The organism is Ruegeria sp. SATB027 (assembly GCF_059613825.1).
On the sequence record NZ_JBXWTH010000047.1, the window covers coordinates 54,926 to 110,171 of the forward strand.

A 55,246-nucleotide genomic window follows, 5' to 3' on the forward strand; every position below is an offset into this window, starting at 1 on the left:
TGAACGCGGTGGCCGTTCAGGGCGACCTGCCCGAGATTTACCGCGCGATAGCAAGCTTCAAATCGCTGCTTTTGCAGGGTGACACCTTGCCTGCCGCCGACCGGCGTCAGCAGTTCGAGGCGTTGGCATCCCCCGGAGCTCCTCTGCGGTTGCTGGCGGAAGAACAGTTGGCCCTGATTGACGTGGCCGACGGCAATGTCGATGCTGCGCTGGACCGGTTGCAGGCGCTGCGGCAGGATGCCGAGGTGGGTATCGACCTGCAACAGCGCGCCGCGCAAATGATCATTGCTTTGGGTGGGGAACCTGAACCATTGGTGGCGCAGCAAGGCTGACCAGGCGGGACAAAAGACTTAACGACAGGTGAGTTCGGAGTATCATGGTAAAAAGATTTTTTTCCCGCACGGGAATGCCTTTTGCGGCGCTGGCCCTGACCGCATTGGCGGCCTGTGAGCCGCCCGAAGCCATTCTGCCGGGTGAACGCGAGGATATTCGCCCTGTTTCAGATCTTGAAACGGTCGAAAAGCGCGGCTCGCAACCGATCAGCCTGCCGGGGCAACAGGTCAACGCCAGCTGGTCCCAAAGTCCGGGAACGCCCGCGTACCGGACCACGCATGCCGCCTTGCGCGCGACTCCACAGCGGATCTGGTCAGTTTCGATCGGGCAGGGCGACTCGCGCAAGCAGCGCATTACCGCCGAGCCGGTGGTTGCGGGAGGATTGATTTTTACACTGGATTCGGGGGCGACCGTTTCAGCGGTCACACCGCAGGGGCAGTTGGCATGGGAGACCGACCTGATCCCGCCAAGTGATGGCGACTCGGATGCAACAGGTGGTGGTTTGGCTTATGCCGACGGCGTCCTTTATGTGTCGTCAGGGTTCGGTCGGCTGACTGCGCTGGACGCCAAATCGGGTTCTGTGCGCTGGCAAAAACGCTTGGAGGCGACTGGCAGCGGCGCACCGCTGGTGAACGACGGGCTGTTATACGTTGTGGCCGGAGACGAAACAGGGTGGGCTGTAAACACCAAGGACGGACGCATAGCCTGGCAATTCGAAGGCACACCCAGCGTCGGGAACGTTCTGGGTGCGCCTGCGCCTGCAATTGCGTCTGATCTGGCCGTATTTGCCTTTGGCTCGGGCGACGTAGCCGCCACGTTCCGCCGCGGCGGTATCCGTCGATGGAACGCGTCTGTGGCAGGGGGGCGTCGCGGGCGCGCTGCGGCACAAATCGTCGATGTGACCGGCGGTCCGATGGTTGTTGGCAACAGTATCTACATCGGCAATCACTCGGGTCGGACCGTCGCATTTGATGCCGCTTCCGGTGAGCGCCAGTGGACGGCGGATGAAGGTGCGGTCGATACTGTCTGGCCTGCGGGCAACAGCATTTTCCTGATCAGTGATCGCAGCCAGCTGGTGCGCCTGAACGCGGCAGACGGGTCTGTCATCTGGGCGCAGGACCTGCCGGGCTTTGTCAAGGACAAGCGTGGCCGCCGGGGACCGATCTTCGCGCACTACGGCCCAATTCTGGCCGGGGGTCGTATCGTGGTTGCGTCCAACGACGGGTATCTGCGGTTCTTCAATCCAGTTGACGGAACACTGGTACATCAGGCTGAGGTTCCCGGAGGCGCGACAGCATCCCCTGTTGTGGCCGGGCAGACGCTGTATGTTGTTTCGACCAAAGGTGATCTACACGCTTTCCGTTGACGGCAAGATGCGTTAAAGGGCGCAACTTGAGTCTTGAAAGTAGAGTATCATGTCGCTGACCCTCGCCATCGTGGGGCGCCCGAATGTGGGCAAATCCACATTGTTCAACCGCCTCGTGGGCAAACGTCTGGCCCTGGTCGACGACCAGCCTGGTGTGACGCGTGACTTGCGCGAGGGCGAAGGGCGTCTGGGCGATCTGCGCTTTACCGTGATCGACACGGCCGGGCTTGAAGACGCGACAGATGACAGTTTGCAGGGCCGGATGCGCCGCCTGACCGAGCGCGCCGTGGACATGGCCGATGTCTGCCTGTTTATGATCGACGCGCGGGTCGGGCTGACGCCCACGGATGAGATGTTTGCAGAAATCCTGCGCAAGCGGTCCAAGCACGTGATCCTTGCGGCCAACAAGGCTGAAGGCAGCGCAGCGGATGCCGGGGTTCTCGAGGCATACAATCTGGGTCTGGGTGAACCGGTGCGCATGTCGGGTGAACATGGCGAGGGGATGACCGACCTTTATGCTCAGCTGATGCCATTGGCGGATGCAGCCGAGGAAAAGCAGGTCGAAGAAGCCCCGGAAACAGATATTGAGTTGGATGAAGACGGTGAGGGCGAAATGCCCCTGATCACCGCTGCCAAGCCTTTGCAGGTGGCCGTGGTTGGCCGTCCGAATGCGGGCAAGTCCACGCTGATCAACAAGATCATCGGCGAAGACCGCCTGTTGACCGGGCCCGAGGCCGGGATCACCCGTGACGCTATCAGCCTGCGGATCGATTGGGCCGACCCGGACGGAGAAAGCACTCCGATGCGGATCTTTGATACGGCGGGAATGCGCAAGAAAGCAAAGGTACAGGAAAAGCTGGAAAAGCTTTCGGTGTCAGACGGTCTGCGCGCGGTGAAGTTCGCCGAGGTTGTCGTCGTACTGCTGGACGCAGCCATTCCATTTGAACAACAGGACCTGAGAATTGCCGATTTGGCCGAACGCGAAGGCCGGGCTGTTGTCGTTGCTGTAAACAAGTGGGACGTCGAGGAAAACAAGCAGGAAAAGCTGCGGGAACTGAAAGAAGCCTTTGATCGCTTGCTGCCGCAGCTGCGCGGTGCCCCTCTGGTCACCGTCTCGGCGAAAACGGGTCGCGGTCTGGAGAGATTGCGCGCCGCCATCTTGCGCGCCCATGATGTCTGGAACCGCCGTGTGCCAACCGCGGCGTTGAACCGGTGGCTGACTGCCATGCTGGAACAGCACCCGCCGCCGGCCCCGCAGGGCCGCCGCATCAAGCTGCGCTATATGACCCAGGCCAAAACGCGGCCGCCGGGTTTTGTTGTGATGTGTTCTCATCCCGATAAGATGCCCGAAAGCTATACCCGCTATCTGGTCAACGGGTTGCGTCAGGACTTTGACATGCCTGGCACCCCAATCCGTCTGACGCTGCGCGGGCAGGGCGACAAGAACCCATATAAGGGGCGGCGCAAGAAAAATGCGGGCGCATTGGCCAAGCATCTCAAGGGCCGCGCGTAACTGCGCCAATTTTCAGCATCTTACCTCACGGGGGCGTGACAGTTTCTGTTCTCCACGCTAGCATTCATGCGTGTGCATTTGTTTGGGCACGCACTGCTTGCACGCGGATTAGCCGCACCTAGATTTGAACAGAAAACTGAACGGCCATCGTAAGGAGACGGCTGGATGGATTTGAGGGAATATACAAGACATTACGCGGTGCAGGACAACAGATTGGCCGCGGCAAGTTATTTTGGCACATTTGCGGTGTATTTCGCGTCGCTGACCGTTGCGATCACCTTTGTTGATCGATGGTACATCATGATACCCGCCGGGATCGTGTTCGCCTTTGCCGCAGTACGGCTTTATGTGCTGCAACATGATTGCGGGCACCACTCTCTGTTCGAGACACGTATGCAAAACGAATGGGCAGGGCATGGTCTGTCTCCCTTCACTTTCGCCCCGTTCGAGGTGATGAAACAGAACCACAATCTGCACCATGCGGGCATCGGAAATCTTGAGCACCGCGAGACAGGTGAAATTCACACGATGACCCTGCGAGAGTGGAATGCAGCTGATTGGAAAACACGTTTGTTTTACCGGCTGTATCGCAATCCGTTCATCCTGGTTCCGGTCGGCGCGTTGTTCACCTACTTCATCCGATACCGCTGGCCCAAGAATACGGCGCGTTTTGGCGCCAAAGGTGTGGTGTTGCACAACCTGTCGATTGTTGTTTTTCTTGGATTGTTGTATCTGATCGCGGGTATGACGGGCATTTGGGTCTGGCTGGTGTTTTCCTTTTTGGGTGGAATGCTGGGCGTCTTCCTCGTTTATCTTCAGCACAACTTCGAAGATACCTATTGGGATCGCCGCCCTGACCTGAATCCTCAGACAGCAGCGCTTGAGGGGTCATCCGCGCTGGATTTCGGATGGTGGTTCGATATGGCTGTGGCTTGCATCACGTTGCATGACATCCACCATTTCAACGCGCGTATCCCATCATATCGCCTGCGTGCCTGCCACTATAACCTGCCGCCGGAATATACCCCCCGCCGGATCAAATTTCCCGAGGCCGTGGCAGCATTGAACCTGAAGCTATGGGACGAAGATGCTAAGCGCCTCGTACCCTTTCCGAGAGACAACCGAGCCGCTGGTCTTGCCCATAACTAAGCTGGCAGAACAGGGGCGACCACCACACAGCTTGCGGGCTCGTGTATCTTTTGTATATACGAGCCGGTAACGAGACAGAGAGAGGACCTATAATGACCGCTGTGACCGACATAAAAGGTGTAGGAGAGGCGCTTGGCCAGGCCCTTGTTGCCAATGGCTTCAAGACGGCCGAGGCGATAGCCAAGGCCACTCCTGCTGATTTGGTCAAGGTCCCTCGGATCGGTGAGGCGCGCGCGTTGGTTTTGATTGCATCTGCCAAAGATGCCGTTGCTGCAAAACCGGCGGCTGCGAAACCGGCAACACGCCGAACTGCGGCCCGGACTCCGGCGGCGCGCAGACCGACCGCACGCAAAGCCGCACCCCGCAAAACAATCGCCGCAGCCGCAGCCGAGAAACGGGTCGAGGAAGCCGCACGCAAGGCAGCAGAAGAAAAAGCAGCCGCCGAAAAAGCCGAGGCTGCTGAAAAGAAAAAGGTCAAAGCCAAGGCTAAGGCCGAAAAAGCCGCGAAGAAGCGCAAAGAGATGGAAGCCGCCTTTTCCAAGGCCAAGGACAAGGTGAAAGCCAAGTCCAAAAAGGACAAAAAGTCAAAAAAGGACGGAAAAAAGAAAGACGGCAAGAAAGGCGGAAAGAAGAAGGACAAGAAAAAAGCGAAGAAATAAAACCTCTTCGCCTTCAGTTGATGTCCTAACCGGTGCCTGACGGTGCCGGTTTTGTGTGTCAGGCCAAAGTACCGTCAAGTTGCAGGGTCAGCTTGCCGCCCAGATAGGGGCCAAGTACCTCGGGCAGCGAAACAGTGCCATCTTCATTCTGCCCATTCTCCAGAACTGCGATCAGACAACGCCCGACAGCCAGACCGGAACCGTTCAGAGTATGAACAAATTCGGGTTTGCCACCACTTTCAGGCCTGAACCGGGCATTCATCCGACGCGCCTGAAACGCACCTGTGGTCGAGACCGAGCTGATCTCGCGATAGGTGTCCTGTCCGGGCAGCCACGCTTCGATGTCATAGGTGCGGCGCGCGCCAAAGCCCATATCACCGGTGCACAAAACAACAGTGCGATAGGGGATACCCAGCTGTTCCAGCAGATCCTCGGCGCAGCGCAACATGCGCTTTTGCTCATCGTCTGACGCGTCGGGATGGGTGATCGAGACCATCTCGACCTTTTCGAACTGGTGCTGGCGCAGCATCCCCGCGGTGTCCTTGCCCGCACTTCCGGCCTCGGACCTGAAACAGACGGTATGGGCGGTCATACGGATGGGCAGGGCAGACTCTTCAAGAATGTCACCGGCCACTGAATAGGTCAGCGTGACCTCGGAGGTCGGGATCAGCCACCAGCCATTGGTCGTCTGATAGCTGTCGTCACCGAATTTAGGCAGTTTATCAGTGCCATACATCGCCTCATCCCGAACCAGAACCGGTGTCTGCATTTCTGTCAGACCGTTCTTGTCGATATGTGTGTCCAACATGAACTGGGCCAGCGCACGGTGGAGCCGGGCAACCCCCTTGGACAGGTTCACAAACCGGCTGCCGCTGGTTTTGGCGGCGGTTTCGAAATCCATTGCGGCTGCGACGGCGGGAATGTCGTAGTGCTCTCTCGGTGCAAAGCTAAAATCGCGCGGGGTGCCCCAGCGGTTGACTTCGACATTGTCGTTTTCGTCCGCGCCTTGCGGCACGTCATCGGCGGGCAGGTTGGCGATGCGGGCCAGTTGATCGGTAAGCAAGGCATCCAGATCCTTGGCCTCGGTCTGCATCCGGGCGACTTCGGCCTTTTTCTCGGCGACCAGCGCGCGCAGGCGTTCGAATTCAGCCTCGTCGCCGCGCCCTTTGGCTGCACCGACTTCCTTGCTGGCCTTGTTTTGTTCGGCCTGTGCGGTTTCGGCAGCCAGAATCTTGGAACGCCGGCTTTCGTCCAGCCTCAGCAGATCTGACGACACCGGCGCGTCCCCACGGCGCGCTAGGGCGGCGTCGAAAGCGGCAGGGTTTTCGCGAATGGCGCGGATGTCGTGCATGTCTCAGATCCTTGAATGCGTGAATCACTGAACCCGCTTATGCACCATCTGCGGGGCAGGGTGTAGCACCGGTTACGACTTATCAGCGTCTTCGTGGGTTTCATGCGCCAGATGGCCCTCCCATGCCCCGGCCGGTATTTTAGGCTCAGGCGGGTCAGCCACATAAGAAGGCGTCATGATCTGCACATTGTTTTCGTTAAATACCGCAACAATGTTTCGATGCAGGTCCGAGCGGATTTTGGGAATGATGCTGCCGCGGGTGCTATAGCCGTTGATCTGATAGTTGATCGCGTAATCGGCCAACGCGGTCCACAACACAAAAGGTTCAGGATTGGCCTTGATACCTTTGGTGCGGTTGGCGGCCTCAATCAGCATCGCCTCAACCTTTTCAGGGGGTTCTTCGTAGCCGATGCCAACGGTCGTGTGCAGCAACAGCCCGTTACCATCAGTTTTCTTCGAAAAGTTCACGACATCTGAATTCATCAACTGTGCATTGGGGATTGAAATCAGCTCGTTCTTGATCGACTTAAGATGGGTCTCCATCAGTTTGATCTGAACGACATCGCCGATATGGTCTCCGATCTGTATGCGGTCGCCGATCGAGGTAGACCTGCGGTAAATCACAAACAGCCCGGCCAGCATATTGGACACGACCGAATTCGCGCCCAAAGACAGCATGGCGCCGACCAGAATGGTCAATCCCTGGAACGCGGCAGAATCTGAGCCCGGAATATAGGGAACCGCAAAAACCAGCGCGATCAGAATGACGGCGACACGGGCAATGTTGAACGTCGGGTTGACCCAGTGTTTTTCGAAATCGCCTATTTCGAATGAACCGGCTTCGACCGCATCAAAGAACACGCGCAGACCTTTGATGATATACAGCGTGACCCATGTGATCAGGCCCAGCATGATCAGATTGGGGATATAGCTGAGGATGCCCCGGAAAATCAGCAGCACGGGCTCTGTCAGATAAGTCAGCAGAAGCTGTGCGAAGTATCTGGTTTCCGCAAAAGCCAAAAGTACAAAGGACAGGTAATAGTAGAAGCCGAGAAAGAAGATAACCAGCAGCACGAAGTTCAGACCATAGCGGATAAGGGCCGCAATTGCTTCGGCCTGAACGCTTTTGGCCGTCGCCGTTTCGACATCCTTTAAGTAGCGTTTTACCAGCTTCAATGTGCGACGCCTGATCCGACGGTGCAGCCACAGGATAGTGACAACAAACAGGACAAATCCCAACGTCCAGGCGGCCGCTTCTATGGCACCGGAAACACGCGCTTGGTCGGTTCGGTTGGCTCGGTACGCCTCGATGGACTGTTTGATCGCATTGCCATGCAAAACGCTCAGAACACTTAGTTCCATCTGATCCAGTTCAGCGTCAGCCTTGGTAACGATCGAGATTCTTTGATCATCGGCCAGAATCCAGATGCCAAACTGGGTCTCTTCATAGGTGATCTCGACCAAAGGTGCTTCCGACGCTTCCGCAACCGCAATGATCTTGTCCTGTACGCCCTCGGCGCGCTCCGGAGCAGGCAGGGCGCTTGATCCTCGCACCTGAAACAGAACGTCCCCGTCCACGATGACCGGGGCCATGAACGTGTCTGGTTCCGCCGTCTCGGTCAGGGGGGATTCCGCGGGTGCTTCCTGCGACAGGGCCGCACCGGAAAGCCACACGGTCACCGACAGGGCAGTCAGTAAATAAAGCAACGAAAGGAAAGGCTTGAGCGGCCGTGTCATGTGTCCCCCTTCGGACAAACTATACCCGGTTTCGGTTATGTTCCTAGGGCATATCTGCAACGCTTTGCCCGTGGTTGCCGGGACATGCCAATATTCAGGTGGGTTACATGACCGCCTTTGCTTGCAAACCGACATTTCAAAGCATAGGTTCCGCCCAAATTTGCGGAACTGTGCCGCAAGACTAGAACAAAGGAATGTCCCATGGATGGTGGCGCAATCGCCCAGTTTCTCCCGCTGATCCTGATCTTCGCGATCATGTATTTCCTGCTGATCCGCCCGCAGCAAAAGAAGATGAAGGAACATCAGGCCATGGTCGATGCCGTGCGTCGGGGTGATCAGGTGATCACTCAAGGGGGCGTGATCGGCAAGGTATCGAAGGTCAAGGAAGGCGATAACGAGATCGAGGTCGAAATCGCTGAGGGCGTCAAGATTCGCGTGGTCAAATCGACTATCGCCCAGGTTCTGAACAAGACCGAGCCGGCGAAGTAACTTCGCGCGACAATTCCTTGAAAAGGCAGGGTAATGCTGCAATTTGATACCTGGAAGCGGGTTCTGATCTGGCTGGTCTGCGTGACCGGTCTGCTCATGGCCCTGCCAAACGCGTTTTACACGCGGGTCGAGCAATCCAACGACGCCAAGGCTGCGATCGAGCTGGGCAATGACACGCCGCAGAAGCAGGCTGAAGCCGCGCAATGGCCGAACTGGCTGCCGTCATCCCTGGTCAATCTTGGCCTCGACCTGCGCGGCGGTGCGCATCTGCTGGCTGAAGTTCAGGTGCAGGACGTCTACGAATCCCGGATGGAGGCGATGTGGCCGGAAATCCGCGACGCGCTGCGCGATGAACGTGCCACGGTGGGAACCATCCGCCGTCAGGACTCGGCCGCGGATGAGATTCGCGTGCGCATCAGCCAGCCCGAAGGAATGCCACAGGCGTTGGAGGTTGTTCGCGGTCTGGCCCGGCAGGTGCAGACCCTGACAGGTGTAGGTGCCACAGATATCGAAGCCCGCGCGGATGGCGACACGATTGTTGTTCAACTGTCCGAGGCAGAAAAACTGGCCTCGGATGATCGCACGGTGCGTCAGGCGCTGGAAATCATCCGCCGCCGGATCGACGAAGTCGGTACGCGAGAGCCCACAATCCAGCGTCAGGGGACGGATCGTATCCTGATTCAGGTGCCGGGTATCGGCAGTGCGGGCGAACTTAAGGAAATCATCGGAACAACGGCACAGTTGACGTTTAATCCGGTTGTCGGGCGCGGAACCGATCCGGATGCCGTCGCAGGCGTCGGTGAAAAAATCGTGCCGTCGATTGACGAAAACGAAGTTTATTACAACATCGAATCCGCTCCGGTCGTGACAGGAGAGGAACTGGTCGACGCCCAGCCGTCCTTCGATCAGAACGGCCGCCCTGCGGTCAACTTCCGGTTCAACACATCCGGTGCGCGCAAGTTTGGGGATTATACCCGTGACAACATCGGCGCACCCTTTGCCATCGTGCTGGATGACGAAGTGATCTCGGCCCCCGTGATCCAAAGCCATATCCCGGGCGGGTCGGGCATCATCACCGGTAACTTCACCGTCGAGGAAAGCACCAATCTGGCCGTCCTGCTGCGTGCCGGTGCTTTGCCTGCAGGGCTAGAATTCCTGGAAGAACGCACCATCGGCCCCGAACTGGGGCAGGACAGTATCGACGCAGGCAAAGTTGCCACAATCGTGGCCTTTGTTGCCGTACTGACCTTCATGGCGCTCAGCTATGGCCTGTTCGGTGTCTTCGCCAATATCGCGCTGATCATCAACGTGGGCTTGTTGTTCGGCTTGCTGTCCCTGATCGGCGCAACCCTGACACTGCCGGGGATTGCGGGGATCGTTCTGACGGTCGGTATGGCAGTGGATGCCAACGTGCTGATCTTTGAACGTATCCGCGAAGAACTGAAATCCGCCAGAGGTCCGGCCCGCGCCATCGATCTGGGCTATGAAAAGGCGTTGTCGGCCATTCTGGACGCCAACATAACCACTTTCATCACCGCCGTTATCCTGTTTGCCATGGGCAGCGGCCCTGTGCGCGGGTTCGCGATCACTCTGGGCCTGGGTATCCTGACATCCGTCTTCACCGCGATCTTCGTGACGCGCCTGATGGTTGTCATGTGGTTCGAACGCCGCCGACCGAAAACGATCGAGGTTTGACATGAGACTGAAACTCGTACCCCAGAACACCTCGTTCGATTTTTTCAGTCGCTGGAAAATCTGGCTTGGAATTTCCGGTCTGATGATGGTGATCGCGTTCACCTCATTTCTGCTGCAGGGGCTGAATTTCGGGATCGACTTCCGGGGCGGCACCACGATCCGGACCCAAAGCACGCAAGCAATCGACGTGGGTGTTTATCGCGATGCTTTGTCTCCGTTGCAACTGGGTGACGTCACCATCACCGAGATTTTTGATCCAAGCTTCGGTCCCGATGAAAATGTCGCGATGATCCGTATTCAGGCTCAGGAAGACGCCGAAGCGGTCACTGCAGACGTGATTACCCAGGTCGGCGAAGCGCTGGCTGCCGCAGACCCCGGACTAAAACTGCCCTTTGAAAGTGTCGAATCCGTTGGCCCAAAAGTGTCGGGCGAGCTGATCCAGACAGCTGTCATCGCGGTTGTCTTGGCCATCGGTGCCGTTCTTGTCTACATCTGGCTGCGCTTTGAATGGCAGTTTGCACTGGGGGCAGTTGCCGCATTGGTGCACGATGTGATCCTGACCATCGGCATCTTCTCGGAACTGCAAATCCGCTTCGATCTGGCGATCATCGCGGCGCTGCTGACCATCGTCGGCTATTCGCTGAACGACACGGTTGTCGTCTTCGACCGGGTGCGCGAGAATCTGCGGAAATACAAAAAGAAGGACCTGAAAGAGGTTCTGAACGTATCGATCAACGAAACCCTGAGCCGAACGGTGATGACCTCGGTCACAACTTTACTGGCGCTGATCTCGCTTTATCTGCTGGGTGGGGACGTCATCCGCGGATTTGTCTTCGCGATGATCTGGGGTGTCGTTGTCGGGACCTATTCGTCGGTCTTCGTGGCTTCGACCATCCTGCTTTGGCTGGGGGTCAAGCGCGACTGGTCCAAACCGTCGAATACGGCGGGCAACCAGTTTGCCAATATTGATGCCTGAGGCTCTACAACAGGCCTTGGCTCTACCGGGCCTCACTTGGCTGATCCTTACCATCGGAGCCGCGGGACTTGTCCGCGGCTTCACAGGTTTTGGCACCGCGATGATCTTTGTGCCGGTGGCGACCCAGTTCCTTCCAATAGCGGATGTGGTCTTTCTGATGGCCGCCACCGGTATTGCATCAACCTTTGCCTTGGCTCCGCAGGCGTGGCGGGATTGTGACAAGGTCGAAATCAGCACTCTGGGCTTTGCCGCAACGATAACCGTTCCGCTGGGGCTGTGGATCATGGTGCAGGTGGACTCGGTTGCGCTGCGCTGGGTTGTTTGCAGCATTACCGGTCTGACCCTGCTGGCCGTGGTTACCGGCTGGCGGTGGGAGGGTAAACTGGGACTGCCCGGACGTCTCGCCATCGGCGGCAGCGCAGGCGTTGTCGGCGGCATGACCGGGCTGACCGGTCCGGTTGTCATCGTGTTTTATCTGGCCAGTTCCACCGACGTACGCAAGATTCGTGCCAATACCATCATTTTTCTGGCATTGCTGGACGTTGTCATCGTTTTCAACATCCTCATCAGCGGTGCCGCAGATTTGTCGATCCTATGGATTGTCCTGCTGCTGTGCGTGCCTTATCTGATCACTACGCTTATCGGCAAGGCATTGTTCGACCCGAAACTGGAACGGATCTACCGCCTCGCGGCCTATTCGGTCATCCTGATTGCGGTCATTTCCGGACTGCCGCTTCTGGATTGAAGAAGGGACATCATGCGTCTGAATCAGATTACTTTTACAGATGCCAAACCCATAGACGGTTATGGCCCCGGTTTTTTTCGAATTGGTGGCGATGTCTTCCACGGCGCTGTCCTGACAGGCCCGGCAGGCCCGGCAGAGTGGGGCGGCTATGACGACCGACACCCCCTTCTGGACCTGGCGGGCAGAATCGACGTCCTGCTTATCGGCACGGGCGCAGACATGGCCCACATCCCCCAATCGCTACGGGTTGAGCTGGAAAATGTCGGACTTGGTGTTGAAATCATGAACTCCCCCGCCGCCTGCCGCACCTACAATGTGCTGCTCGCCGAAGGTCGCCGCATCGCACTTGCCCTGATCCCTGTCTGACGGGATTCTCTTCATCTGGCCAAAAATATCCCGGGGAGTGTGAGGGGCTGGCCCCTCACTCCGACATGTGTCAGCTGTGGTGCGCTGGCATCCTGCGGCAAATCTCGCCTTTTGCCCCTGCGGACAATCCGCTAAGCGGGTCCCATGACTTTGACTGTAACAGATCTGTCGATCACACGTGGCGGTGTTCCCGTCCTAGAGGGCCTCAGCTTTCAGCTGTCGCCGGGCAAGGCTCTGATCCTGCGGGGCCCAAACGGGATCGGCAAAACGACGCTTCTGCGCACGTTGGCTGGCTTGCAGCCTCCGCTGGAAGGCAAGATCGAAGGGGCCGAGGACCGGATCGCCTACGCGTCCCATTCGGACGGGCTCAAACCGACATTGTCGGTGACTGAAAACCTGACATTCTGGGCAGCGGTCTTTGGTACATATGACATCCAGCCGGCGCTGGACGCTTTTGAGTTGAACGAACTCGCCGACCGTCACGCCGGCAATCTGTCGGCGGGCCAGAAACGGCGGTTGGGGCTGGCGCGGATGCTGGTCACAGGGCGGCCAATCTGGATGCTGGACGAGCCGACCGTCTCGCTGGACAGGAACGCGGTGCAAATGTTTGCCGATGCGGTGGGGGCACATCTGGGGCAGGGCGGGTCAGCCCTGATCGCCACCCATATCGACCTTGGCCTTGATGGCGAGGTTCTGGACGTCGGTCCTAACAAGGCCAAACCCAAACCCATCGACGATTTCGACGGAGGTTTCCTGTGATCGCCCTGTTGCTGCGCGACCTGAAACTGGCTTTCCGCGCAGGCGGCGGGTTTGGGCTGGGTCTGGCCTTTTTCCTGATCGTGACTGTGATGGTGCCATTTGCGGTGGGGCCGCAATCCTCGCTGCTGTCCACGATTGCGCCCGGTGTGCTCTGGCTGGGGGCCTTGCTGGCCTGCCTTCTGTCGCTTGACCGCCTGCTGGCACTGGACTGGGAAGACGGCTCGCTCGATCTGCTGGCCACGGCACCGCTGCCGCTTGAATCGGTTGTCACAGTCAAGGCGCTGGCCCACTGGCTGACCACTGGTCTGCCGCTGGTTCTGGCCGCGCCGTTTCTGGGTGTTCTTTTGAACCTGCCGATGCCGGGGTTTTTCTGGCTGGTGATCTCGCTCCTGATCGGTACCCCGGCCATGAGCGTCATCGGGACATTTGGTGCTGCGCTCACCGTTGGTCTGAAACGTGGCGGGCTATTGCTGTCGCTTCTGGTGTTGCCGCTTTACGTCCCCACCCTGATTTTCGGGGCCGAAGTTGCCCGGCGTGGAGCAACAGGGATGGAAGTGCAGACGCCACTGCTGATGCTGGCCGGGATCACGGCGGCAACCATCGCATTGTTGCCCTTTGCCAGCGCTGCCGTGCTACGTATCAATCTGCGGTGAACCGCGACAAGTTTGATGGATGTCAATTGAGAACCACCCCAACTCGGACTAGATAGGGCCCATGTCAATCGCAGCCAAAGCCAACGCCCTCTGGGAATATGCCAACCCGCGCAAGTTTCTTGAAACCAGCGAACGGGTCCTGCCGTTTTTCTGGATCGTCTCGATCCTCTGCATCGTTGTCGGTCTGACCTGGGGCTTTTTCTTTACACCGGACGACTACAAGCAGGGGTCGACGGTCAAGATCATCTATCTGCATGTTCCGGCGGCCCTGATGGCGATCAATTGCTGGCTGATGATGCTGGCCACCTCATTGGTCTGGCTGGTGCGTCGCCACCATGTCAGCGCGCTTGCGGCACGGGCTGCTGCACCGATCGGGATTGTAATGACCCTGATTGCGCTGCTGACGGGGGCCATCTGGGGACAGCCCATGTGGGGCACATGGTGGGCCTGGGATCCGCGCCTGACATCGTTCCTGATCCTGTTTCTGTTCTACCTTGGCTATGTCGCCTTGTGGGAAGCTATCGAAGATCCGGATACCGCGGCCGATCTGACCTCGGTTCTGTGTCTTGTTGGGTCGGTCTTTGCGATCCTCAGCCGGTATGCGGTGAATTTCTGGAATCAGGGCCTGCATCAGGGCGCATCGGTCATGCGGGCCGGGGCCGTTACCGGGGCGGATACGGAAGAGAAAGTCAGCAATGTCTTTTTCTACCCTCTGCTGGCCTGCATCATCGGATTTGTTCTGCTGTTCATCGCCTTGGTGTTGTACCGCACCGGAACGGAAATTCGCGCCCGTCGTATTAAGGCGTTACAGGCACGGGAAAGGGTGGGCGGATGATCCCCGATCTTGGAAAATATGCAGACGCTGTTTTGTCGTCTTATGCCGTTTCCATTGCCCTTATCGTGGTACTGGTTGCGTTCAGCGTGATGCGCGGGCGCAAGGTGCGTGCGGAAATGGAAAAGGTCGAACAGAGGATGTCGCGCAATGGCTAAAATCTCGCCCCTGATGATTGCGCCACCTCTGATATTTGGCGCATTCGCGGTTCTCGCAGGCATCGGCATGTTTCGCGAAGATCCCAACGCTTTGCCCTCGGCCCGTGAAGGCCAACCGGCGCCGCCCGTGGTTCTAACCGAGTTTCCGGGAAAGACCCTTTTCGACGACGAAACGCTGCGGGACGGAGAGGTCAAGCTGGTCAACTATTGGGCCAGCTGGTGCGCCCCATGCCGCGTCGAGCACCCCAATCTCGAAGCGCTGGCAGTTGAAGGCATCCCTGTTTATGGCATCAACTACAAAGACAAGCTGAGCAGTGCCGAGGCTTTTCTGGCTGATCTTGGCGATCCTTACGTCGCCATGGGCCGCGACGAACAGGGCCGCATGGCGATTGATTGGGGTTTGTACGGTGTTCCCGAGACCTACGTGATCGACGGTGATGGAACTATCATTCTGCGCTTTGCAGGCCCGATCACGCAACGTGTCATCGAAAGCACCATCCGGCCTGCGCTTGAGAAAGCGGCAGAGTAGGGTCTTTCAACCTCTGGTTCAGGCGAGCTGGTAGGTTTGGAAATCCTGCTCGACCTCAAGAAAATCGTTGATTCGCAGAAAATCGCCTTTGTCGGCACGCCAGTTCAGGTAGGCTTCAAGCGCGTCGGGGTTTTCCCAGATGTGAACAACGACTTGTTCGTTGTTTGCGGGCGAGAGCAGAAGATAAGCGGCACGACATCCGGGGAATTTTCGGGTTTCGGCAACCAGATCCCCGATCAGTTTGGCAAGCGCCGCGAATTTCCCCGGCAGGGGCGTGGATTTGACAATGACGACTTCCTGCATACGCGTCTCCGGTTTTTGTAGCAGGGTCAAGGAATCCACTTAAAAATGCGTGAACGGGATACTGAAATACAGAAAAGGAAAGGGCGCCCCGCAGGCGCCCCTGTCATTTGTCCAGACCGGTTAGGCTTAGTTGGCCTTCGCCAGATTCCTCAGCACGTATTGAAGCACACCGCCGTTTTCGATGTATTCGATCTCAGGCGCGGTATCGATCCGGCATTTCAACTGGATGGTCGTCTCAGCCCCATCTGCGTAGGTGATGGTGCAGGGCACGTCCTGCAACGGCTCGACCGTATCCAGCCCGTGAATTGAGACGGTTTCGTCCCCCTTCAGACCCAGAGTTTTGCGGGTATCTCCACCGGTGAATTCGAACGGGATCACGCCCATGCCAACCAGATTGGACCGGTGGATACGCTCAAAGCTCTCGGCGATTACGGCCTTGACGCCCAGCAGCGCCGTGCCCTTGGCCGCCCAGTCGCGGCTTGAGCCCGCGCCGTATTGTTCGCCGCCGAACACGACCAGCGGGGTGCCATTGGCCTGATAGGCCATCGAGGCATCGTAGATCGACGTCTGTTCGCCATCCGGACCTTTGGTGTATCCGCCTTCAACTCCGTCCAACATCTCGTTCTTGATGCGGATATTGGCGAAGGTGCCGCGCATCATGACTTCGTGATTGCCCCGCCGCGAGCCATACGAGTTGAACTCGCGCGGCTGAACCTGACGGTCGGTCAGGTATTTGCCCGCCGGCGTCGTTGTTGCAAATGATCCCGCAGGTGAGATGTGGTCGGTGGTCACCATGTCGCCCAGAATGGCCAGAACTTTGGCGCCTTCGATGTTCGAGATCGTGCCCGGTTCCGCTCCCATACCCTGGAAATAGGGCGGGTTCTGGATGTACGTCGATGTTGGCGGCCAGTCATAGGTTTCCTGTTGCGGAACCTCGACGCTTTGCCATTTCTCATCCCCCTTGAAGACTTCCGCATATTTCGACTGGAACGCTTCGCGGGTTACGGTTGCTTCGACCAGTTCCGCGATTTCGCTTTGGGTTGGCCAGATGTCCTTCATGAAGACGTCGTTGCCATCCTTGTCCTGACCGATGGGCTCGGACGTCAGATCGATGTCGAGCGTACCTGCCAGCGCATAGACAACAACCAACGGCGGCGAAGCCAAGTAGTTTGCGCGGACATCCGGTGAGATACGGCCTTCGAAGTTCCGGTTGCCGGACAGAACCGACGTGGCGACCAGATCGCCCTCGGCAATGGCTTCCGAGATTTCTTTCTGGATCGGGCCCGAGTTGCCGATGCAGGTGGTGCAGCCGTACCCAACAAGGTTGAAACCGACCTTGTCCAGATCTTCTTGCAGTCCAGCGGCCTCAAGATAAGCAGATACAACCTGCGAACCGGGTGCCAGCGAGGTTTTAACCCAAGGTTTGCGGTTCAGACCCAGAGCTGCGGCTTTGCGAGCCACAAGGCCTGCACCGATCATCACGTAAGGGTTCGATGTGTTGGTGCAGGAGGTGATCGAAGCAATTACAACCTTGCCCGACTCCATGGTGTAGTCTTCGCCCTTGACGGCGACTTCCTTGCCCATGGGGCGCTTGAAAGTCTCTTTCATTTCCTTGGTGAAAGCGGCCTTGGCATCGATCAGCGCGACGTAGTCCTGCGGGCGTTTCGGGCCTGAAATTGCAGGAACGATTGTGCCCATGTCCAGTGATAGGGTGTCAGTGTAGATCGGCGCATATTCCGGGCCTCTCCAGAACCCGTTTTCCTTGGCATAGGCTTCGACTAGCGCGATGCGGTGCTCTTCGCGGCCGGTGTTGCGCATGTAGCGCAGGGTTTCGCCGTCGATCGGGAAGAAGCCGCATGTCGCGCCGTATTCCGGCGCCATATTGGCGATGGTTGCACGGTCAGCCAGCGGCAGGCGGTCCAGCCCTTCGCCATAGAATTCGACGAATTTGCCCACCACGCCCTTGGCGCGCAGCATTTCGACAACCTTCAGAACAAGGTCCGTACCGGTGGTGCCTTCGACCATCGAGCCGGTTAACTCAAAACCAATCACCTCGGGGATCAGCATCGAGATCGGCTGACCCAGCATTGCGGCTTCGGCCTCGATCCCGCCAACGCCCCACCCCAGAACGGCCATGCCGTTGACCATGGTGGTGTGGCTGTCAGTGCCAACCAGTGTGTCGGGATAGGCAACTTCTTCGCCGTTCTGATCGGTGTCAGTCCAGACAGTCTGTGCCAGATATTCCAGGTTCACCTGATGACAGATACCGGTGCCGGGAGGCACAACGCGGAAATTATTGAACGCGTTCTGACCCCATTTCAGGAACTGATAGCGTTCCATGTTGCGCTCGTATTCGCGGTCGACGTTCATCTGGAACGCACGCGGGTTCCCGAACTCGTCGATCATGACCGAGTGGTCGATAACCAGATCGACCGGGTTCAGCGGGTTGATCTTCTGTGCGTCGCCGCCCAGGCCTTTGATTCCGTCGCGCATGGCGGCCAGATCGACCACCGCAGGAACACCGGTGAAGTCCTGCATCAGCACACGGGCAGGGCGGTACGCAATCTCGCGCGGGTTCTTGCCGCCATTGGCACCCCATTCGGCAAATGCTTTGATGTCATCGACCGAGACCGAAAAGCCGCTGTCTTCAAATCGGAGCATGTTTTCCAGCACGACTTTCAACGCGGCAGGAAGGTTGGAAAAATCACCCAAACCGGCCTGCTGTGCGGCGGGGATCGAATAGTAGGAAATGGATTTGCCATTCACGTTCAGGCTGCGGCGTGTCTTGGCGGTATCCTGTCCGACTTTAATGGGCATCGGGTGGCCTCCCTTCTCAAATGACTTGGATTTCGGGCATCGCTGAATGTTATCTGCATCACCCAAGCCGCTGGTTCAAGGTTCAATGACACTGGATTTGCATTTTTGTATACCATTGCACACATATGAGCGGAGAATTGCAAGTACCGCCCTCAAGAAACGTTGATTGGCGGTTGAAGGGCAAAACGGCTATCCCAGAGAACACCCGCTTTATCCGAGAGTTTTTATGTTCAGACCCGCTGCTTTGACCGCTCTGATATCCTGCCTGCTCGCCACCCAGTCCATGGCCGGTGAGGATCCTGTGGTGGTTGAGCTGTTCACCTCACAGGGGTGTTCGTCTTGCCCGCCGGCGGACCGGATTATGCATGAGCTGGCGAAACGCGACGATGTCATCGGGCTGGCGCTGCATGTCGACTATTGGGATTACATCGGCTGGAAGGACGAATATGCCGATCCTGATCACACGCTCCGGCAACGGGCTTATGCCCGCGAAAACGGAAAATCCATGATCTATACGCCCCAGATGATCATTAATGGTCAGCACGATATTGTCGGCGCTCAGGCTCAGGAGCTCGACCGTCTGATTGATGCGCATCTAAAGGCCGCCCCCGAGGCAGCGGTGACAGCAACCCGAGACGCTGACGAAGTGACCGTGAATGTGACGCCTGTAGAATTGCCCGAAGGTGAGACCTATGACGTGCGTATCGTTCAGTATTCGCCTCTGCGCCATGCCTCGATCCGCCGTGGTGAACTAGCCGGGCGAGAATTGGATTATGCCAATGTTGTCGAGACCTGGCAGATTGCGGGCCGGTGGGATGGGCAAACGCCGCAGACATACTCGGCGCAGCTTGAACCAGGCTTGCCAGCCGTCGTGCTTGTGCAAAGGGCCGGTCACGGGCCAATAGTTGCCGCGTCTTGGGCCAAGTGATCAGGGCATGTCGTCCGGTTGAACACCAAGCCCGTTCCAGCTTTTCCAACGCCGATGGATCCAGAACCACTGTCCCATATGTTGCCGCACGATCTGTTCCAGATCGTCATTGGTGAACTGAGTCATCGTCTTTGGGTCCGTGTGCGGAACGGGATCATGCAGGATGATTTCAAAGTCGATGCCATTAGGCTGGCGCACGGCATAGCACGGTATCAGTACGGCCTTGTACTTGATGGCCAGCTCTGCGTTCAGCACGGATGTCACGGCAGGCTTGCCAAAGAATGTCAGCTCTTCGCCCCCCAGCGCATGCAGGTCGGACACGATGGCAATGATTCCACCGTTCTTGAGTGACCGGACCATTTCGACCATACCACGCCGCCCCTGTTCAAACATCGGCGCGCCGGTTTTGTAAAAAGCTTCGACATAGGCGTCGTTGAAATAGGGATTGGCCATCCGCCGGTAGAGGCATCCAATCGGCTTGCCGCTGTGTTTCTGCAGGGCAACACGAGCGGCCAGATAGTGACCGAAATGCGCAGTGATCATCATCACCGGGCGCCCTTCGGCAATCGCTGCATCAAACGCAGCAATACCCGGCCCGGATATCTTGGCGTTCACCTGACGTTCGATGAAACCTTCGGGTGAAAAATGCTCCATAATTGCCCGACCGGCATTATCCGACACGTCACGATAGATCTTTGTGATCTCGGCGTCAGACAATTCAGGGCAGGTGAGCTTTAGATTCCGGCGGACACGGGTGCGAAATCCAACGACGGGTGCAAGGGTTTTCATGATTGCACCCATGGTTGCTATGCGCCTTTCATAAGGAAGCAGGCGCATAGCGCCGATGATTCCCTGCAGGAACAGATTGGCGACATAGTATTTTCCAAGCTCAAACCGGCTGAGCTCCGACTTTTCGACGGGCATGGAGGTGTCTCACCGCGTGTTGCGAAATGTTGCCTCAGACATACAACCCGGTACCCGTAACCTCAAGCACTCTGGCGAAATGGCTGCCCTAACGATCTGGCGGGTGCGCCTGTTCCTGCCTCAACCCGTGCTTTCGTCGTCTTCCTTTTCAATCAGCGTAATTGTTCCGGCGTCAGACAAGGTACGAACCGCCCCAACGATCTGGGTCATGGCATCTTCGGCCTCAGATTGCTTGACCCGCCCGCGTTCCGCGATTTCCTCGCGCAGGTTTTCTGCCATGCGGGAGGAGATATTCGACAGCAGAAACTCGACAGATGCCTTGTCATCATCCGCGGCGGCACCAGCAAGGGCCGCGACCAGAACAGGCTGATCGACTTCCCTCAAGATGGCTGGAACATCACGGGGCGAAATCCGGCTGGAGATATGGGCGAAGGTAAAGATCGAGCGGCGCACCAGATCGGCAAAATCGGCGTCGTCCTCATCCAGCGCGTTCAGCAGGTCGTCGCGCGTGGCGGACGCAGACTGGTTCAGAATCGCACCCACACGCGCGCCCGGACCGTCATTGAAGGCCTGAACAGGCCGCTGATCCAGCTGAGCAGCCAGTGACCAGCCGATCCGCTCAACCGCTTCGGGCGTGACATTTGCTGTTTTCGAGATTGCGTAGGTGATCCGCCGCGCCACCGGACCCGGCATGTGGCCCAGCATCTGCGCCGCCTGTGCCGTATCCATTTTTGAAAGCATCACAGCGGCCACTTCAGTGCTTTCCGCCTGTGCCATGGCCGCAAGGTCCTGGGCCGGAATGTCGCGCAACCTTTGCCAGGGATCACCGATCTGGCGAACTCCGGCAACTTTGCGCAAACGCGCCGCTGTTGCGGGCGTGATCTTTCCGCTGACGGCATCCAAGGCTCCGGCAAGCCCATGTGGAAAGGCCAGACCGACATTGTCCAGGGCTTCGCTGAATTCCTGTGCCACAGCACCCAGAGTCACCCGGTCCACAAGGCCCATTTCCCCCAATTGGTGTGTCAGTTTTTCTTGCAGGTCATCGGGAAGTTCCTCCAACGGAAGATCGGCACCTTCGTTCAACAACAGGCGCACGACGACAGCTGCCTTCTGACGGCTGGTCAAAGATCGGGGAACAAGGCGCGGGTTGTCGCTACCCTCTGCGGAAAACGGGGCCGAAGCCCCTTGAACCGTTTGAATTAATGCGTTGGTGTTCTGCATCTGCCTGTGGAGCCAAAGTTTTCGAACCACAGGCAGATTAGAGAGAGTCGGGTTAAATAACCCTGAACCTCAATAGCTGTATGTCAGGCCCGTTCGGATCGCTTCGCGCAGCGACGCCTCGGCCCATGTGCCTTCGCCGCCGCGGGCCTTTATTTCACGCCATTGCTCGATCGCCAGATCGGTTCGGCCTTCGGACACAAACCCCTGCGCCATGTAGCTGCGCGCCAATAGATTGTCTGGGTTGGCATTGATCGCGTTTTGATAAAAGACATTTGCCAGTTCCAGCTCGCCCATTTTGCGATAGGTGAAACCCCAATAGGTCAGGACACGATCGTCCTCCTGATCCATGATGCGCAGAATGTCCTGAGCGTGCCCGTATTGCCCGTCATAAGCCAGTTCGCGGACCGCATTATACAGCTGATCATCGGTCAGGTTAGTCTTGTCGGGTTTGACGCATTTTCCACGGGTTTCATCATATACACGGCCGAACAGGCATTTCTTGGTCGTATTCGTAGGTTTCGGCGGGCTGCTGCTGTCACCGCCTGCGGCATGGACAGCTGGCGCGAAGGCAAAGGCTTGCAAGGCAAGGGCAGAAGCTAACAAAAGGCGCATTTCTTTACTCCGTTCTCGGGGCTCTTATTGAAATCATAGTGTGATCTACAAAAAAGCTAACAGTGGAACGGTCGCTTTTATTCACGAACTGGACAAAAATTGTCAGCTGTTGACAGATTTCGCGCAGCTTTTTGTTTCAGTATCCCAGGCCGTACCGGGTGCGCAGGATTGGGTCTGTTTGGAATGCTCTTCGCAGGCAAGCCCGACCGAGGCCACAAGAACCAGTGCCAATGCGCTTAGGAGTGTTCGGATCATGATGTTTCCCTCGTATGGAAAAAGCACATGCAGGATACCGCATTTCTGTTGATCTGGCAAAAAGCAAGGGGTGCCCTGCATGTGGCAGAGCACCCCCGGCTAACAGACTGAAAAAATATCCGTTATTCCCCAAATACGCGCGCAAAGATCGTATCGACATGCTTGGTGTGATACCCGAGGTCGAATTTCTCTTCGATCTCCGCAGGGCTGAGTGCGGCAGTTACATCAGCATCCGCCAACAGTTCCTCCTTGAAGTCGGTGCGGTGTTCCCAAACCTTCAACGCGTTGCGCTGTACCATGGCATAGGCGTCCTCACGGCTGACACCTGCCTGGGTCAGGGCCAGCAGAACCCGCTGGCTCATAACAAGGCCTGGGAACTTGTTCATGTTTTCCAGCATGTTTTCCGGGAAGATCAGCATTTTGTCGACCACACCTGTCAGGCGGGCCAAGGCAAAATCCAGCGTGATTGTGGCATCCGGACCGATCATGCGCTCGACAGATGAATGCGAGATGTCGCGTTCGTGCCAGAGCGCGACATTCTCCATCGCCGGTATTACGGCCGCGCGGACCATGCGCGCCAGACCGGTAAGGTTCTCAGTCAGCACCGGGTTTTTCTTGTGCGGCATCGCCGAAGAGCCTTTCTGGCCCATCGAGAAGAACTCAGCCCCCTCCAGTACCTCGGTCCGCTGCATGTGGCGGATTTCGATGGCGATGTTCTCGATGCTGCTGGCGATGACGCCCAGCGTTGCAAAAAAGGCCGCGTGGCGGTCACGCGGAATGACCTGCGTGCTGATCGGCTCAGGCACCAGACCCAGCTTGTCACATACATGTTCCTCGACTTGCGGGTCGATATTGGCAAAGGTACCAACCGCGCCGCTGATCGCTCCGGTGGCGATTTCTGCACGTGCATCGCGCATCCGGGACAGGTTGCGGTCCATCTCGGCGTAGAAGCGGGCAAAGGTCAGACCCATGGTTGTCGGTTCGGCGTGGATGCCGTGGCTACGTCCGATACGAACCGTGTTCTTATGTTCCATCGCGCGGCGCTTGAGCGCGGCCAGAAGCCCTTCAAGGTCGCCAATCAGGATGTCGGCGGCGCGGGTCAGCTGTACGTTGAAACAGGTGTCCAGCACGTCCGAGCTGGTCATGCCCTGATGCACAAAACGCGCCTCTTCACTGCCGACATGCTCTGCAAGATGGGTCAGGAAGGCGATAACGTCATGCTTGGTGACGGCCTCGATCTCGTCAATGCGGGCGACATCGAATTCCACATCCTTGGCTTTCCAGACGGCTTCGGCATTTTCACGCGGGATCACGCCCAGATCCGCCATGGCGTCGCACGCGTGCGCCTCGATCTCGTACCAGATGCGGAACTTGGTCTCGGGCGACCAGATGGCAACCATGTCGGGGCGGGAATAACGGGGAATCATAGGCGACGGCACCTTTTTTGCAGATTGGATGAGGCGTTGGCGCGGGGTTTAGCCGCGTGCGGGGTAGGGAACAAGATGCGAGAGCGTATATGAGACGGTTTGCCCTGATTCTTGCTGTTTGTTCGGGCTTTTCAGCAGCAGACGGGTTCGGAAAACTGTCCTGCAAAGGATATGGCAAGGCAGTGACGGGCAGGGTTCCGCAATAAGGCAAGTTTTGGGCCTGCAACTAGGTCTCACCGGATCATGCCGCCAGTTGGGGTGGATACCCGTCTTGCCCTTGCTGCCAAGCGATGCTGGACAAACAGCGCTTTGACAGTTCAATCTGATCGGAAGGAAATAACCAGGTTATTGAGATATGCGATTTTTATCATGTTCTATACTTGCCCTCTGTGGTGCGTTTTGGGTCGGCGCAGCTGCACCAGCACTGGCTGACACACCCGTGATATACACCGATGAAGGCCAATCGCTCTTTCGGTTTGACGTACCAGACTTCTGGGTCCTTCGTACCGGCGGCCCGCGCGAGATTGAGGATACCGAACTGGGCGATGCCCGTGCGGTCGCGCGGGTTATGGGGTTCCGGCCGGTGACAGACGACGCGGTGTGGATGGGTTTCGTATCACCTGCGGGTGTTGGAACAATTCAGGGCGGCGTCCGGTACTTGCAGGATATCGACAAGTTTCTGGTCAAAGACCCTACGACGACCAGCACCAGCGATACCCGTATCGGCGGATTGCCAGCCCGCGTGTTTCGGGGCACCGGGCACCGGGACGGCAAGGGAGTAAGCTTTACCGCCACCGTCATTGACCTTCCGCAAGGCCGGGTTGCCATCGCAGTTGCTATTCTGCGGGACGGGGCAGACCCGAGTTATGCAGGTGATCTGAACGCCGTATTCGCGTCGTTCCGGGCACTTCAGTGAGGGAGGGGGCGATGAGCATTAGACTGATCAAACGGATGTCCCTTACGCTGGGGTTTGGGATCGCGACTTTGACGCTGTCGGCCTGCGACGGTGTGACGGTTGGGGTCGGGTACGGGTATGACCCGTTTTACGACTCGATGCTGTGGAACGACTACTACCATGATGTTAATGTGGATATTGACGTTGATCGTCCCAACCGACCTGATCGACCAGTGCGCCCCGAGCGTCCGAAACCGCCTGTTGCCAAACCTCCCGCGCGCCCGCGCCCACCTGTCGCGCGTCCGCCGGTTGCCCGCCCGCCCATTCATCGACCGGGCCCGCGACGCTAAGGAACAAAAGGCCGCCTGTCAGGCGGCCTTTCTTATGAAAGAAGCTCGGTCGTAATGTGGGCCGAGCCTTCGAGCGTCCGGTGAACCGGGCACTTGTCCGCAATCTCAAGCAAACGTTGCCTTTGCTCCTGATTCAACGGGCCGCTCAGGCGGATTTTCCGGCGAAACTGGTCCACCTTGCCATCATTCACCAATCCGGCATCCTGTGCGTGAACCTTGTCATGACACACATCGACGCTGACATTTGTCAGGGGCCAGCCTTTGCGCCGGGCGTACATGCGTATTGTCATCGATGTGCAGGCCCCCAAACCGGCCGAGACAAAGCCATAAGGCGACATGCCCTTGTCCGTACCGCCATAAGATGCGGGCTCATCCGCGACCAGATGGTGGTTTGGACCGGCCTGAATATCCTGCATGAACCCGCCCGGATCTGCTTCGGTTATGCGCACAACGCCCTCTGGCGCACCCGGTGGCGGAGCGGGTGGGCACAGTTTCACATAGCGTGAAACCCAAGCGGCAATAACATCCGCTGCATATTCGGCGTCAGAGGCGCGCGTGATCAGATGATCGGCGTCGTCGAGAGTTACAAAGCTTTTGGGGTGTTTCGCGGCCAGAAAGATCGCACTCGCATTGTCGATGCTGACCGTTTCGTCGCGTGGGGCATGAAGGATCAACAGGGCAGCTTTGAGGTCGGCGATTGCAGATGACAGGGCCGATTTGGCAATGTCGTCCACAAAAGCTTTGCCGATGCGGAAGGGGCGACCACCCAGAGAGACCTCAGCACTGCCATCCTCTTCGATCTGAGGCAACGCGGCCTCAAAGTGATGCGACACATGGGCGGGGTCCGACGGTGCACCCAATGTCACGACGGCTTTTACAGTGGGAATACCTGCCCGCGCCCGCAACACCGCCGCGCCCCCAAGCGAGTGGCCGATCAGCAGGGCAGGCGCCATTTTTCGACCAGCCAGATATTGCGCGGCTGAAATCAGATCCTCGACATTCGAAGTGAAGGTCGTATTGGCAAACTCGCCTTCGGAATGGCCCAGTCCGGTGAAATCGAACCGCAGCACCGCAATGCCCATGGCAGCCAGTCGGGCAGAAATGCGCCGGGCGGCCGGGATATCCTTGGAGCAGGTAAAGCAGTGGGCGAACAGGGCCGTTGCCAGCACCGGTCCGTCCGGCAAATCCAGTCGCGCCGCCAATTGGCTGCCGTCATGTCCGGCAAAAGTGATGCGTTCCGTGGGCATGTCGGCTCCTTGAATGGTACGGGGGAACACGCCCAATACTGTGTATTTGCCCTTTGGGTCACAACCCTTAAGTCACACGCGTAACGGGAAGGTGAGAACGAATGGGTGTTTCACAGACTGCGCAAGATCCCTGCCGCCTTTGGGCCGCATGGCGGCAGAGCTCTTACCTCCTTTTATTATCAAGAATTTTGATGGTGATCCAAACAAACATTCGTTTCACTTATGTCTCTCCACATCCCATTTGTGGTTCCTGAAAGCTGAAACAGGAGACACAGATGTCACATGCAGATATTGCACCCCGGATACCCGACCTGCGTTCACGTATGATCCTGGCTATAGTTTTGGCCGGCGTTGCCGGGTTCGCGATTGGCCAATCCTGGCCCGCGCCCCAAGGTGGTTCACAGGTTCAGATCAGCCCTGCCACGGAAGATTGGCATGGAAATGTCCGCCGGTCCCATTGGTCGAATTGAAGGCCCGGCCTTATTCGATCCCCATCAACTGGGGGTCAAAGGGATATCTGGACAGGTTCTCATACCCGGTTTCGGTAATGAGAACCTGATCCTCAAGCTTGATGCTGAAATCGCCACCGACTTCACCGACGCAGGCTTCGACGCACAGCACCATGCCGGGCTCAAGCGGATAGTCATATGCGCCTTCGACGGCTTTGTCCGGATACGCAACCAGCGGCCATTCATCACACAATCCCACTCCGTGCATCAGGCAGCCGTATTTCTGCGCCTGAAACTTGTCATCAAGCCTGTGCGACATGGCGGTAAGTTCCGGGATCATTACACCGGGCTTCAGCATCTGCATGTTGGTCATGATATGTTCATGCGCGTGCTGCATGGCATAGATCATGTCAGGGCGGGGTTTTTGGTCACCAATCCACCATGTGCGCGAGATATCGATGCATATCCCGTATGACCCGATCAGGTCGGTGTCGAAGGCGATGATTTCGTTTTGCTGCGTGATGCGGGGGCCGCATTCCTGGAACCAGGGATTCGTGCGTTGGCCTGATGCCAGCAGGCGGGTTTCAATCCATTCGCCACCGCGCCGGATGTTTTCCGCGTGCAGAACAGCCCAGATATCATCCTCGGTTGTCTTTCCATTGCCGACATTCGCGCGTGCAAAGCGCTCCATCTCCGCCACAGCGGTTTCGCAGGCGTGATTGGCACAGCGCATGGCCAGAATCTCATCCGATCCCTTCACGGCACGGGTTTTTTCGGTCAGCTCTTCACCTTCCATGACCTCAAAGCCCTGCGCCTCAAGCGCGCGCAGACCGTGCAGCATGATCTTGTCGACAGCCAAACGTTTGTTGCCGCCGCCATGCGCATCGATCAGTACGCGCACCTCGTTCGAGAAAACATCTGCCGCAATATCCACCTTGTCGCCACGGTCGAAGTAAAACAGGTCCGCCCCTGAACGCTGTTCGCGCACCAGCGGATTGAACGTGCTGAGGAAAGGCGAGTTCTTGTAGTCCCAGATCACCATATAGCCATCGGCACATAACAGCACCGCGCGAAACGGGTTATGCGTGTTCCACAACTGCATGTTCGTGCTGTCGGTCGCATAGCGGATGTTCAGCGGGTCAAAAACCAGCAAGCCACCATATCCGCGATCAACGATGGCCTGCGTCAGTCGTTTCCAGCGGTGTTCCCGCATCCGGGCAAGATTGGGCAGTTCCAGACCTGTCGCAGCCCATTCGTCAAAAGCCAGCTGTGTCGGTCCGATCTCGATCCGGTCATTTTCGTTTGGCGTGCCATCACCCAGCGTAGCGCCTCGGCTGGGGTCAATCTTGCGCGTGTCTCGGTAATGCTTGTTCATGACGGACCTCGTAGCTTGTTCAGTCAAACCTAAGGTGCCCATATGGATCGTCTTGGAAAAATGCGACGGCGATCCTGTCGTTTTCGACCGACAAATATCTCGACCCATGCTAAGTCGCTGGTATGAATGAAATTCTGCAAGAAAAAATACCGTATGATGTCGGCGACCCACGTGCATTACCGGGTATCCAGCCTGCAACGATGGAAAACTGGTTGCATCGGGACGAGGCTTTTGCCGGTCAGATGCAACGCCGGCAGAAGCTGCTGACGGAACGCCGCGAAGACGTTCTGGCGCTTGATCCGCAGGCTGAACCCGCCGCTCGGGAGCTGCTCGACCTTGTGCTGTCGCAGGTCTATCCCAATGCGGGTGAGCAGGTCGTCAGACCCGACGGAGTAAGTGTCGCAGTCGACCGGGCGCAGCCGCTTGATACATTGTGTAAGCTGGTTCAGGAGGATTTTTGCATCCTGCAAAAGCGCGGAACTGAACATGTTTTGACCGGCGCAATCCTGTGTTTCCCGGCCAGCTGGCTTTTGTCCGAAAAATTCATGCGACCACTGATCGACATCCATGTGCCTGTCGCAAGTTACGACGAAAATATCGCCAAGCGGGTGCAGCGCCTGTTCGACGGGATACAGCCCGGTCGTCCGCTCTGGCGCTTTAACGCGCTTTGGTATGAAGACCCCGAACTGTTTCAGCCCCGAAGCGCCAGTGACAGGCGGGGCGACACAGATCGACGTAAAACGTCCTACTTGCGAAGCGAGCGGCAAACCCTGCTGCGCTTGCCGAAAACGGATGCGGTCGTCTTTTCAATCCACACTTATATTCTGGCCGCGAACGCGGTTCCCAAAATGGAAAACCCCACCTGAAGGCGGGGCATCCAAGGAGGGTCTTCTGTAATTCTCTTATTGGCCCAAGGCGGCCGCAACATCGGCAAACGCGTTCGTTGCGTTCAGGGCAACTATCGCGAAGGTAAAGACAAGCACCTGTGTGTTGAGGCGAAAATCTTCACCCCGGATCAGATTGACGGCAGCCATTGACAGGGCAATCGGGGTCGAAACGCCAGCCAGTACACCCGTCATGCACCAACTGCTGAGACGCAGAACGTCACTTGGCTTTACGACACCATCTTCGTCATCGAACGTTTCCTGACCTGGCCTGTTTGTATCTTCACTGCGAAACGCGATGCTGAGCAATTGTTCATCTGTCAGCTGGATCGGGCGGGACGTCGAAGCATGAAGAACACTTATGGCGTCATCGTTCTCGGGCACATTCACCCCCGAGAATTGCCCGGTCAGCGACTGAAAAATTTGTTTTCTGTCGCGTGTTCGGCTGGGGGCCAGAGTGTCAAAGGCGCTCATGAACTGCTCGACCGTCAGAACCGTGTGTGGCGACAGCCATTCAACGCGCCGGGTCGAACAAATATCGACCATGCGATACAGAATGACGACCATCATCAGTTCCGAAATCTCGGAGTCATCCAGCAGGGGGGAAACCGGCGTGATCGAAAGAACCAACCTGTTCTGCGGATTTGCGGCGCGGGGTTTTGTTATCGTTTTTAGCCCCGCGGCGCGATCCATACGCTCGTACCGGTCTTCCTGCTCGGGGGTGCCTGTATCCAAGGTCAGTCGCACAAGGTACTGACTTGAAACAATGCTTGCTTCGGAATTGCTCAGCAACGCCTTGCGTTCGACCAGATGGCCGTAATCTTCCAGCGTCGTGGCAACGATTGTGCCAAAACGCTCGATCGCGCCATTTGCGTCGCCATTGAATTGCAGGCCGCCATGGTAGCTGTGCTTCCGAGCCACTGCACTGTCCTTTTTTGCGTACTGTTCAGCAAACACTGTAACAACCATTCGTGAGGAGAATTTGGCGGAAAATGCAAAAAAGGTGATCTTACCCCGGCATTGGTTACGCATTGGAAACCAAGAAACTAAAGGCTTTTGTTTGTCACTGTGGCGGAAATGTGGCGAAAGCGGGTGCGGAGTGTGTTTTTGGTGCGACCGGGCTATTGGTCGATTCGGGCGGCCATGATTGCTATGGATTGCTGATAAACAGAGGCCGCGTTCCACTGTTGCAGCACTTGAAAATTCCGCTCCCCTGGCTGATAGCCACGCCCTGGCTTCCACCCTTTCTTGCGAAGAAAATTGGCGGTCGAGGCAAGCGCGTCGGTCATGTCATAGAAGTCCACCCGACGGTCGCCGGTGGCATCGACGCCATAGGTCAGAGCGTTGCCCGGCAGGAACTGAGTGTGACCCAACTCGCCATGTTTTGCCCCTTTTGTCGCCACGGTAATGCTTCCTGCATCGACCAGTTTCAGTGCCCCGATTGCGTGCGGAACAAAGAACTCGGACCGGCGACAATCATAGGCCAGTGTCGTGATTGCGGAAACAACCTGACTGTCTCCCATAAAATTGCCAAAGCCGGTTTCCATGCCGTGAATGGCGATCAGAACGCCCGCCGGAACACCGTATTGCCGTTCAAGAGCAGCATAGAAATCGGGATTTGCCGCCTTGCGTTTGCGCCCCTGCGCGACGATTGCATCAGCACCTCTGACACGCATGAATTTGTCCAGTGTGTATTTGAAGCTTTTCTGATTGCGATCCGCCGCAATTGTGCCCGTGGCATATTGCGCCTGGGCAAGCGCCTGAAGGCCCTTCTTTTTCACACCAGCCTTGCGGGCCTGCTGGGCGAAATCGGCCTTCCAGGCCTCGAACCCCGCGCTGGTATTCCCACAAGGCGCGGCCAGAAGGGGCGAAGACACAAGCAGGGCGATTAATACGTAAAGACGAAACATGCAGATAATCCGATGGTGTTGAAATCTGTGGCCAGCCTACCTTGAGCTTTGAATTGGGCAAAGCAGTTCGTTGGAGTGGCTCCAACCGCTCCTGCAAACGCCTCTTGATTGATCTGCGGAGCGCCGTTGAAGGGTTTCAGCATCGGACACATAGCAAGGGCGAAGGTAAAAAGTGTGTATTCTGCGCCGTGGCACCCGAAAAGACTGAACAGCGGCAGACCGGCGCAAATGAAACAGGGGCGCCCGTTTGAGCGCCCCTGCAAATCCATGCCGTGGTTGCTTAGCAGCTGTAATACATGCCGTATTCAACCGGGTGTGGTGTGTGCTCGTAGGTTTCGACCTCTTCCATCTTCAGGGCGATGTAGCCGTCGATCTGGTCCTTGGTGAACACGTCACCTTGCAGCAGGAAGTCGTGATCCGATGCCAGCGCTTCCAGCGCTTCACGCAAGCTGCCGCAGACAGTCGGGATACCGGCCAGTTCCTCGGCAGGCAGATCGTACAGGTTCTTGTCCATGGCTTCGCCCGGATCGATCTTGTTTTTGATGCCGTCAAGGCCGGCCATCAACAGAGCGGCAAACGCCAGGTAGGGGTTTGCAGCCGGATCGGGGAAACGAGCCTCGACGCGCTTGGCTTTGGGGCTTTCAGTCCATGGAATACGAACACAACCCGAACGGTTACGGGCCGAGTAGGCGCGCAGAACGGGGGCTTCGAAACCGGGGATCAAACGCTTGTAGCTGTTGGTAGCCGGGTTGGTGAAGGCGTTCAGGGTCTTGGCGTGCTTCAGGATACCGCCGATGAAGTACAGCGCTTCGTCCGAAAGATCAGCGTATTTGTCGCCCGCGAACAGTGGCTTGCCGTCTTTCCAGATTGACATGTTCACGTGCATGCCGGTGCCGTTGTCACCTGCGATAGGCTTCGGCATGAAGGTTGCCGATTTGCCGTACGCATGAGCCACGTTGTGGATGACATATTTGTACTTTTGCAGCTCATCCGCCTGCTTGGTCAGGCTGTCGAAGATCAGGCCCAGCTCGTGCTGGCAAGACGCAACTTCGTGGTGGTGCTTGTCGACCTTCATGCCCAGACGCTTCATGGTCGACAGCATTTCCGACCGCAGGTCCTGCGCTTCGTCGATCGGGTTCACCGGGAAGTATCCACCCTTGACGCCCGGACGGTGGCCCGTATTGCCCATTTCGTATTCGGTGTCGGTGTTCCATGATGCGTCAGTTGCATCAACTTCGTAGGATACCTTGTTGATTGTGTTCGAATAACGGACATCGTCAAACAGGAAAAACTCGGCTTCGGGACCCATATATGCGACGTCACCGATTCCTGATGCCTTCAGGTATGCTTCGGCTTTCTGCGCTGTGCCGCGCGGGTCACGCTCATAGGCTTCGCCTGTATCGGGTTCGACAACCGAGCAGTGCACGCAAATGGTTTTCTCTGCGTAGAACGGATCAACATATGCACTTTCGGTATCGATCATCAGCTTCATGTCCGAAGCTTCGATCGACTTCCATCCTGCGATCGACGAACCATCAAACATGAAGCCTTCGTCCAGGAAGTCTTCATCGACCTGATCGGCCATCAGGGTCACGTGCTGCAGCTTGCCGCGGGGGTCGGTGAAACGGACGTCGACATATTCGGCGCCCTCTTCCTTGATCAGCTGAAGAACTGCGTCCTTGCTCATTCTCTTGATTCCTCTGACTTGAAGATTGGTATATTAGAGCGCGTCCGAGCCGGTCTCGCCGGTACGGATGCGAATGGCTTGTTCAACCGGAGAGACAAAGATCTTTCCGTCGCCGATCTTGTCGGTCTTGGCAGCCGACACGATGGCTTCGATGGCGGCATCAACCTGGTCATCGTCCAATACGACCTCGACCTTCACCTTGGGCAAAAAGTCGACAACATATTCCGCGCCACGATACAGCTCGGTATGGCCTTTCTGACGGCCGAAACCTTTGACTTCGACGACGCTGAGACCCTGAACACCTACGTCCTGCAACGCCTCTTTCACTTCGTCCAGTTTGAACGGCTTGATGATCGCTTCGATCTTTTTCATTCCGGCTCACCTTGAATGGTTGTCTCAGGCGCAGTGATCACGTCTAAGATCGGGCAGCAACGTGATTGCGGTATCGGTCGGGTCGGTATCCGTTGAAATCAGGCTCTGTGCTAAATTTTAGGCGGTTTGCACAAAAAGTAATCGAAATTGAATCGTGCGAAGGTGTGATATGACGGAATTGCTGACAGCAGCGCAGATGAAAGCCATCGAGCACGCGGCCATCAGGTCCGGTGAGGTTACGGGTTTGGAGCTGATGGAGCGGGCAGGGCAAGGTGTTGTCGAGGCGATCTTCGAGGAATGGCCGGATCTGGACAGGCGAGGGGCCAGCCCCTCGCGCTCCCCGGAGTATTTGGAAAAAGATGAAGAGAATCCGCTGCGTGCAGTCGTATTGTGCGGCCCCGGAAACAACGGCGGTGACGGGTTTGTCGTGGCGCGGCTTTTGCGGGAACTGGGTTGGAAGGTTGAGGTATTCCTGTATGGCGATCCCGAAAAGTTGCCGCCGGATGCCCGGGTGAATTATGAGCGATGGGGTGGTTCGGCAAAGGATGTATCTGAGATCGCACGGGGCAGAATCTTGTATCCGGATATTCTCATCGACGCATTGTTTGGGACCGGTCTAACACGATCGATTGAAGATGTGAGGCTATGGGAAATTCTCTGGGCATATGATGACGCTGAGACGGCATGGGAGTTGCGGCGTCAGGATGCGGGTACGCACATAGTTCCTCCACGCACGGTCGCGATAGACGTTCCTTCAGGTCTTTGCGCAGACTCAGGCAAAGTCGTGGGAGAACTTTTCCCTCAGCATGGGCGTCGCTGTGCACGATCAGCACTTACGGTTTCGTTTCATTCGAGAAAGCTTGGCCACGTGCTGAGTGAGGGACCATATTTTTGCGGACATGTTGTCACGAAAGATATCGGGTTGAGGCAGGATGCGGAGGGCGACGAGATTTCGAAGGCTGTGGATAATCTGCCTGGGGTTTGCCTTGGTAAGAGTATGAATGAGCACAAATACACCCATGGGCATGCCCTGATCCTTTCCGGTGGGCCCGGCAAGACCGGTGCGGCGGGACTGGCCGCGCGGGGGGCGTTGCGGATTGGGGCAGGGTTGGTGACGCTGGGGGTGCCATCCTTGGCTTTGGCAGAGGTTGCGAGCCGGATCACCGCCCTCATGCTACAGTGCGTTGATGGTTCTCAAATGCTGTCAGACGTACTGCAGGACGTGCGGATGAACGCCCTTTGTCTGGGCCCCGGTTTGGGGTTGGAGCGAGCCCGGGACCTGGTGCCAGTCGCCCTGATTGCGAAACGTGCGACGGTTCTGGATGCGGATGCGCTGACGGCATTTGCGGGCGATCCCGGGAACTTGTTTGAAATGTTGCATGACCACTGCGTTCTGACCCCGCATGGCGGTGAGTTTGCGCGGCTGTTCCCCGATCTGGCTGAAAAGCTGAGCGAAACGCCGGTCAGAGGCCCCGCCTATTCCAAGGTGGACGCAACGCGAGAGGCGGCGGCGCGCGCGGGATGCATCGTGTTGTTCAAAGGGCCGGATACTGTCATAGCGGCGCCGGACGGGCGATGTTCGATCAATGCCGCATGCTATGGTCGCGCGGCCCCTTGGCTTGCAACCGCCGGGTCAGGCGATGTGTTGGCCGGTTACATCGCCGGGCTATTGGCGCGGGGATTCGATGCGATGGCGGCGGCTGAGACAGCAGCGTGGCTGCACGTGGAATGCGCGCGTCGTTTCGGGCCGGGATTGATCGCCGAGGATCTGCCTGAGCAGTTGCCCGATGTTTTCAAACAGCTGAATATCTAGTTGTTTTGGGCAGAAAGCAGCTCAGGCTCTGTCAGAATGGCATGTTTTCGCTGTCAAGATGTGCGCAGATGCATACCGCATATTTGCCAGGTGCATAGGCAGGCATCACTAATCGTTTGCAAGCTGCCAGTACGAGATGGAGCCTTATCTTGTAAGTTAATGAAAAATAATGTAAAATGTCAATATTATTAGTATGTTCTGTTGCTAAAATACAATTCTTGCGTAAGACAAGGCGCAGACCACTGGAATGCTCGGATTCAGTAAACAAATGGGCAGTATCTGAACCCCGAACCAACTATGGTGAGTGAAATGACCCCAAATATCAAAAAGATATCGGTTGCCGCCTTTCTGACTGCCACGGTCGCTGTTCCGGCAGCCGCAGAGCTGAAATACGAAAATAACAGCGGCGGCTATGTGCTGCTTTACGGGCAGTTAAACCCGGCCTTGATTTCGGTTGATGACGGCCAAGATACCGAGACCCGGGTCCTCGACAACGATCTGTCGAACAGCCGGGTCGGCCTGCGTCTGATGCAGTCATTTGGCCAGAACGAGTTTACCTTCCGCTTGGAATCGGCGTTGGGCTTGCCGAACTCGACTGAATGGAACCAGAACGGTACAAGCTTTAGCGGCTGGACCCGCGACGATATCCGGTTTGTGGATTTTGCCTTGAAGGGCAGCTACGGCAAGTTCTCGGCAGGTCAGGGCAGCATGGCGGCAGATGGTGCTGCAGAAGTGGACCTGTCCTATGTCGGCACCGCGCTGTACTCGTTCACAAACGATGAGAACTCTGGCTTTTTCTATCGCGGCACAAACGGTGTGCTGAGTGGTATTACGGTTGGTGACAGTTCCAGCAACTTTGATGGCTCACGTCGTGGGCGCGTCCGGTATGACACTCCAACGGTTAACGGATTCTCGGCCGCTTTTGCATATGGTCAGAACATTCTGTCCAGCAGTGACGATGATGACTACTACGATGTCGGCGTGTTCTATGAAAACACCTTTGCAGGCGGTGTAGAGTTTGCGGCAGCTGTCGCGTATTCGGTGCGGGAGCGGGATGACAATTCAGGGGATCGCAAGGATACACTCGGTTCGGCCTCGGTGCTGTTGCCCAGCGGTCTGGGGTTCACGATTGCCGGCGGCACGCGTGACGATGACCGAGCTGGCCAGACGGACCCGAATTACTGGTACGGCAAGGTCTCGTACGAGGGGAACTGGGTATCCTGGGGTAAGACAGGTGTCGGCATCGACTATTATGACGGCGCGGATTTCGAAACCAACGGTTCCGACACCAAGGCATGGGGTATCGCTGTCGTGCAGAAGGTCGAAGCGATCAATACCGATGTTTACCTGAAGTATCGCAACCACGATTTCGATGACGGAACGTCGTTCGAAAACAACGAAGCCTGGGTACTGGGCGCGCGCTGGAAGTTTTAATTGCCTTCCAGCGAGCCAACACGAACGCCCCGGTTTTCGGGGCGTTCTTTTTTGCCAAAACCAGGTTGATTCAGCCTTTGCCCCTTGCACGTTGGCGGCAGGGCAAATAGAAGGCGTCAAATTTGCCCGGCGCGCCCGTTTTGCGCGCCCCGAATCCTATGGGGACTACCAAAATGCAGGTTACCGAGACGCTGAACGAAGGTCTGAAACGCGGCTACAACATCGTTGTGACCGCAGCCGAACTGGACGACAAGGTCAATGAAAAGCTGACCGAAGCACAGCCGGAAATCGAAATGAAAGGCTTCCGCAAAGGCAAGGTGCCGATGGCGCTGCTGAAAAAGCAGTTTGGCCAGCGCCTGCTGGGTGAGGCGATGCAGGAATCCATCGACGGTGCGATGAACAAGCATTTTGAAGACAGCGGCGACCGCCCCGCGCTGCAGCCCGAAGTCAAGATGACCAACGAGGACTGGAAAGAAGGCGACGATATCGAGGTCGCGATGTCCTACGAAGCGCTGCCCGCGATCCCTGAGGTTGATCTGAAATCGGTCGCGCTGGACAAGCTGATCGTCAAGGCGGATGACGCCGCCGTCGAGGAAGCGCTGAACAACCTGGCTGAAACCGCTCAGGACTTCAAAGCCCGCCGCAAGGGTTCGAAAGCCAAGGAAGGCGACCAGATCGTGTTCGATTTTGTCGGCAAGGTTGATGGTGAAGAATTCGAAGGTGGATCGGCCGAAGATTACCCGCTGGTTCTGGGCTCGAACAGCTTCATCCCCGGTTTTGAAGACCAGCTGGTCGGCGTGAAGGCCGAGGAAGAAAAAGACGTCAACGTGACCTTCCCGGAAGAATATGGTGCCGAACACCTGGCCGGAAAAGACGCGGTCTTTACCTGCACGATCAAAGAAGTGAAAGAGCCGGTTGCAGCCGAGATCAACGATGATCTGGCGATGAAGTTCGGCGCCGAGGATCTGGCCGCTCTGAAAACTCAGATTTCGGAACGCCTGGAAGCAGAATATGCGGGCGCGTCGCGCGCTGTCATGAAGCGGGCCCTGCTGGACGTGCTGGACGAAAAAGTGTCGTTCGACCTGCCGCCGTCGCTGGTCGAAGCCGAAGCCAAGCAGATTGCACATCAGCTGTGGCACGAGGAAAACCCTGAAGTAACCGGTCATGACCACGATGAGATCGAACCCACCGATGAGCACAACAAGCTGGCCGAACGCCGCGTGCGTCTGGGTCTGCTGCTGGCCGAGCTGGGCCAGAAGGCAGAGGTGGAAGTCACCGACGCCGAGATGACCCAAGCGATCATGAACCAGGCGCGTCAGTACCCGGGTCAGGAACGCCAGTTCTTCGAGTTCGTGCAGCAGAACGCTCAGATGCAGCAGCAACTGCGCGCGCCGATCTTCGAAGACAAGGTTGTCGACTATGTGTTCGAGCTGGCGCAGGTCAGCGACAAGGAAGTCAGCAAAGACGACCTGCAAAAAGCCATTGAGGCACTGGAAGAGGAATAATCCTCTTCCTTCCCTCTTTTTTCAGAGAGGGCAAAAAAACGGAGCCGCCTGAGATCAGACGGCTCCGCATGGGTGGCTTTTGTGTCTATGAGGTGAGGGGGTCAGGCCTCATGAGCAAAAGCACGGGGGGTATCTAGCAGAGCGATCTTCTGCTCTGGTGTGAACGTATCCGAGAGCGCTTCGATCAGCTTCAGAACGTCTTGGCGTTCAGCTTCGTTTCTTGCGGCGCTCATCTGTTCCACAAAATACTTCTCAAGATCAGTCAGTGGCTTGTGATCCTGATTGGCCGGGCTCTGGGTTTCTGCCTTCTTGGCTGCAAACAGTGCCAGTGCCTCTTCGTCATCCATAAAGACGTTCTCATGGATGCCTGCAAACTCACGCAGGCCCGAGATGCGTTCATCGGTACAATCCAACAGCGCGGCCAGTGCCGAAACTTTCCCCATGGGAACCGTTTCGCCGACATAGTCATATGGCGCGCAATTCGACCGTTTCAGGACCCGGTCCATAACCGGATCGATTACGGTGATGATATCCTGAATGCCTGCGTTCTTGGCATATTCCAGAGAGCCGATCATCAGCTCGCAGGTGGCATAAGAGACAGAATTCTTTTCCTTGCCGCGTGTAAGACGCTGCGTGTCCACACAGAAGCGTGTCGATTCCCACATGGTTGCGCTGCGAAGTGGTGCTTCCCCGCAAAGGATTGCCGAAAACACATCCGACAACATATGAGGTCCTGTGGTCTGAAGGGCACGCACGGCTGCGACGACATTCCCCCCGTCGTCGAGTCCGATTACATATGCCGGGTCCAGATGATCGAATTCATCAATTTCCTTGCCGTCTTCGATCTTTACGTCCCATCCAAGACGTCCGCCAAAAACACGTGCTCTCAACTCGAACATTTCGTCAAGAACTTCGCTGAACATATGTCTGTTCAGGCCATCTACCACGATGATCATTTCTTCCCCCTTCGAGTGGTTGTTCGGTAATATTGACGTTACCGCTCTCGAAGGATTTTTCTATTGGGGGATTCCCGTATTTTGGCGGAATTTGGGGATTTTTTTGTTTATCCCGGGGTAATAAGCCCGATCGCTATCGCCCGCCCTACGGCCTGAGGGGTGGTCAGCGCACTAAGCTTTTCCCGGCTCGAACGCAAGTGTACTTCTACGGTTCGGTGCGAAATCGACAAAATATCGCCGATATCCTGCTGCGACTTACCTGCAGCGACCCATTGCAGGATTTCCGCTTCGCGAGAGGACAATGTCGGATGATATAGTGCGCCGGTCAGCTGATCCGAGGACACGACGTTGTCGTGGATGTGCACGGCCATGGCCTGCAAATCGCCGATAAAGTTCGTGTAAAGCTTACGCCACTCTTCCTTGCTGCAATTTCGGGTTGCGCTCAGCAGGCCAATATCACCGTAGGGGCCACGTACCGGGATCGTAACACCCTGACTGGGCAAGCCAAAATCGTGAGCATACCGGAAAACGCGTTGAAAATCTGGGCTTCTTTCGAGACGGCTCCAATCCACCGGCGCGATACTGCGGCGGGCCATGTGGATGGTCGGATCGATCATGATCAGACCCTGTTTCTGGTAGTGCTCAGTCCAGGCGTCGTCATAGGTGACAAAGCCAGCCACAGTTCCTGCCGCCGGATTCATGCCAGCGTAGGCAGCATGATCCATGTCATGCTTCTCACAGATTTGCCTTAGAAATTCGGTATATCGAACTTCAGAATCCGGCAGAGTGCTCAGATCGACAATTTCCATGTGGCGCCTACCAGCTGTGGCCCATCTTGCCGCCCGATGGTGTCGTCGAGCATGCGTATTACACAGAGTGGAACCCGTTTACCTCACCAAGTCAGAACACCATACTTTTCTAAACATGACAAGGAGAGGTCTTAATTGTCTGTGCAATACAGGATATTGCGACAACCAATAGAGCATTTTTGTCACTATTCACTCTCAAGTGCTGATTTTGGTCGATTTCTGACGCGAATGACCGTCAGGGTGCAGGTCTCAACCCGGTTTCGACCAGCATTCCTCGGGCTTTAGCTTCGGGATAAAAACCTTTGGCGTACAGAAAAATTGCCCTGCGTTGGTCCCCATCTGAAAGCATCCACGCCCCGTGCAAGTACTTCCCGGCAAACTCAAGGTTGGTGTCGGCGTCCAGCAAACCTTCGGCTTTGCCGGTGTATCCCATCGAGCGCGCCGTGGCTGGCAGGATCTGTAGAAGGCCGTAATAGGGCCGGTTGACGGCCCATGGTCGGTGTGTGCTTTCGCGAATGGCCAGCTTGTGAACCAGTTCCCGCGGAATCTCGTAATGGTCCGCCCATCTGTTGATCGAAGCTCTCAGCTCGGGCGTTTCATTCGGGTGGAGCGGCGGGTCAAAATGTGGCGTACCCGCCTTGGAGACCTGGTCTGCCCCGCAGGCAACCAACGACACAAATAGAAACAGTGCCAGGAAACTTTGGCGCAGATAAACAAGCATTTTTCGGTCCTCTGGATTTCGGCGGCAATGATACGGAACGACAATGAGCCTTCAAGCGTACACGGGGAAATGGGCTGAAACTTGCCGGTACGACACGTGAACACAAAGGGAAAAAAGAAAAGGCCGCGCTTTGGCGCGGCCTTTAGGATGCTCACAAGCAGCCGGATCAGGCTTTGGCTTCGTCTTCCGCAACCGGTGCCGCGTCGGCAACCATGTCATCATCATCCGAAGCGGCCGAGCCGATGTCGTCGAACAGTTCGGCGATTTCGAATTCAGCAGCGGCTTCTTCTTCAGCAGCCAGTTCCTGAATCGATTTGCCCGAAGCCTGCAGTTCGGCTTCTTCTGCCGAACGGGCCACGTTCATTTTGATTTCGACTTCAACCTCGGGGTGCAGTTTCACTGCGACAGTGTGCAGACCCAGTTCCTTGATCGGGGCGATCAGGACAATCTGTTTCTTGTCGACGGTGAAACCTGCTTCGGTTGCGGCGTCAGCGGCGTCACGCGGGGTGACCGAACCGTACAGAGCGCCGGCATCCGATGCCGAGCGAATCACGATGAACTGCTGACCGTCCAGCTTTTCAGCCAGTGCTTCAGCTTCTTTCTTGGTTTCCAGGTTGCGGGCCTCAAGCTGCGCTTTCTGGGCTTCGAACGACGCGATGTTGGCGTCGGACGCGCTCAGGGCTTTGCCTTGGGGCAGCAGGAAGTTGCGGGCGTAGCCGGGCTTGACGTCAACGACGTCGCCCATCTGACCCAGTTTCGCAACGCGTTCCAGCAGGATAACTTGCATGTCAGTCTCTCCTTACTTTACAGCGTAGGGCAGCAGGGCGAGGAAGCGGGCGCGCTTGATAGCACGGGCCAGTTCACGCTGCTTTTTCGCCGAAACGGCGGTGATGCGCGAAGGCACAATCTTGCCACGCTCAGAGATGTAGCGCTGCAGCAGACGGGTGTCTTTGTAGTCGATTTTCGGCGCATTCTCACCCGAGAACGGGCAGACCTTGCGGCGGCGGAAAAATGGTTTTGCGGCCATGGTTTAGTGTCCTTTTCTCAGGCGTTGATCAACGGCGCTCGCGGCGATCGCCACGTTCGTCACGCTTCTGCATCTGAACCGACGGACCATCTTCGTGGCCGTCGACCTTGATGGTCAGAACGCGCATGACGTCTTCATGCAGGCGCATCAGGCGCTCCATTTCCTGCACCGCGCCCGAGGGGGCATCGGTTTTCAGAAAGGCATAATGGCCCTTGCGGTTTTTGTTGATCTTGTAGGCCATCGTCTTGACGCCCCAGTACTCGCTATCAACCAGCTTGCCGCCGTTGTCAGCCAGAACGGTGCCGAAATGTTCGACGAGGCTTTCCGCCTGCGCGTTGGACAGATCCTGACGCGCGATCATTACATGCTCATACAGTGGCATGTGCACTCCTGTTTATATCAAGGCGCATTTCATAGGCGGGGCCAAACGTTCCTTCGCGACCCTGCCACGAGAGGCTGCGCGATTCATACGACTGCGAAGGATGGCCCCATATACACGTCTGAGCCACAAGGGCAAGCCCTGCCACATATGCCTCTGAGACGCCGCCCAAATTCCTTTGGGCCGCCCAATTGCTGACGCTTTTCGGCTCAAAGTTGTTTTGCATACCGGACATCAACCGGATCAACAGAATTTCGAAAGTAACCTTAAAAGGGTGACGTGTTATGACCGCTACTAACACAAACGCATATCAGGAAAACGTTGCCGGCTCGCGATTTGAGAATTCAGTGCCGGTAATGATCACGTTTGCACCTAACTGGAAGGCCCGCCTGATCCTGGCGCGGATGGTCGGGGCGTTTTTGATCGTTTCTGCGTTCTCAATGTGGTTGATGCCCGGATCGGTGGTCGGCGCAGATGTTTGGCCGATCAAGATGGCGGCATCCATGCTGTTTCTGGTCGTTGGTGTCGCCCTGCTGACAATCGAGGTTCTTGACCCGCGCCCTGACGCCTATTTCGACCCGATCCGCCGCGAAGTTCGGGTGTTGCAGAAAAACGAAGACGGACGCCCTCAGACTGTCCTGCGCCGCAGCTATGACTCGCTGGGTGGGGCACGTTTCGAAGAGAATGAAGTTCATCTGTTTGACGTGGACGGAAGTCTTTTGATGAAGCTGCCACTTGAATCGGCGGATGTCAGCCGGGCGCTGAAAGGTCAGCTTAGCAAAAGCGTAACAATTTTCGGCTGAGTTTTATTCTGTTCAAAAAAGAACAGAAGTTGTGAATCAAAAAAGGTTGTGTGCTGCCCTTGGGTGGCACATTTTGCATTCAAGCAGTCCTGACGGACTGCATTCACAAAACCGCGGAGATTGATATGAAATCCACCCTTCTTGCTGCTGCATTGGCCGTATCAGCGACAACGGCATTCGCCAGCGCCGAGAAATACGTGTTGGATCCCAGCCACAGCCAAGTCATTTTCAGCTATGACCACCTTGGGTTTTCAACCACGACTGGCATGTTTTCCGGCTTTGAAGGCGAGATCATGTTTGACCAGGAAAACCCCGCCGCTTCGAGCGTGAACGTTTCGATGCCCGTGTTGGAGATGTTTACCGGCTGGAAGCCCCGTGAAGATCACTTCATGACCGAGGATTTCTTTGGCGCGGCCGAAGGAGATTTGATCACCTTTACATCTACAGGAATCGAAGTGACCGGTGACAACACCGCGAACATCACCGGCGATCTGACGATGAACGGTGTGACCAAATCGGTTGTTCTGGACGCAAAGCTCAACAAGGCCGACACTCACCCGATGGCAAATCAGCCCTGGGCGGGTTTCAATGCCACAACAACGCTGGTCCGTAGCGAATTCGACCTGGGTCAGTTTGCACCGTTTGTCAGCGACGAAGTGCAGATCCAGATTTCGGTCGAGGCACAAAAAGCCGAGTAGTCGCGGAATCACGAACAGAAAAACGCCGGTGATCAAATCACCGGCGTTTTTTTTGCCTTACTGACCGCGTGCCGCAGTGAGTTCTACGGATACTGCGACGGTAAAGCCCAGCGAGTCTTCGGTAGGCTGCGATGTGCCTACATCAAACGCCAGCCGGTTAAGCTCGGTCGTGCCCGCCATTGTGGCTGTGTCGCCCTGAAGATCCAGCGAGAAGGGCAAAACGACGTCGATCGACTTGTCGCGAATTGTAAGCGGGCCGCGCGCCTCGTACCCATTTTCTGTTTTATAAAGGTCGGCTTTGAACTGGGCAGTTGGGAACCGGGCGTTATCGAAGAAATCCGGCCCCATGGCCTGATCGGTTACGGTTCCAAGACTAAGCGAGCCAATGGCTATCGTGACATCTACAGATCCCGCCAATCCCGGGTCTGTGGGCTCGTCAAAGGCAATTGCTGCCGTCCAGTCGGAAAACGTACCCGTAACGGGGCTGTTCAGTTGCGAAATGGTAATCGACAGCGTGCCGTTCTGAACCTGCCATTCAGATTGAACCTCGGCCAGTTGGACATCCGGGGTTTCTTCAACGTTTTGGGCAAGCTTTCCAGTTGCCCAGCCACCGGTGACGACGACGCCCCAGACCGCCAGTGCCGCGACGGCTGGAATCAGTGAATGGGTTTGATGTGGTGGTTCCGGCACATCAGACAGGCCCGGTAACATCCGGCGCAATGTGCTGTCCTTGTCGATGACGTGATGTTTCAGCGCACCTGCGACATGCAGGACAAGGGAAACAACCAGAACCCACATGAATAGCCAGTGCAGAACCCCTGTAACCTCGGCCACGGCGGTGGATTTCGGTACAAAAGGCAGGTTTTGGCCGAAGGGCAAAAGGATTGGGGCAAAGCCTTCGGTCGCGGCGTGGTGAATCCAACCAGTCAGCGGTACAAGGACCAGCGAACCGTAAAGCAGCCAGTGGACGGTTTCAGCGGCGAAGGCTTCGGGCTTGTTGTCAGCATTCAGAAGGCCGGGCTTGGTTTGGGTGAGCGCCCAGAGAATGCGGGCCAATGCCACGAAGAACACGGTGACCCCGACGGTCTTGTGCAACGAGAACACGCGCGCGGCGCGGGCAATTTCCACCTCGGTAGGGGCAGTCGCCGAGTGTAATACCGCATGCGCCAGATTGTCTGCGACCCAGCCGAGGGGCAAAGCTGTGAAGATCAGCAACGCGGTCAGCCAATGAAACGTCTTTGCGATGCTGCCGTAGCTTGAAAAGGAATTGGTCGATTGCATATGTCGGGCGCTCCGGGATTCTAGGGTGTGCCCAAGGTAAAGCCGGATGAAACAGACACAAGTGAGCGCGGGTGCACACAAAAGGTGCCAGAATGTAGAAAGCAGGCAATACTTGTGCCAGACGGTCAGTCAGTTTACACCCCGCCGCAACCTGACACCATCCATGAGGTTGCAATGACACTCGCGTTCGTTTTCCCGGGGCAAGGCGCCCAGACCATAGGTATGGGCAAAGCTTTGGCTGAGGCCTACCCGGCAGCTCAGGCCATCTTCGATGAGGTGGACGACGCGTTGGGCGAGAAGTTGAGCAGCCTGATCTGGGACGGCGATATTGCTGACCTTACACTGACCCAGAATGCCCAACCCGCGTTGATGGCAACATCGATGGCAGCCATGCGCGCTTTGGAAGCCGAAGGCGTATCAGTCAGCAAGGCGGCTTTTGTGGCGGGGCATTCGCTGGGTGAATACTCGGCCCTGGCCGCGGCGGGTACCTTGTCTGTTGCAGATACAGCGCGTCTGTTGCGCACCCGTGGTCAGGCCATGCAAAGCGCCGTACCCGTGGGCGAGGGGGCCATGGCCGCCATTTTGGGGCTGGATCTGGAGGCCGTGCGCGCTGTGGCGGAAGAAGCCGCACAGGGCGAGGTCTGTCAGGCCGCAAATGACAACGATCCCACGCAGGTCGTCGTGTCGGGTTCAAAAGCGGCTGTCGAGCGCGCAGCCGAGATCGCCAAGGAAAAAGGCGCAAAACGTGCTGTTATGTTGCCTGTAAGTGCTCCATTTCACTGCGCGCTGATGAAACCTGCTGCAGATGTAATGGCAGAAGCGCTTGCTGCCGTCGAAATTAAGGCCCCTGTCATACCTTTGGTGGCTAATGTGCGCGCCGAGGCTGTCAGCGATCCGGATCTGATCCGTCAATTGCTGGTCGAGCAGGTGACGGGTTCGGTTCGCTGGCGGGAAAGCGTGCAATATATGGCGGCACAAGGCGTGACCGAAACATGGGAAATCGGCGCTGGCAAAGCGCTGTCCGGTATGATCCGCAAGATCGATCGCGAAATCGCGGGTAAGGCTGTGGGCACACCGGAAGATGTTCAAAAGGCCATTCAGGCCGAATCGTAAGCAGAATTTGCGTTGTAGCCGACGCAACAAGAGGGAAACCGAATGTTTGATTTAACAGGTAAGAATGCGCTGATCACCGGTGCTTCGGGCGGTATCGGAGGCGACATTGCACGTGCGTTGCATGGCGCCGGTGCAACGGTTGGATTGTCCGGTACACGCGTTGAACCGCTGCAGGCTCTGGCCGACGAACTGGGCGAACGCGCACATGTTCTGCCTTGCAACTTAAGTGATCCGGAAGCCGTTGAAGCGTTGCCAAAGCAAGCGGCCGAGGCGATGGGATCGGTAGACATTCTTGTAAACAACGCCGGAATCACGCGCGACAATCTGTTCATGCGCATGTCTGATGAAGAATGGCAAAGCGTCATTGACGTGAACATGACCTCGACCATGAAACTGTGCAAAGGGGTGATCCGGGGCATGATGAAGGCGCGCTGGGGCCGTATCGTCAATATCTCGTCCGTGGTGGCCGCAATCGGCAATCCGGGGCAGGCGAACTATGCCGCGTCCAAGGCCGGTATGATCGGGTTTTCCAAGGCTTTGGCCCACGAAGTTGCGACACGCGGAATTACTGTGAATTCCGTGGCACCTGGATTTATCACGACGGCCATGACCGAGAAACTGACCGAGGAACAGAAAAAGGGTCTGTTGCTCAAGGTTCCGGCCGGTCGCATGGGCGATCCCGAGGAAATTGCAGCTGCCGTTCTGTATCTTTCCAGCCCCGAAGCGGGCTATGTTACCGGAAGCACCTTGCATGTGAACGGTGGTATGGCCATGTTGTGAGCGCGACAGGGGCGAGTGCGAAAGCGTTTGCCTCTTGCGTCGACTATGCTATAGGCGGCGCATCTATGCGGGGCCGGTCGTTCAGGTCGGCCTTCTATTTCCCGGTTCGCCGGGACCGAAACCGCCCAAAACGGGCAAACCAAAGCCAACCCGTGCGGGCAAGGGCAGAATCGGGCGGACCGCCCTGTAAAGGAATGAGGAATTGACATGAGCGACGTCGCAGATCGCGTTAAGAAGATCGTTGTTGAGCACCTGGGTGTTGAAGAAGATAAAGTCGTGGAAAACGCGTCCTTCATCGACGATCTGGGCGCAGACAGCCTGGACACTGTTGAGCTGGTCATGGCCTTCGAAGAAGAGTTCGGCATCGAGATCCCCGATGACGCAGCCGAGACCATCCAGACCTTTGGCGACGCCGTCAAGTTCATCAGCGAAGCGTCCTAAGCGTTTCTTTCTGATTAAAATCGGCGCTTCCGGGCAACGGGGGCGCCGTTTTTTTATGCCTGCCCGAATTTCGGGCTTGCGTGGCTATTGTGGCCTGCGCACTGTTTCCACTGAGGCAAAACTCAAAGTGGACAGGGTATGATAAGATCCACTCCGATGATAAATACCGCGCGTTTGACGCTGTGCGCTATGCGCCCAGAGGACTTTGACCGGTTCGCGGAAATCTGGCGTAACCCTTGCGTCGTGCGGCATATCGGCGGTTCTCCCCGATCGCGTGGCGAAGCGTGGGACTCGTTCTTGCGTAATGCGGGGCATTGGCAGATGGCTGGTTTTGGTCAGTGGGGCGTAATGCAGCAATCGAATCGCAAGCTGATCGGGCAAGCCGGATTCTTCTATAGCAACCGATGCATGGGCGACGATTTCGACGGCTTCCCCGAGGCAGGGTGGGTTCTGGTCCCCGAAGCACAGGGGCAGGGATTGGGATACGAGGCCGCCAAGGCTGCGCATGACTGGTTTGACCGGGTGATTCCCGGACCGTTGGTCGCGATGATAAACGCTTCAAATACATCCTCGCAGAAACTCGCCAAAAAGCTTGGCTATGTTTTGATGCGGGAAGGGGTGTATAATGAAACCCCGGTACACTTGTTACGACGCAACGGACCGCCAGCCCGCGCGTAAGTTCGCCACTTAATCAGTATGCCGCAAAATGGCCAAACTGTGCCGATCCCGGAGATTTCGGGCGGGCATTCCAGTTGTATGGTGCCGGGGATTTCAAAACGATTGAGCGGAGGACCGAGCTCATGAGGATTTACCCCACGATGGAACTGCAGAACGGCCGGTGTGTCTCGCTGGACAAGGGTCGTCTGGAAGAAGCGATGATCTGGCACGTGAATCCGGTAGAAACCGCACGGAGCTGGGCAGAGGCGGGTGCCGAATGGATGCACCTGACGGATTTCGACGCGATCGAGGGCAAGGATACCAACGCGCAGCTGGTCGGAGATATCATTCGCAAGGCCGAGATTCCGGTGCAGCTGGCGGGTGGCATGCGCACGCGCGAACAGATTGAGCGCTGGATCGACAAGGGCGCGGGCCGCGTTGTGGTTGGCACGCTGGCCGCGCGCGAACCGAACCTGGTCAAGGAACTGGCCAAGCTTTACCCGGATCAGATCGTGCTGTCGGTTGATGTCTGGCAAGGCCTTGTTATGACTGACGGCTGGCGCAGCCAAAGTGCATTCACGCCCGAAGCCTTTATTGATGCGTTCGGCGATGCGCCGTTTGCCGCCATCGTGGTGACGGATATCGACAGTGACATGGAAGATGTCGAGGCACAGCTTGGTCTGATCTCGCGACTGGCAAACCATTCGCGTACCCCGGTGATTGCCAGCGGCGTCGTGCGCACAGCAGACGATATCTCGCGGCTGGCATACATCCCCAATATCTCGGGCGCGATTGTCGGGCGTGCGCTGTTTCGCAAGACACTGGACTTGGCCAAAGCACTTGAAACTGCCAAATCGGCCCACGAGCCGGTCGCACAGTTTCAGTAAGCAACTCCGCCCTTTCGGCTGAACGCGCGAAAGGGCGGTTTTGACAAGCGCCGAATTTCCGGTTTCCTTGGGCATTCGGCGGCAGAACGCCGGGGCGGAAAGAACCGTTGCTCTTGCCCCCGCACCCCGGGCCGGGGTATGAGCGGTTCTCATAACAGGAAGCAGGCAAGAGGCACTTCATGCGCAGAGTCGTTGTAACCGGTCTTGGATTGGTCACTCCTTTGGCCAGCGGGGTCGAGGAAACCTGGTCGCGGCTGCTGGACGGAGAGTCCGGCGCAGGCCCAATCACGCATTTCGATGCAGAGGCAAGCGGGGTCACAACGACCTACGCCTGCGAGGTGCCGCGCGGCGACGGAACCAACGGGACCTTCAATCCCGATGACTGGATGCCGCTGAAAGAGCAGCGCAAGATCGAAGACTTTATTCTGTATTCCATCGCAGCCGCCGAAATGGCCTGTAAGGATGCAGGCTGGCTGCCGGAAGACGAAGAATCGCGCCTGCGTACTGGTGTTCTGATCGGCTCGGGCATTGGTGGTCTGGGATCGATTGCCAATACCGCGAACCTGATCCGCGACAAGGGTCCGCGTCGGGTATCTCCGTTCTTTATTCCGGGCGCACTGATCAACCTGGCCTCGGGTCAGGTATCAATCCGTCACGGGTTCAAAGGGCCGAACCACTCGGTCGTGACCGCGTGTTCAACCGGGGCGCACGCAATCGGCGACGCCAGCCGCATCATCCGGGCGGGTGACGCGGATGTCATGGTGGCAGGTGGTGGCGAGGGCTGCATCTGCGAGATCGGTATTGCCGGGTTCAACGCATGTAAGGCGCTGTCGACCAAATATGCAGATAATCCCAAGGCTGCCAGCCGACCCTATGACGTGGACCGTGACGGTTTCGTTATGGGAGAGGGCGCTGGCATCGTGGTTCTGGAAGATTACGAGCACGCCAAGGCGCGTGGTGCCAAGATATACGCCGAAGTTCTGGGCTATGGTATGTCGGGCGACGCCTATCACATCACCGCCCCGTCCGAGGATGGCGACGGGGCCGAACGCTCCATGAGAGCGGCGTTGCGCAGCGCCGGGCTGGAGCCGAAAGACCTGGATTACATCAACGCGCATGGCACCTCGACCATGGCGGACACGATCGAACTGGGTGCTGTCGAGCGCCTGTTGGGCGAGCATGCCGGGAATGCGACGATGAGCTCGACCAAGTCGGCAACCGGTCACTTGCTGGGTGCTGCGGGTGCGATTGAGGCGATATTCTCAATCCTGGCGATCCGCGATCAGGTCGCACCGCCAACAATCAACCTGGACAACCCGGCAGTTGAAACTCCGATTGATCTTGCCCCCAACGCCAAGCGCGAGCGTGAGATTAACGTGGCGTTGTCGAACTCGTTCGGGTTTGGCGGAACCAATGCCAGCGTGATCTTCGGAAAGGTCAGTTAAATGTGGCGGGCCATCGCTTCGAATGCGCTGACCATCCTGGTGGTCGGCCTGTTTCTGGTGGGCGGTCTGATCCTGTGGGGACAGTCGCAGTACAAGGCCGAAGGCCCGCTTGAAACTGCGATTTGCCTTCAGGTCAAAAGCGGTTCGAATATGACACGTGTTAGTCGCGATCTGGAAGATCAGGGCGCCATTCGCAGTTCAATTCTGTTTCGGATGGCCGCTGACTATACCGATCAGGCGCAGCGGTTGAAAGCGGGCAGCTTTCTGGTGCGCGAAGGCGCGTCGATGGCGCAGATCATCGAAGAGATCACCAGCAGCGGCGCCAGCACTTGTGGGTCGGAAATCGAATACCGTATCGGTGTGACACGCACCCAAACCCGCGTGCGTGAACTGGACCCGGCAACATTGGATTTCGTCGAGATTGCTTCATTTGATGCGGCAGAGGAAGAAACGCCTGATGCCTATACCGAGAAGCGCAACGAGGCTGACACGCGCTATCGCGTGTCGCTGGCCGAAGGTGTGACCTCATGGCAAGTGGTTGAAGCTCTGAAATCATTCGAAGCGCTGTCAGGTGAAGTGACTGAGATCCCGGCTGAGGGCATGTTGGCCCCGGACAGTTACGATGTTGTGGCCGGACAGGATCGCAATGCGATTTTGCAGGCCATGCAGGACAAGCAACAACTGCGGATCAACGCGGTTTGGGAAAGCCGCCAAGGCGGGTTGCCGCTGGACACTCCGGAAGAGATGCTGATCCTTGCGTCTATCATCGAAAAGGAAACCGGTGTTCCGGAGGAACGCGGCCAGGTCGCCAGTGTGTTCGTGAACCGCCTGAAACAGGGAATGCGGCTGCAAACAGATCCGACCGTCATCTATGGCGTGACAAAGGGGCAGGGCACATTGGGTCGCGGGTTGCGGCGCAGCGAACTGAACCGTCCGACACCGTGGAACACCTATCAGATTGACGGGCTGCCCCCGACGCCGATTGCAAATCCGGGTCTGGCGAGCCTTGAAGCTGCGGTTGCGCCGGATGACACCAACTATGTGTTCTTCGTCGCCGACGGCTCGGGCGGTCATGCGTTTGCAGAAACCCTGCAGGAGCATAATCGCAACGTTGCCAAATGGCGCGAAATTGAGGAACAGCAAAGCTCGGGGAATTAAGCCCGGCGGGTTGCTGGATTTGCCAACGAAAACGCCGACGCCGGTATAGCAACTGGCGTCGGCGTTTTCTTTGGCAGCCTCTTCAGCCCTTAGGCGGCTGAACGTCTTTTGTTGGGACGGCGCCGTCTGCTGCTGGAAGGTTTCCCATCCCCGTTGGCTGGTTTGGGCTTGAACCCGCGACGGCGGTTGTTTTGACGACGTGCAGGTTGCTGAACCTCGACCCCTTCCGGCATGGTGCCGCTTGTGATAGGGATTTCAATTTTCATCAGCTTCTGGATCTGACGCAGCAGGTCAACTTCTTCCGGTGCACAGAAAGCGATCGCTTCCCCCTCGCGCCCGGCACGGGCGGTGCGCCCGATACGGTGGACGTAATTGTCGGGTACGTCGGGTAGGTCGAAGTTGATGACATAGGCGACACCGGGGATGTCGATGCCACGCGCGGCAACGTCGGTGGCCACCAGTATGTTCACCTCTCCAGCGCGGAAGGCATTAATGGCCCGGTCACGCTGGCCCTGGCTTTTGTTCCCGTGAATTGATGCTGCGTTGAAGCCATCGGCGACCAGCCCTTTCATCAGCCGTTCAGCGCCGTGTTTTGTGCGGGTGAAGACCAGCGTCAGTGCATCCGCGTCCTGAGACAGGATTTGGCGAAGTTTAGAGGGTTTTTCGGCTTTTGGAACAAAATGAAGGGACTGAGTGATCTTGTCCGCCGCCTTGCCCGGGGGTGAAACCTGCACCCGCTGTGGATTGTTCAGATAGGCACGGCTGAGCTCCTCCATCTGTTTTGGCATTGTGGCCGAGAACAGCATGGTCTGGCGGGGTGTTCCCAGTGCAGGCGCGATGCGACGCAGAGCGTGAATGAAGCCCAGGTCAAGCATCTGATCTGCTTCGTCCAATACCAGATGGCGCACCGAACCAAGGTCAACAGCGCCGCGTTCCATCAGGTCAATCAGGCGCCCCGGGGTGGCGACCAAAATATCGGTGCCGCGGGCAAGGAACATCACTTGTTTGTTGATCGACTGGCCACCAACAACTGTGGCGACCCGCAGCTTTGTTCCTTTGGTGAGGGTGCGCAAACTGTCGGCGATCTGGTTCACCAACTCGCGTGTAGGGGCGAGGATCAGCGATTTGGCTGTTTTGGGATCGGGCTTGCCGGGCTGCGCCAGCAGGTGGTCGATCAGGGGCAGGCCAAAGGCCAGTGTCTTGCCGGTGCCGGTTTGGGCCAGCCCGAGGATGTCATGCCCGTTCAGGGCCAGCGGAATGGCCTGGTTCTGAATCGGGGTAGGTTGTGTGAAATTGGCGCGTTTCAACGCGTCGTTCAGTGTCGGCGCGAGGCCGAGCATGTCGAAGTCGAACAAAAAATTATCCTTTGCGGCCCGCAGGTTAAATCCCGCGAGCAGGTGATGACTGGCCACGTTCATGTGACCGGCAGGGTTGAGCGAGACCTCGGGATGCGCGAGCGAATCCAGCGCCATCCGGCCATCGCGTAAAGAACCCTGCGTGAAGGGGAACCGGGAGTTATGTGTTGGCGCTGTGGGGCCTGAAGCCCGACGATGCTCACGCGGTGGCGCCGTGATGAGGGGCACATGAGGGTTTCGGGGGGAAATGTCAAGGACTGGTTTCGCAGCGCGCCAGACCCTGCGGCGCCGAAATCGGGTGATGCGGGCGATTTTGAGCGCGATTTCGGAAAATGTCAGGTTTGTACACGCGTCCGCGCGGGGTTGTGCAATTTGTACACGCTGAAAGCGGCACAGGGGTAACCCTGTATTAACCCCTCTGGTCGGTGAGGCGGTCAGGGCTAGGGAGGAAAAAGGGCCCGGGCGGCGTTTAGGCCGAGGGTTACCACAGCCGGAAATTCACTGTCCGTTAACCTGCACCGTACGATCCCTGTTGCGCGACTGTTGCGTAAACCCTTGACTTTGCGCGCCTTATCCCGTATAGGTTGTGCCATGCTAGAAGAAGTGGGCGAACGGCCTCGGGGTGACCCGGTGGCCGTTTTTTCGTTTCTCTCGTGCGGAGAACACTCACGCATGAGGTCACAGGCAAACATGACTTTGATTACCCCGGAAGAGCGGATTTCCCAGACGGCTGAACTGTTGCAGTCCCTGGAAAGGTCCATTCGCGATCTGCGGCAAGCGGCAGAAGACCTGCGCAAACAGATCGGTGCCGGGGAGGATGCAGATCTTGCTGGTTCAGCCAAGCAACTCGGTCAGCTGGAGGGGCTGATCCGAAGTTGCCAGAAAGTGGAGACAAGCTTTGTCGAACAACATTACAGACAAGCCGGAATTGCCCAAGGAGGGTACGCACTCGACCTTGAGCGGGCCCGATTTGAGATCGGGTGCAGGTTGGCTCGCCTCCGCCGATGCTGCGGTGCGGGAGAGATTTCTGAGTGAGATCGGGGAGGGGGGGCTGTGTGCCCTCCCTTTCCTGTTTGAATTCTGGGCGCTGCCACATCAATTGCCGCCCGAGGGCGACTGGCGGTCCTGGGTGATCATGGGCGGGCGCGGTGCGGGCAAGACGCGGGCCGGGGCCGAGTGGGTAAGGTCGATGGTCGAGGGGCCGAAACCGCTGGACAAGGGCGAGGCGTGCCGCGTGGCGCTGGTGGGTGAAACATTCGATCAGGTGCGCGACGTGATGATCTTTGGCGACAGCGGGATATTGCAATGCTCGCCCCCGGATCGGCGACCCGTGTGGAAGGCATCCGAGCGCAAGCTGATCTGGCCCAACGGGGCCGAGGCTCAGGCGTTTTCGGCACATGATCCCGAAGGGCTGCGCGGGCCGCAGTTCGATGCGGCCTGGGTGGATGAGCTGGCCAAGTGGAAGAAAGCGGGCGAGACCTGGGACATGCTGCAATTTGCGCTGCGTTTGGGCGAGAGGCCCCGGGTCTGCGTGACCACGACGCCGCGAAATGTGAAGGTTCTGAAGGAGTTGCTGGCGTCGCCGTCCACCGTGCAGACCCATGCGCCGACCGAAGCGAACCGGGCCAATCTGGCGGCGTCTTTTCTGGAGGAAGTGCGCGCGCGCTATGCAGGCACGCGGCTGGGGCGGCAGGAGCTGGACGGGGTGCTGTTGTCGGATGCGGAAGGCGCGCTGTGGACGGGTTCGATGCTGGAGGCGGCACGCTGCGCGCAGGTGCCCGAATTGGATCGCATCGTGGTGGCGCTGGACCCGGCGGTGACGTCTGGGTCAGGCGCGGATGCCTGCGGGATCGTGGTGGTTGGGGCGCAGGTACAGGGGCCGCCTGAGGCGTGGCGCGCCTATGTGCTGGCTGACCGAACGGTGCAGGGCGTGGGCCCGGCAGGCTGGGCGCAGGCGGCGATTGACGCGATGGATGAGTTCGGGGCCGAACGGCTGGTGGCCGAGGTCAATCAGGGCGGGCAACTGGTTGAAGAGGTGGTGCGGCAGGTGGACCCTCTGGTGCCTTATCGGGCGGTACGGGCGTCGCGCGGCAAGGTCGCGCGGGCCGAGCCCGTGGCGGCGCTGTACGAACAGGGGCGGGTGGCCCATGTGGCGGGGCTGGACGCGCTGGAGGAGCAGATGTGCCAGATGACCGCGCGCGGGTTCGAAGGGCAGGGCTCGCCCGACCGGGTGGATGCGCTGGTCTGGGCGCTGCATGAGTTAGTTGTGGGGCCTGCGGGGGTGTTTCGAAGGCCGAGGGTGCGGAGTTTGTGAGAGGTTGTTCAAACGATCATACAAATTTCTTCTTTTGGGGGAGGCAAAAGGTAATCTCACCGCTGAGACAACAGCTTTTCTCGCAATCGGATTCGGTGAATCTGCGTACATCGGTTATACTTCAGTTTGGACTTGGGGGAGAGGATAGATGTCAGACGCTTATTCGTATGCCTGTAGAGATTGTGAGGGAATGGAAGCTTGTCCAGCGAGCATGGTGGCGGAATCCAAGGAAGAAGTTTGGAAGCTCATCGAACTTCACGCGCAGATTGCGCACGATGAAAATCCAGACGATTGGGATGGCGCAACTCGGGACTATTTGGCAACTTTGATCAAGCCAGTCAGTGTCTTTCAGAGTTGATTTAACGGCAGCCCGTGTAGCTGCAACTTCGTTAATCGCAAATACTGTTATTAAGCGGCGGTTCCGGTGCAATCGGTTAAAGAGCTAAGCCGTTGCCCACCCCCCGTACGCCCCATTCCCAAGGCTTAAACGTCTTTCCGTCATAACTCCTTTCAACAAGCCGGGCAGAGCGGCGGCAGAAAGGAGCACAGATGGTATTCGATTTCTTGCGTCGTGGATCGGCCGGCAGCGCGCCCGAGGCGAAGGCGAGCGCGACGGGGCCTGTGGTGGCGTGGCAGACCGGCGGGCGCGTGGCGTGGAGCCCGCGGGACACGGTGTCTCTGACGCGGACGGGGTTTTCGGGCAA

Annotated in this window: 59 protein-coding genes (2 of these 59 cut by a window edge); 36 read left to right on the plus strand and 23 right to left on the minus strand. The window is 57.4% G+C overall.

Annotated elements, in window-relative coordinates:
• The 5 genes from AC2FPW_RS13930 to AC2FPW_RS13950 all read left to right on the plus strand — a co-directional run.
• Positions 1–332, plus strand: partial view of a hypothetical protein gene (locus AC2FPW_RS13930; RefSeq protein WP_480480318.1) — the end only. It extends 340 nt beyond the left edge of the window; the window shows 332 of its 672 coding nt (coding positions 341–672); its start codon lies off the left edge, out of view; the stop codon is at positions 330–332.
• 44 nt (positions 333–376) lie between these two features.
• Positions 377–1,699, plus strand: coding sequence for a PQQ-like beta-propeller repeat protein (locus AC2FPW_RS13935; RefSeq protein WP_480485240.1), 1,323 nt, complete (start codon positions 377–379; stop codon positions 1,697–1,699).
• 49 nt (positions 1,700–1,748) lie between these two features.
• Positions 1,749–3,212, plus strand: coding sequence for a ribosome biogenesis GTPase Der (der, locus tag AC2FPW_RS13940; RefSeq protein ID WP_480480322.1), 1,464 nt, complete (start codon positions 1,749–1,751; stop codon positions 3,210–3,212).
• Positions 3,213–3,377: 165 nt separating this feature from the next.
• Positions 3,378–4,361 (plus strand): fatty acid desaturase, encoded by a 984-nt coding sequence (locus AC2FPW_RS13945; protein WP_496814176.1) that lies wholly within the window; start codon positions 3,378–3,380, stop codon positions 4,359–4,361.
• 92 nt (positions 4,362–4,453) lie between these two features.
• Positions 4,454–5,020, plus strand: coding sequence for a helix-hairpin-helix domain-containing protein (locus tag AC2FPW_RS13950; protein ID WP_496814178.1), 567 nt, complete (start codon positions 4,454–4,456; stop codon positions 5,018–5,020).
• Positions 5,021–5,078: 58 nt separating this feature from the next.
• Here the strand turns inward: AC2FPW_RS13950 and serS are convergent, their stop codons facing one another.
• Both serS and AC2FPW_RS13960 read right to left on the minus strand, forming a co-directional pair.
• The gene (gene serS / locus AC2FPW_RS13955) at positions 5,079–6,371 is read right to left on the minus strand and encodes a serine--tRNA ligase (protein WP_496814179.1); all 1,293 of its coding nucleotides are present in this window, start codon (positions 6,369–6,371) and stop codon (positions 5,079–5,081) included.
• A 72-nt stretch (positions 6,372–6,443) separates the two neighbouring features.
• On the minus strand, positions 6,444–8,108 hold the full coding sequence (locus AC2FPW_RS13960; protein WP_496814181.1) for a mechanosensitive ion channel family protein: 1,665 nt from the start codon (positions 8,106–8,108) through the stop codon (positions 6,444–6,446).
• 201 nt (positions 8,109–8,309) lie between these two features.
• Here AC2FPW_RS13960 and yajC point away from each other — a divergent pair, with 201 nt between their 5' ends.
• The 10 genes from yajC (at position 8,310) to AC2FPW_RS14010 (ending at position 15,310) form a co-directional block, all read left to right on the plus strand.
• A complete protein-coding gene (yajC, locus tag AC2FPW_RS13965; protein ID WP_209503494.1) occupies positions 8,310–8,597 on the plus strand; it encodes a preprotein translocase subunit YajC in 288 nt (95 codons plus the stop codon).
• Positions 8,598–8,630: 33 nt separating this feature from the next.
• Positions 8,631–10,292 carry a protein translocase subunit SecD gene (secD, locus tag AC2FPW_RS13970; protein WP_496814183.1) on the plus strand — a complete coding sequence of 554 codons (1,662 nt, stop codon included), beginning with the start codon at positions 8,631–8,633 and terminating at the stop codon, positions 10,290–10,292.
• A gap of 1 nt (position 10,293) precedes the next feature.
• Complete coding sequence (gene secF / locus AC2FPW_RS13975) at positions 10,294–11,268, plus strand: protein translocase subunit SecF (RefSeq protein ID WP_496814185.1); 975 nt, start codon at positions 10,294–10,296, stop codon at positions 11,266–11,268.
• The gene (locus AC2FPW_RS13980) at positions 11,261–12,013 is read left to right on the plus strand and encodes a sulfite exporter TauE/SafE family protein (protein WP_496814186.1); all 753 of its coding nucleotides are present in this window, start codon (positions 11,261–11,263) and stop codon (positions 12,011–12,013) included. The genes secF and AC2FPW_RS13980 overlap by 8 nt, the downstream gene beginning before the upstream one ends.
• Positions 12,014–12,025: 12 nt before the next feature.
• Positions 12,026–12,379, plus strand: a complete 354-nt coding sequence (locus tag AC2FPW_RS13985) for an Mth938-like domain-containing protein (RefSeq protein WP_480480338.1) — start codon at positions 12,026–12,028, stop codon at positions 12,377–12,379.
• A gap of 144 nt (positions 12,380–12,523) precedes the next feature.
• Positions 12,524–13,138 carry a heme ABC exporter ATP-binding protein CcmA gene (gene ccmA / locus AC2FPW_RS13990; RefSeq protein ID WP_480480340.1) on the plus strand — a complete coding sequence of 205 codons (615 nt, stop codon included), beginning with the start codon at positions 12,524–12,526 and terminating at the stop codon, positions 13,136–13,138.
• Positions 13,135–13,791 carry a heme exporter protein CcmB gene (gene ccmB / locus AC2FPW_RS13995; RefSeq protein ID WP_267366838.1) on the plus strand — a complete coding sequence of 219 codons (657 nt, stop codon included), beginning with the start codon at positions 13,135–13,137 and terminating at the stop codon, positions 13,789–13,791. Before ccmA ends, ccmB begins: the two co-directional genes overlap by 4 nt.
• Before the next feature lie 61 nt (positions 13,792–13,852).
• A complete protein-coding gene (locus AC2FPW_RS14000) occupies positions 13,853–14,626 on the plus strand; it encodes a heme ABC transporter permease (RefSeq protein ID WP_267366837.1) in 774 nt (257 codons plus the stop codon).
• Complete coding sequence (gene ccmD, locus AC2FPW_RS14005; protein WP_480480344.1) at positions 14,623–14,781, plus strand: heme exporter protein CcmD; 159 nt, start codon at positions 14,623–14,625, stop codon at positions 14,779–14,781. Before AC2FPW_RS14000 ends, ccmD begins: the two co-directional genes overlap by 4 nt.
• Positions 14,774–15,310 (plus strand): DsbE family thiol:disulfide interchange protein, encoded by a 537-nt coding sequence (locus AC2FPW_RS14010; protein ID WP_496814188.1) that lies wholly within the window; start codon positions 14,774–14,776, stop codon positions 15,308–15,310. Before ccmD ends, AC2FPW_RS14010 begins: the two co-directional genes overlap by 8 nt.
• An 18-nt stretch (positions 15,311–15,328) precedes the next feature.
• Here the strand turns inward: AC2FPW_RS14010 and AC2FPW_RS14015 are convergent, their stop codons facing one another.
• Together AC2FPW_RS14015 and acnA are read right to left on the minus strand one after the other, a co-directional pair.
• Entirely contained in the window at positions 15,329–15,613 is a 285-nt protein-coding gene (locus AC2FPW_RS14015; RefSeq protein WP_480772868.1) for a putative quinol monooxygenase, read from the minus strand.
• 126 nt (positions 15,614–15,739) lie between these two features.
• Entirely contained in the window at positions 15,740–18,430 is a 2,691-nt protein-coding gene (acnA, locus tag AC2FPW_RS14020; RefSeq protein WP_496814190.1) for an aconitate hydratase AcnA, read from the minus strand.
• A 226-nt stretch (positions 18,431–18,656) separates the two neighbouring features.
• Here acnA and AC2FPW_RS14025 point away from each other — a divergent pair, with 226 nt between their 5' ends.
• A complete protein-coding gene (locus tag AC2FPW_RS14025; protein ID WP_496814192.1) occupies positions 18,657–19,358 on the plus strand; it encodes a DUF1223 domain-containing protein in 702 nt (233 codons plus the stop codon).
• Here AC2FPW_RS14025 and AC2FPW_RS14030 read toward each other — a convergent pair whose 3' ends face one another.
• The 5 genes from AC2FPW_RS14030 to purB all read right to left on the minus strand — a co-directional run bounded on the left by AC2FPW_RS14030 (position 19,359) and on the right by purB (position 23,797).
• The gene (locus AC2FPW_RS14030; RefSeq protein ID WP_480584910.1) at positions 19,359–20,282 is read right to left on the minus strand and encodes a lysophospholipid acyltransferase family protein; all 924 of its coding nucleotides are present in this window, start codon (positions 20,280–20,282) and stop codon (positions 19,359–19,361) included.
• A 120-nt stretch (positions 20,283–20,402) separates the two neighbouring features.
• Positions 20,403–21,503: a flagellar motor switch protein FliG gene (locus AC2FPW_RS14035; RefSeq protein WP_496814194.1), complete on the minus strand. Its 1,101-nt coding sequence runs from the start codon at positions 21,501–21,503 to the stop codon at positions 20,403–20,405.
• A gap of 69 nt (positions 21,504–21,572) precedes the next feature.
• Positions 21,573–22,115: a tetratricopeptide repeat protein gene (locus AC2FPW_RS14040; protein WP_496814196.1), complete on the minus strand. Its 543-nt coding sequence runs from the start codon at positions 22,113–22,115 to the stop codon at positions 21,573–21,575.
• 102 nt (positions 22,116–22,217) lie between these two features.
• Complete coding sequence (locus AC2FPW_RS14045; RefSeq protein ID WP_480504699.1) at positions 22,218–22,370, minus strand: hypothetical protein; 153 nt, start codon at positions 22,368–22,370, stop codon at positions 22,218–22,220.
• A gap of 122 nt (positions 22,371–22,492) precedes the next feature.
• Complete coding sequence (gene purB / locus AC2FPW_RS14050) at positions 22,493–23,797, minus strand: adenylosuccinate lyase (RefSeq protein ID WP_480584903.1); 1,305 nt, start codon at positions 23,795–23,797, stop codon at positions 22,493–22,495.
• A 439-nt stretch (positions 23,798–24,236) separates the two neighbouring features.
• On the opposite strand from purB, the gene AC2FPW_RS14055 reads away from it, so the two are divergent.
• Together AC2FPW_RS14055 and AC2FPW_RS14060 are read left to right on the plus strand one after the other, a co-directional pair.
• Positions 24,237–24,713, plus strand: a complete 477-nt coding sequence (locus AC2FPW_RS14055) for a hypothetical protein (protein WP_496814197.1) — start codon at positions 24,237–24,239, stop codon at positions 24,711–24,713.
• Positions 24,714–24,724: 11 nt separating this feature from the next.
• Positions 24,725–25,042: a hypothetical protein gene (locus AC2FPW_RS14060; RefSeq protein WP_480898126.1), complete on the plus strand. Its 318-nt coding sequence runs from the start codon at positions 24,725–24,727 to the stop codon at positions 25,040–25,042.
• 32 nt (positions 25,043–25,074) lie between these two features.
• Here AC2FPW_RS14060 and AC2FPW_RS14065 read toward each other — a convergent pair whose 3' ends face one another.
• On the minus strand, positions 25,075–26,289 hold the full coding sequence (locus tag AC2FPW_RS14065) for a bifunctional alpha/beta hydrolase/OsmC family protein (protein ID WP_496814199.1): 1,215 nt from the start codon (positions 26,287–26,289) through the stop codon (positions 25,075–25,077).
• Between the two features lie 275 nt (positions 26,290–26,564).
• Between AC2FPW_RS14065 and AC2FPW_RS14070 the strand changes: the two genes are divergently transcribed.
• Positions 26,565–26,759, plus strand: coding sequence for a hypothetical protein (locus AC2FPW_RS14070; protein ID WP_480584891.1), 195 nt, complete (start codon positions 26,565–26,567; stop codon positions 26,757–26,759).
• 10 nt (positions 26,760–26,769) lie between these two features.
• On the opposite strand, the gene dddP is transcribed toward AC2FPW_RS14070, so the two are convergent.
• Positions 26,770–28,113, minus strand: coding sequence for a dimethylsulfonioproprionate lyase DddP (gene dddP, locus AC2FPW_RS14075; protein WP_496814201.1), 1,344 nt, complete (start codon positions 28,111–28,113; stop codon positions 26,770–26,772).
• A gap of 122 nt (positions 28,114–28,235) precedes the next feature.
• On the opposite strand from dddP, the gene AC2FPW_RS14080 reads away from it, so the two are divergent.
• Positions 28,236–28,979 (plus strand): heme-dependent oxidative N-demethylase family protein, encoded by a 744-nt coding sequence (locus tag AC2FPW_RS14080; RefSeq protein ID WP_496814203.1) that lies wholly within the window; start codon positions 28,236–28,238, stop codon positions 28,977–28,979.
• 36 nt (positions 28,980–29,015) lie between these two features.
• Here AC2FPW_RS14080 and AC2FPW_RS14085 read toward each other — a convergent pair whose 3' ends face one another.
• From AC2FPW_RS14085 to AC2FPW_RS14100, 4 genes are all read right to left on the minus strand, one after another.
• Positions 29,016–29,918: a hypothetical protein gene (locus tag AC2FPW_RS14085; RefSeq protein ID WP_496814205.1), complete on the minus strand. Its 903-nt coding sequence runs from the start codon at positions 29,916–29,918 to the stop codon at positions 29,016–29,018.
• A gap of 200 nt (positions 29,919–30,118) precedes the next feature.
• Positions 30,119–30,907 (minus strand): lytic murein transglycosylase, encoded by a 789-nt coding sequence (locus tag AC2FPW_RS14090; RefSeq protein WP_480545399.1) that lies wholly within the window; start codon positions 30,905–30,907, stop codon positions 30,119–30,121.
• A 280-nt stretch (positions 30,908–31,187) separates the two neighbouring features.
• The gene (gene glnA / locus AC2FPW_RS14095; protein ID WP_267366350.1) at positions 31,188–32,594 is read right to left on the minus strand and encodes a type I glutamate--ammonia ligase; all 1,407 of its coding nucleotides are present in this window, start codon (positions 32,592–32,594) and stop codon (positions 31,188–31,190) included.
• A 33-nt stretch (positions 32,595–32,627) separates the two neighbouring features.
• The gene (locus tag AC2FPW_RS14100) at positions 32,628–32,966 is read right to left on the minus strand and encodes a P-II family nitrogen regulator (RefSeq protein ID WP_209503542.1); all 339 of its coding nucleotides are present in this window, start codon (positions 32,964–32,966) and stop codon (positions 32,628–32,630) included.
• Positions 32,967–33,135: 169 nt separating this feature from the next.
• Between AC2FPW_RS14100 and AC2FPW_RS14105 the strand changes: the two genes are divergently transcribed.
• From AC2FPW_RS14105 to tig, 3 genes are all read left to right on the plus strand, one after another.
• Complete coding sequence (locus AC2FPW_RS14105; RefSeq protein ID WP_496814207.1) at positions 33,136–34,779, plus strand: NAD(P)H-hydrate dehydratase; 1,644 nt, start codon at positions 33,136–33,138, stop codon at positions 34,777–34,779.
• A gap of 309 nt (positions 34,780–35,088) precedes the next feature.
• Positions 35,089–36,213 (plus strand): porin, encoded by a 1,125-nt coding sequence (locus AC2FPW_RS14110; RefSeq protein WP_496814209.1) that lies wholly within the window; start codon positions 35,089–35,091, stop codon positions 36,211–36,213.
• Between the two features lie 173 nt (positions 36,214–36,386).
• Positions 36,387–37,718, plus strand: coding sequence for a trigger factor (tig, locus tag AC2FPW_RS14115; protein ID WP_480909754.1), 1,332 nt, complete (start codon positions 36,387–36,389; stop codon positions 37,716–37,718).
• 101 nt (positions 37,719–37,819) lie between these two features.
• Here tig and AC2FPW_RS14120 read toward each other — a convergent pair whose 3' ends face one another.
• The 6 genes from AC2FPW_RS14120 to rpsF form a co-directional block, all read right to left on the minus strand.
• The gene (locus tag AC2FPW_RS14120) at positions 37,820–38,674 is read right to left on the minus strand and encodes an acyl-homoserine-lactone synthase (protein ID WP_496814211.1); all 855 of its coding nucleotides are present in this window, start codon (positions 38,672–38,674) and stop codon (positions 37,820–37,822) included.
• Positions 38,675–38,781: 107 nt separating this feature from the next.
• On the minus strand, positions 38,782–39,483 hold the full coding sequence (locus AC2FPW_RS14125) for an autoinducer binding domain-containing protein (protein ID WP_496814212.1): 702 nt from the start codon (positions 39,481–39,483) through the stop codon (positions 38,782–38,784).
• 235 nt (positions 39,484–39,718) lie between these two features.
• Positions 39,719–40,204: a transglycosylase SLT domain-containing protein gene (locus tag AC2FPW_RS14130; protein WP_496814214.1), complete on the minus strand. Its 486-nt coding sequence runs from the start codon at positions 40,202–40,204 to the stop codon at positions 39,719–39,721.
• Between the two features lie 166 nt (positions 40,205–40,370).
• A complete protein-coding gene (rplI, locus tag AC2FPW_RS14135) occupies positions 40,371–40,991 on the minus strand; it encodes a 50S ribosomal protein L9 (protein WP_267364588.1) in 621 nt (206 codons plus the stop codon).
• A gap of 12 nt (positions 40,992–41,003) precedes the next feature.
• Positions 41,004–41,231: a 30S ribosomal protein S18 gene (gene rpsR, locus AC2FPW_RS14140; RefSeq protein ID WP_005608650.1), complete on the minus strand. Its 228-nt coding sequence runs from the start codon at positions 41,229–41,231 to the stop codon at positions 41,004–41,006.
• A 28-nt stretch (positions 41,232–41,259) separates the two neighbouring features.
• Complete coding sequence (gene rpsF / locus AC2FPW_RS14145; protein WP_170610248.1) at positions 41,260–41,613, minus strand: 30S ribosomal protein S6; 354 nt, start codon at positions 41,611–41,613, stop codon at positions 41,260–41,262.
• Between the two features lie 281 nt (positions 41,614–41,894).
• Between rpsF and AC2FPW_RS14150 the strand changes: the two genes are divergently transcribed.
• Both AC2FPW_RS14150 and AC2FPW_RS14155 read left to right on the plus strand, forming a co-directional pair.
• On the plus strand, positions 41,895–42,413 hold the full coding sequence (locus AC2FPW_RS14150; RefSeq protein WP_480612228.1) for a hypothetical protein: 519 nt from the start codon (positions 41,895–41,897) through the stop codon (positions 42,411–42,413).
• 125 nt (positions 42,414–42,538) lie between these two features.
• Complete coding sequence (locus tag AC2FPW_RS14155) at positions 42,539–43,111, plus strand: YceI family protein (RefSeq protein ID WP_267364582.1); 573 nt, start codon at positions 42,539–42,541, stop codon at positions 43,109–43,111.
• A 57-nt stretch (positions 43,112–43,168) separates the two neighbouring features.
• On the opposite strand, the gene AC2FPW_RS14160 is transcribed toward AC2FPW_RS14155, so the two are convergent.
• Positions 43,169–44,392 (minus strand): cytochrome b/b6 domain-containing protein, encoded by a 1,224-nt coding sequence (locus tag AC2FPW_RS14160; RefSeq protein WP_496814215.1) that lies wholly within the window; start codon positions 44,390–44,392, stop codon positions 43,169–43,171.
• 174 nt (positions 44,393–44,566) lie between these two features.
• Between AC2FPW_RS14160 and fabD the strand changes: the two genes are divergently transcribed.
• From fabD to mltG, 7 genes are all read left to right on the plus strand, one after another.
• Complete coding sequence (gene fabD / locus AC2FPW_RS14165; protein WP_496814217.1) at positions 44,567–45,505, plus strand: ACP S-malonyltransferase; 939 nt, start codon at positions 44,567–44,569, stop codon at positions 45,503–45,505.
• A 42-nt stretch (positions 45,506–45,547) separates the two neighbouring features.
• Positions 45,548–46,285, plus strand: a complete 738-nt coding sequence (gene fabG, locus AC2FPW_RS14170; protein ID WP_480473386.1) for a 3-oxoacyl-[acyl-carrier-protein] reductase — start codon at positions 45,548–45,550, stop codon at positions 46,283–46,285.
• 207 nt (positions 46,286–46,492) lie between these two features.
• Positions 46,493–46,726, plus strand: a complete 234-nt coding sequence (locus tag AC2FPW_RS14175) for an acyl carrier protein (RefSeq protein WP_050602116.1) — start codon at positions 46,493–46,495, stop codon at positions 46,724–46,726.
• 138 nt (positions 46,727–46,864) lie between these two features.
• Complete coding sequence (locus AC2FPW_RS14180) at positions 46,865–47,404, plus strand: GNAT family N-acetyltransferase (protein WP_267364575.1); 540 nt, start codon at positions 46,865–46,867, stop codon at positions 47,402–47,404.
• Between the two features lie 122 nt (positions 47,405–47,526).
• A complete protein-coding gene (locus AC2FPW_RS14185; RefSeq protein ID WP_267364574.1) occupies positions 47,527–48,270 on the plus strand; it encodes a 1-(5-phosphoribosyl)-5-[(5-phosphoribosylamino)methylideneamino]imidazole-4-carboxamide isomerase in 744 nt (247 codons plus the stop codon).
• A 179-nt stretch (positions 48,271–48,449) separates the two neighbouring features.
• The gene (gene fabF, locus AC2FPW_RS14190; protein WP_480480393.1) at positions 48,450–49,715 is read left to right on the plus strand and encodes a beta-ketoacyl-ACP synthase II; all 1,266 of its coding nucleotides are present in this window, start codon (positions 48,450–48,452) and stop codon (positions 49,713–49,715) included.
• Complete coding sequence (gene mltG / locus AC2FPW_RS14195) at positions 49,716–50,873, plus strand: endolytic transglycosylase MltG (protein ID WP_480480395.1); 1,158 nt, start codon at positions 49,716–49,718, stop codon at positions 50,871–50,873.
• An 89-nt stretch (positions 50,874–50,962) separates the two neighbouring features.
• On the opposite strand, the gene AC2FPW_RS14200 is transcribed toward mltG, so the two are convergent.
• Positions 50,963–52,228: a DEAD/DEAH box helicase gene (locus AC2FPW_RS14200; RefSeq protein ID WP_480481645.1), complete on the minus strand. Its 1,266-nt coding sequence runs from the start codon at positions 52,226–52,228 to the stop codon at positions 50,963–50,965.
• A gap of 690 nt (positions 52,229–52,918) precedes the next feature.
• On the opposite strand from AC2FPW_RS14200, the gene AC2FPW_RS14205 reads away from it, so the two are divergent.
• The 4 genes from AC2FPW_RS14205 to AC2FPW_RS14220 form a co-directional block, all read left to right on the plus strand.
• Entirely contained in the window at positions 52,919–53,263 is a 345-nt protein-coding gene (locus AC2FPW_RS14205; protein ID WP_267366896.1) for a hypothetical protein, read from the plus strand.
• Positions 53,241–54,542, plus strand: coding sequence for a DNA-packaging protein (locus AC2FPW_RS14210; RefSeq protein WP_496814219.1), 1,302 nt, complete (start codon positions 53,241–53,243; stop codon positions 54,540–54,542). The genes AC2FPW_RS14205 and AC2FPW_RS14210 overlap by 23 nt, the downstream gene beginning before the upstream one ends.
• A 148-nt stretch (positions 54,543–54,690) precedes the next feature.
• On the plus strand, positions 54,691–54,900 hold the full coding sequence (locus AC2FPW_RS14215) for a DUF1059 domain-containing protein (RefSeq protein WP_496808703.1): 210 nt from the start codon (positions 54,691–54,693) through the stop codon (positions 54,898–54,900).
• 191 nt (positions 54,901–55,091) lie between these two features.
• On the plus strand, positions 55,092–55,246 hold the start of the coding sequence (locus AC2FPW_RS14220) for a phage portal protein (protein ID WP_267365008.1). It continues 1,009 nt past the right edge of the window; 155 of the gene's 1,164 nt are visible here — the first part of the coding sequence; the start codon lies at positions 55,092–55,094; its stop codon lies off the right edge, out of view.

Excerpts from the sequence above, each read along its gene's own strand:
- AC2FPW_RS13935 (WP_480485240.1), top strand. The coding sequence starts at position 377 with ATGGTAAAAAGATTTTTTTCCCGCACGGGAATGCCTTTTGCGGCGCTG.
- der (WP_480480322.1), top strand. The coding sequence starts at position 1,749 with ATGTCGCTGACCCTCGCCATCGTGGGGCGCCCGAATGTGGGCAAATCC.
- AC2FPW_RS13945 (WP_496814176.1), top strand. The coding sequence starts at position 3,378 with ATGGATTTGAGGGAATATACAAGACATTACGCGGTGCAGGACAACAGA.
- AC2FPW_RS13950 (WP_496814178.1), top strand. The coding sequence starts at position 4,454 with ATGACCGCTGTGACCGACATAAAAGGTGTAGGAGAGGCGCTTGGCCAG.
- serS (WP_496814179.1), bottom strand. The coding sequence starts at position 6,371 with ATGCACGACATCCGCGCCATTCGCGAAAACCCTGCCGCTTTCGACGCC.
- AC2FPW_RS13960 (WP_496814181.1), bottom strand. The coding sequence starts at position 8,108 with ATGACACGGCCGCTCAAGCCTTTCCTTTCGTTGCTTTATTTACTGACT.
- yajC (WP_209503494.1), top strand. The coding sequence starts at position 8,310 with ATGGATGGTGGCGCAATCGCCCAGTTTCTCCCGCTGATCCTGATCTTC.
- secD (WP_496814183.1), top strand. The coding sequence starts at position 8,631 with ATGCTGCAATTTGATACCTGGAAGCGGGTTCTGATCTGGCTGGTCTGC.
- secF (WP_496814185.1), top strand. The coding sequence starts at position 10,294 with ATGAGACTGAAACTCGTACCCCAGAACACCTCGTTCGATTTTTTCAGT.
- AC2FPW_RS13980 (WP_496814186.1), top strand. The coding sequence starts at position 11,261 with ATGCCTGAGGCTCTACAACAGGCCTTGGCTCTACCGGGCCTCACTTGG.
- AC2FPW_RS13985 (WP_480480338.1), top strand. The coding sequence starts at position 12,026 with ATGCGTCTGAATCAGATTACTTTTACAGATGCCAAACCCATAGACGGT.
- ccmA (WP_480480340.1), top strand. The coding sequence starts at position 12,524 with ATGACTTTGACTGTAACAGATCTGTCGATCACACGTGGCGGTGTTCCC.
- AC2FPW_RS14000 (WP_267366837.1), top strand. The coding sequence starts at position 13,853 with ATGTCAATCGCAGCCAAAGCCAACGCCCTCTGGGAATATGCCAACCCG.
- ccmD (WP_480480344.1), top strand. The coding sequence starts at position 14,623 with ATGATCCCCGATCTTGGAAAATATGCAGACGCTGTTTTGTCGTCTTAT.
- AC2FPW_RS14010 (WP_496814188.1), top strand. The coding sequence starts at position 14,774 with ATGGCTAAAATCTCGCCCCTGATGATTGCGCCACCTCTGATATTTGGC.
- AC2FPW_RS14015 (WP_480772868.1), bottom strand. The coding sequence starts at position 15,613 with ATGCAGGAAGTCGTCATTGTCAAATCCACGCCCCTGCCGGGGAAATTC.
- acnA (WP_496814190.1), bottom strand. The coding sequence starts at position 18,430 with ATGCCCATTAAAGTCGGACAGGATACCGCCAAGACACGCCGCAGCCTG.
- AC2FPW_RS14025 (WP_496814192.1), top strand. The coding sequence starts at position 18,657 with ATGTTCAGACCCGCTGCTTTGACCGCTCTGATATCCTGCCTGCTCGCC.
- AC2FPW_RS14030 (WP_480584910.1), bottom strand. The coding sequence starts at position 20,282 with ATGCCCGTCGAAAAGTCGGAGCTCAGCCGGTTTGAGCTTGGAAAATAC.
- AC2FPW_RS14035 (WP_496814194.1), bottom strand. The coding sequence starts at position 21,503 with ATGCAGAACACCAACGCATTAATTCAAACGGTTCAAGGGGCTTCGGCC.
- AC2FPW_RS14040 (WP_496814196.1), bottom strand. The coding sequence starts at position 22,115 with ATGCGCCTTTTGTTAGCTTCTGCCCTTGCCTTGCAAGCCTTTGCCTTC.
- AC2FPW_RS14045 (WP_480504699.1), bottom strand. The coding sequence starts at position 22,370 with ATGATCCGAACACTCCTAAGCGCATTGGCACTGGTTCTTGTGGCCTCG.
- purB (WP_480584903.1), bottom strand. The coding sequence starts at position 23,797 with ATGATTCCCCGTTATTCCCGCCCCGACATGGTTGCCATCTGGTCGCCC.
- AC2FPW_RS14060 (WP_480898126.1), top strand. The coding sequence starts at position 24,725 with ATGAGCATTAGACTGATCAAACGGATGTCCCTTACGCTGGGGTTTGGG.
- AC2FPW_RS14065 (WP_496814199.1), bottom strand. The coding sequence starts at position 26,289 with ATGCCCACGGAACGCATCACTTTTGCCGGACATGACGGCAGCCAATTG.
- AC2FPW_RS14070 (WP_480584891.1), top strand. The coding sequence starts at position 26,565 with ATGTCACATGCAGATATTGCACCCCGGATACCCGACCTGCGTTCACGT.
- dddP (WP_496814201.1), bottom strand. The coding sequence starts at position 28,113 with ATGAACAAGCATTACCGAGACACGCGCAAGATTGACCCCAGCCGAGGC.
- AC2FPW_RS14080 (WP_496814203.1), top strand. The coding sequence starts at position 28,236 with ATGAATGAAATTCTGCAAGAAAAAATACCGTATGATGTCGGCGACCCA.
- AC2FPW_RS14090 (WP_480545399.1), bottom strand. The coding sequence starts at position 30,907 with ATGTTTCGTCTTTACGTATTAATCGCCCTGCTTGTGTCTTCGCCCCTT.
- glnA (WP_267366350.1), bottom strand. The coding sequence starts at position 32,594 with ATGAGCAAGGACGCAGTTCTTCAGCTGATCAAGGAAGAGGGCGCCGAA.
- AC2FPW_RS14100 (WP_209503542.1), bottom strand. The coding sequence starts at position 32,966 with ATGAAAAAGATCGAAGCGATCATCAAGCCGTTCAAACTGGACGAAGTG.
- AC2FPW_RS14105 (WP_496814207.1), top strand. The coding sequence starts at position 33,136 with ATGACGGAATTGCTGACAGCAGCGCAGATGAAAGCCATCGAGCACGCG.
- AC2FPW_RS14110 (WP_496814209.1), top strand. The coding sequence starts at position 35,089 with ATGACCCCAAATATCAAAAAGATATCGGTTGCCGCCTTTCTGACTGCC.
- tig (WP_480909754.1), top strand. The coding sequence starts at position 36,387 with ATGCAGGTTACCGAGACGCTGAACGAAGGTCTGAAACGCGGCTACAAC.
- AC2FPW_RS14120 (WP_496814211.1), bottom strand. The coding sequence starts at position 38,674 with ATGATCATCGTGGTAGATGGCCTGAACAGACATATGTTCAGCGAAGTT.
- AC2FPW_RS14125 (WP_496814212.1), bottom strand. The coding sequence starts at position 39,483 with ATGGAAATTGTCGATCTGAGCACTCTGCCGGATTCTGAAGTTCGATAT.
- AC2FPW_RS14130 (WP_496814214.1), bottom strand. The coding sequence starts at position 40,204 with ATGCTTGTTTATCTGCGCCAAAGTTTCCTGGCACTGTTTCTATTTGTG.
- rplI (WP_267364588.1), bottom strand. The coding sequence starts at position 40,991 with ATGCAAGTTATCCTGCTGGAACGCGTTGCGAAACTGGGTCAGATGGGC.
- rpsR (WP_005608650.1), bottom strand. The coding sequence starts at position 41,231 with ATGGCCGCAAAACCATTTTTCCGCCGCCGCAAGGTCTGCCCGTTCTCG.
- rpsF (WP_170610248.1), bottom strand. The coding sequence starts at position 41,613 with ATGCCACTGTATGAGCATGTAATGATCGCGCGTCAGGATCTGTCCAAC.
- AC2FPW_RS14150 (WP_480612228.1), top strand. The coding sequence starts at position 41,895 with ATGACCGCTACTAACACAAACGCATATCAGGAAAACGTTGCCGGCTCG.
- AC2FPW_RS14155 (WP_267364582.1), top strand. The coding sequence starts at position 42,539 with ATGAAATCCACCCTTCTTGCTGCTGCATTGGCCGTATCAGCGACAACG.
- AC2FPW_RS14160 (WP_496814215.1), bottom strand. The coding sequence starts at position 44,392 with ATGCAATCGACCAATTCCTTTTCAAGCTACGGCAGCATCGCAAAGACG.
- fabD (WP_496814217.1), top strand. The coding sequence starts at position 44,567 with ATGACACTCGCGTTCGTTTTCCCGGGGCAAGGCGCCCAGACCATAGGT.
- fabG (WP_480473386.1), top strand. The coding sequence starts at position 45,548 with ATGTTTGATTTAACAGGTAAGAATGCGCTGATCACCGGTGCTTCGGGC.
- AC2FPW_RS14175 (WP_050602116.1), top strand. The coding sequence starts at position 46,493 with ATGAGCGACGTCGCAGATCGCGTTAAGAAGATCGTTGTTGAGCACCTG.
- AC2FPW_RS14180 (WP_267364575.1), top strand. The coding sequence starts at position 46,865 with ATGATAAGATCCACTCCGATGATAAATACCGCGCGTTTGACGCTGTGC.
- AC2FPW_RS14185 (WP_267364574.1), top strand. The coding sequence starts at position 47,527 with ATGAGGATTTACCCCACGATGGAACTGCAGAACGGCCGGTGTGTCTCG.
- fabF (WP_480480393.1), top strand. The coding sequence starts at position 48,450 with ATGCGCAGAGTCGTTGTAACCGGTCTTGGATTGGTCACTCCTTTGGCC.
- mltG (WP_480480395.1), top strand. The coding sequence starts at position 49,716 with ATGTGGCGGGCCATCGCTTCGAATGCGCTGACCATCCTGGTGGTCGGC.
- AC2FPW_RS14205 (WP_267366896.1), top strand. The coding sequence starts at position 52,919 with ATGACTTTGATTACCCCGGAAGAGCGGATTTCCCAGACGGCTGAACTG.
- AC2FPW_RS14215 (WP_496808703.1), top strand. The coding sequence starts at position 54,691 with ATGTCAGACGCTTATTCGTATGCCTGTAGAGATTGTGAGGGAATGGAA.